Origin of the sequence: Halomonas sp. Mc5H-6 (genome assembly GCF_024124705.1) — a bacterium.
Lineage (GTDB): Bacteria > Pseudomonadota > Gammaproteobacteria > Pseudomonadales > Halomonadaceae > Vreelandella > Vreelandella subterranea.
Map to the genome: position 1 here is coordinate 171,759 of NZ_JAMXSI010000006.1, position 57,545 is coordinate 229,303.

Below are 57,545 nucleotides of genomic sequence, written 5' to 3' on the forward strand. Positions count from 1 at the left end.
GCGAAGCCTACCTTTTGATCACCGTGCTGGCCTGCTTTTTAGGCCGGGTTGACCCCTTCGGTGGTTTTGGTCGCGTAGCGCCGGTTGTCATGGCACTCATCATTTTGCAGGTCATCAGCTCCGGTCTTAACCTGCTCGGCACCAACCAACACCTGGCAACAGCGCTATGGGGCGGGATTCTCCTCGCCGTCATGGTGGTGCGCTACCTCTGGGCCAGGTTCTCCTCAAGGCGCAAGGCAAGTGCCTGAGGTTGCCGCCACGATGACGTAAGTGTGCAACGAGCACGTACTCACATAACAAACGTACTTACATCACAAACGCACTTACACATAACCATCATATCCACACAAGAATCGCACGTTCACACAATAATAGAAGGAGTGACCCATGAGTGTTAGTGGCTTTGGCGTACATACCGCCATGTGGGCAATGGAGTGGGATCGGCCAGCCGCCGAGTTGGCCATTTCCGAAGCGGTCAAGCACGACATCGACTTTCTTGAGATAACGATGCTGGATCCCATGGGGGTCGATACCGCCCATACACGCAACCTGCTGGAAAAAGCTGAGGTAGATTGTGTCTGCTCGCTTGGGCTCCCCCTGGACAAGCTGCCTACCAACAACCCAGAAGGTGCACTCGACTTTCTCACCATGGCCATTGATAAATCCGCCGAGATAGGCGCCAAGGTGATGAGCGGGGTCATTTACGGCGGCATTGGTCAGCGCACCGGCTCCCGCCCCACTCAGCAAGAGTACGACGCGACGGCCCGAGTGGTCGAAAAAGCCGCCGCCTATGCCCAGTCAAAAGGAATGCTATACGGGCTGGAAGCGGTGAACCGCTATGAAAACCACCTGCTCAACACCGCCGACCAGGCAGTCATGCTATGCGAGATGGTCGGTGCCGAAAATGTCTTTGTCCACCTCGATACCTACCACATGAATATCGAAGAAAAGGGCATCGCCCAAGGCATTCTTCGTGCCCGAGAGCACCTCAAGTACATTCATCTGTCCGCATCCGACCGTGGCACGCCAGGTCGCGACACGATTGCCTGGGATGAAGTCTTCACCGCTCTTGCCGCCATTGAATTCAAGGGCGGCATGGCCATGGAGAGCTTTATCACCGTGCCCCCTCAGGTAGCCAGCGCCCTCTCCGTTTGGCGCGATGTCGCCCCCTCCCGCGAGGAAGTGCTCACCGACGGCCTTAGCTACCTGCGAATGAAAGCGAACCAGTATGGTTTAATCTGATCGTTTGCTCTCGCCTTGAGCCTTCTCAAAGGAGCCTTCTCAGAACAGCATCGCCTTACTAGAAAAGTACCAGCCCGTCTTGATTGGTTAGTACGACTTCACCCCAGATTGAGTAGCGCGACACTTTATAGTCCGATTCGCTGCTCGGGTACAATCCTGGGGTGATGCCAACCATAGCCGTCCAACGATGTCTCGCCTTACGTGTTCTTCTTAGGCACTTAAATGGCGGAGTGGGCAAATGACAGAACCACAAGGACTTTTTATGCGGCCGTCACATCACACCGCCCTGATCTTGGCTCCCGGCTTCCATACACCGGTTAGGCTTTTAAAGTATCGCCTTTCAAACTCGCCAAGACATTTGCTTTCGATGCCTGCTCGCGCTCAGCGTAAAGCGAAAGCTCATCGGTTACCTGAGAACCCAACGCTTCTTCAAAGGCACCGCGATTAGCGTTACCCTCATAGGCCTCGTTCTGCTCTTCACCTAAGTTCGACCGAAAAATACCTGCAGCACTCACCGGTAAAAAGTCTTCATAAGTAATCGGATGGGCTTCCACAAGGCCTTGTTCGATCAAAACCTCAAGATCGTTACTAGCATTACCCTCAGCGGTCTGACCTGCTTCTGTCAGGCGGTATTGAAAGTACGCCAAGCCTTCATGGCGCATTGCCTCCTCACAGTCGGGAAGCGCCATAAATACCTTATTCATTACTGCTTGATAAGCCTCGTTATCCAGTTCCGCGGCTTGTTTGCGGCCTTCTCTCAGTAACTGGTCATAAAGTTCACGCCCCCTTGGCGTGAGTGCCATCCCGCGCTGCTCAATTTCACCAAAGCGTGCCGTATGGGTTCCTTCTGCGTTACCCGCAAAACGAATCGACTCCTCTAACGCCTTAAAGCTCGTTTGGCGCAACAAAATAGGGCATTCACGATGCGGCGGCCCTTCAATCACCGCTTTGGGATTCATGCCCATATCCGGCATACGGCGCTGCACTTCATCAATATCCAAGGTGCGCGGCGTCAGGTGATTAATATGTGGCCCTCGGAAGCAAACCACGTCAGCAATCAACCGGTGCTCATCATGAAGCGCATGATAAGTCTCCAGATCGACCGTAGCGTCCTGGTGCCAGCGGAACGTTTCCAGTGCTTCCTTAACAAACTGGTCAGCTTCCTTGTTGGTTAGCCCGCCCTCGGACTCGTGACGCTCAATGAGCTCCCGCACGCGCGGAGTGAAAATATCACGTTTCGCCAGTATCTCTTCTGAACGCTGGCGTAGCGTCTCGCTTTCGATTAACTCTAAACGGAGTAGCGAGGTAAAAACGCGGAAAGGATTGCGCGCCAGCGCCTCATCGTCGATGGGCCGGAAGGCTGTTGAGTGAACAGGCACCCCAGCTTCGGAGAGATCGTAATAGCCCACCGGGTACATCCCCATAACGGCAAACAGCCGCCGCAACATGGAAAGCTCGTTTGCTGTTCCCACTCGAATGGCCCCGTGGCGCTCTACGCTCAAACGCGCCAGCTCATCCTGGCTTTTCAAACGGCGGTGCAGGTCAGGCTGTTGGTTGAGCGTTTCTAGGTTGACTCGTTCCACAAGTTCAAGCAACGCGCCGTATTGTGGCACTTCTGCTTTATACATGTCCGACATGGCCTTAGAGAAACGGTCGCGAATAACGTCGGTTGAAAGGAACGATATTGGGGTCATTTCGAGGCTCTCTATAGCGTATTGTTAATGTCAAAAGGATTTATAGATATCATGTGTGCTAATAGCGCTTGAAAAGGATGATGCAGGCAAGTATCCGAAAGCGCTTCACATGGCTACTTAAGGAGTAGCCCTACCCAAAAATCGCTTCAATCGACGGCGAGCACAGCTAGTAGCTTTTGCGCGAACAGCGCCGGGGCTTCTACCGAGGGTACATGACCCACGCCTTCAAAAATCTCTAGCGGTGAGTCATCGAGCTCCGCTGATAGGGCTTCCAGCGTCGCAGGCGGCGTGGCCAGATCCTCGCTTCCGCCAAACAGCTGTACCCTAACCTTATGAAGAGTGTTCTTACCTGAGAGCCTTCCAGTGAACGTATCGCGGCCGAGCATTTCGCACAGCTGGGCGTAGGACTCATCATCGCCACGGCCCATCTGGGTGCACCAGCCCGCTTTCAGCGCCGGGCTTGCTTCAAACGCCTTTGGCGCAAACCAGCGCGGCACAATCTCTTCAGACATCGCCGTCAAGCCTTCCTGCCGTACACGACCTGCACGGGTGTTCCAGAGATCCGGATTGCCGATCACCGCGCCGGTATTGGTCAGCGTTGCTGACAATAGACACTCGGCGTGCGCGACAATCAGCTGCTGGCCAACCACACCACCGATCGACGTTCCAATAAAGTGAAAGCGCCTAGCGCCAGCGAGCTCCACCAGTGCCAATGCTTCAGCTGCCAAGTCGGAGGGGCTGATTTGTTTACCGCTTACAGCCGCGCTTGCCCCGTGACCAGGTAGATCCCAAGTCAGTACCCGGTAACGTGGCAGCAGCGCGGGAATCACGTCGTCCCATACTGATTGACTCATGCCCAGCGGGTGCGCCATAACGATCAGTGGGCTCGTTTCCGAGCCGAGCAGCCGGTAGGCGACGCTGCGGCCATTGATATCCATAAATGCCATAGTAACTCTCCCTTCCTCAGGCATCGCATCATTGGAAGCTCGCGGTAATACGGAAGATCAGAGCTTCAACTCTTATATCTTCCCCCTTACCTTATCCTTCTTACGCCCTTTCTATCAGCGTGGCGATACCCTGACCCACGCCTACACACATGGTGCAAAGCGCATAGCGCTTGCCACTGGTTTGCAGCTCATGGGCGGCGGTCAGCAACAGGCGCGCGCCGGACATGCCTAGCGGGTGCCCCAGGGCAATCGCGCCGCCGTTAGGGTTGACGCGAGGATCATCGTCGGCCAGCCCCAGGTCGCGCATACACGCCAGTGCCTGGGCGGCAAAGGCTTCGTTGAGTTCGATAATATCGATGTCATCGAGACTCACGCCGGTGCGTTCAAGCAGACGGTTGACCGCAGGCACGGGGCCGTAACCCATGATCCGTGGCTCAACGCCCGCCGTTGCCATGCCAATGATCTTCGCCATCGGTTTAAGACCGTGCTGTTTGACCGCTGCCGCGCTTACCACCAACATCGCCGCCGCGCCGTCGTTAACACCCGAGGCGTTGCCTGCGGTGACGCTACCACCTTCACGGAAGGGAGTGGGCAGTCCGGCGAGTTTCTCAAGCGTGGTTTCCCGCAGGTGCTCATCCTGATCAAAGATCAGCGGCTCCCGCTTGCGGCGTGGGATCTCAATCGCAGTGATCTCTTGGGCAAAGCGACCGGCCTGTTGCGCGGCGGCGGCTTTCTGCTGGGAACGCAACGCAAAGGCGTCCTGATCTTCACGGGAGATGTTGAACTGCTCGGCAACGTTTTCCGCCGTCTCCGGCATGGACTCGACGCCGTAGGCTTCCTTCATCAGCGGGTTGATAAAGCGCCAGCCGATGGTGGTATCTTCAATCTTCTGCCCCCGGGCGAAGGCGCTATCGGCCTTGCCCATCACGTAAGGCGCTCGGGACATGGATTCCACACCACCAGCCAGCGCCAGCTCCATCTCACCGGCTTTAATGGCACGAAACGCCGTGCCCACTGCGTCCATACCCGAGCCACAAAGGCGGTTCATGGTAGTGCCAGGTACCGAGGTGGGAATGCCCGCCAGCAGCGATGACATCCGCGCGACATTGCGGTTATCTTCACCGGCCTGGTTGGCACAGCCCATGAATACTTCGTCTAAAGACACAGGATTGAGGTTCGGCGCTTCCGACAGCACGGCTTTGAAAATTGTCGCGGCGAAATCATCTGGACGTACACTGGCAAGCGTACCGCCGAAACGGCCCACAGCAGTGCGACGCGGATGGCAAAGGTAGACATCGCTCATCAAAAACTCCTTATGCGCCCACGTGGGCGCGCTCGGTGCGGGCTTTTAGCTCACGTAAAATTGTAAGCTCGGTTTCGCTGGGCTCGGGAGTGCTCTCAAGCTGCTCGGCAAAGCGGATCTCCCAGCCAGTGGCCTCAATCACGTCTTCACGGGATACCCCAGTGTGCAGCGAAACCACCACCAGCTCTTTAGTCTCGGGGTCAGGCTTCATGACACAGAGGTCGGTGATCACCCGGGTAGGGCCTTTGCCGATGTTGGGCACGTTGTCGCGGCCTTTGCCGTCGCGGCCAAAACCAAGCGTGGTGACAAAGTCGACGTCTTTTACAAACGCCCGCTTGGAGTGCTTCAGGGTGATAAACACTTCCCCCGCATTGGTGGCGATTTCCGGCGCGCCACCGCCGCCCGGCAGGCGCACCTTGGGCGCCTTGTAATCACCGATCAGCGTCGTGTTGAGGTTTGCAAAGCGGTCGATCTGGGCGGTGCCTAAAAAGCCCACGTCGACCTTGCCGCCCTGCAGCCAGTAGCGGAACATCTCCGGCACTGACACGGTGGTCAACGCCGATTCGCACAGCTCGCCATCGCCGATGGAGAGCGGCAGAATATCGGGCTTGGTTTGCAGCGTACCGGACTCATAAATCAGCACCACGTCCGGCGCATGCGTCAGGCGTGCCAGGTTAGCGGCTTCGGAAGGTAAGCCGATGCCCACAAAACAGGTCATGCCATTTTCCAGTGCCCGCGCGGCAGTCACCGACATCATTTCAGACGAGGTATATTCGAGGCTCATTAAATAGTCTCTCCTGTATGATGTTGAACATCGTTAAAAACGTTGTCATCGAGCCACTGGGTAAAGGCCTCGCGGTCACGGGCAATCGCATCCCACTCTTTATAAAAGCGGTTGCTGCGGTCGTAGTAACCATGCGTGTAAGAAGGCAGCGCCCCCTTTTCCGCGACGGCAACGGCGCTGATGGCCCAGCTGGGAATCACACAGGCGTTGGGGTGCGTGTCCAGGTCATCGACGATCTCTTCCACGGTGACAATGCTGTGCTTGGCTGCCAAAACCGCCTCTTTCTGCACACCAACAATCCCTTCCACCAGCACATTGCCCTGGCGGTCTGCTCGTTGGGCGTGAACAATCGACACATCCGGACGCACCGACGGCACAGCGGCTAGACGCTCCCCGGTAAATGGGCACTCGATAAATTTGATTTGATCATTGACGCTGGGCAGTTCGCTGCCGATGTAGCCGCGAAAAACCGCCAGCGGTAAACCAGCAGCCCCCGCTTCAAAGGCGCAGGCCATGGCGGCGTGGCTGTGTTCAAGAATCTCGATCTTGCGCGGCCAACCTTTCTCCACCGCATCCCGCAGACGGTGCAGCGAGCCCACGCCCGGGTTACCGCCCCAAGAGAAAATCACTTTCTTCGCGCAGCCCGCCCCGATCAGTTGATCGTAGATGATATCGGGGGTCATACGAATCAGCGTCAGGTTGCGCTTTTTTTGACGGATCACTTCGTGACCGGCGGCAAATGGAATCAAATGGGTAAAGCCTTCCATGGCAACGGTAGCGCCGTCTTCGACGAAGCGCGCTACCGCGTCATGCAAGCTTAGAAACTCGGCCATGTTGGGTGCCTCTTAGCTGAACGTTACTAACTTATTGGCATTTGTTCGTTAAACGAACATAGATTCTCAATACGAACAATTTACTGCCGAATACATACCGGGTCAAATGGCTGTTGGGCTCAGGCCATCAAATTTGAAGCAATACACAGGCCGATATAAATAAAAAAACCTTAAATAACAATGCTTTATTTATAGAGCCAAAATGCATAGACCGGTTTTGGCTGCGCTTCGCTACTACCAAGGTATAAAGAAGGGACATGGGCATGGTATGCCTATAGCCTATAAGCACAATTATTCGCTATTCGAACATCGTGCTAAAGTATTTGGGGAACATGAATTAACTGGATGAGAGCAAAATAATGGAAGACTTACCCCAGGTAGAAACGCTTAAGCCTGATGACCGTGATTTCGTCACAGCACTGGCGAGTGGCTTGGAAGTCATCATGGCCTTCGATGACTCCCATCCAAAAATGACGTTAAGTGAGGTTGCTGCCCGTACAGGTATGAACCGAGCAAAAGCACGACGATTCTTGTTAACGCTGAACGCATTAGGCTATGTGCGTAAAAATCAACGTTACTTCGAACTCGCTCCCAGAGTACTTCAACTAGGGTATTCATATCTTTCGGCGAATAATTATCGCAGCGTCATACAACAATATCTGGAGGATATTACCGCTCAAAGTGGCGAGTCATCCTCACTTGGTGTTTTGGATGGAGACGATGTCATTTATGTGGCCCGCTCAGCGGCACCACATCGCTTGATGGCGATTTCTTTATCAGTGGGGACACGCCTCCCGGCAGCACACACATCCATGGGGCGCGCATTGTTATCGCAGTTATCTGAAACAGAGCTAAACGCCTATTTAGAACGCATTTCATTGAAACGATACACCGATAAAACCATCACTGATAAAGAGGAGTTAAAGAGGTGTATCGATGAAGTGCGTCAACTAGGTTATTCGGTAGTAGATCAAGAATTAGACTCTGGCTTACGCTCCATTGCCGTTCCCGTCATCGACATCCACGACAAGCTCATAGGCGCCATCAATATCAGCACCAACGCCGCACGCGTTGATATGCAAATGCTGTTAGATATTTACAAGCCCTTATTACAGGATAAAGCCCAGCTTATCCGTCAAACGGTCAATACCTAGAGTCACTCATTAGCATGCCGACTGCTATCCAGCCTCAGCAGCTGACTGGCAAGCAAAGCTAGTGCTCAAGAAGGCTTGAACACTAGCATCCAGTAATCAGGCCCTGCTAAATGTTGCTTTCCAGCTCCGGGAGGATCTCGAACAGATCGCCCACCAGGCCATAATCGGCAACCTGGAAGATCGGCGCTTCGTCGTCCTTGTTGATCGCGACGATGACCTTGGAGTCCTTCATGCCGGCCAGGTGCTGGATGGCGCCGGAAATCCCCACCGCGATATACAGCTCCGGGGCCACGATCTTGCCGGTCTGGCCGACCTGCATATCGTTGGGCACGAAGCCTGCGTCTACCGCGGCGCGGGAAGCACCAATCGCCGCCCCCAGCTTGTCGGCAATGCCGTCGAGCAGCTTGAAGTTTTCGCCGTTGCCCATGCCGCGGCCGCCGGAAATCACCACCTTGGCGCCACCCAGCTCCGGGCGGTCCGACTCGGCAAGCTCCTGCTTGACGAAACTGGACTGGGCATTGTCGACCACGGTATCAACGGCTTCGATGGTGGGGCTGCCGCCATCACCCACGGCATCAAAGCCGGTGGTACGCACGGTGATGACTTTCAGCGCGTCGTCGCTCTTGACGGTCGCGATGGCGTTACCCGCGTAAATCGGGCGCTTGAAGGTATCAGCGCTATCCACGGCAAGCACATCAGAAAGCTGGCTGACGTCTTTCAAGGCCGCCAGACGCGGTAGCACGTTTTTGCCGGTGGTGGAGGCGCTGGCCAGTACGTGGGTGTAGCCATCGGCCAGTTCGACCAGCAGTGCGCCCATAGGCTCGGCAAGCTGGTGGGCGTAAACGGCGTTATCCGCAACGCGTACTTTACTTACGCCGTCAAGCTTGGCCGCCGCCTCGGCCGCGGCCTGAACGCCTTCACCGGCGACAAGAACGTCGATATCGCCACCAATGGCTTTAGCCGCGGCCACGACGTGGGCCGTGGCGCCCGCCAGCTGGCCTTCATGCAGGTCGGCAAGTACCAAAATACTCATAAAATCAGCTCCTTTCAAAGCGCTTGTCTCGAAGAACTCGTCTCAAAGTACGGGTTGTAAAGAACCGACCTTAAAGAACCTTGGCTTCGTTTTTCAGTTTGTCGATCAGCTCGTCTACCGAGGCCACTTTGATACCGCCCTTGCGCTCCGCCGGGGATTCGACTTTCAAAAGGCTGACCTTGGACGCCACCTCGACACCCAGATCGGCGGGAGTCTTCACGTCCATGGGCTTTTTCTTGGCTTTCATGATATCCGGCAGCTTGGCGTAGCGCGGCTCGTTGAGGCGCAGATCGGTCGTGACGATCGCCGGCAGCGTCAAGGCAACCGTCTGCAGGCCGCCATCGATTTCCCGGGTCACGTGAACCTTGTCGCCATCGACGGTCACCTCTGACGCAAAGGTGCCCTGGGGCAGGTTGGTCAAGGCGGCAAGCATCTGGCCGGTCTGGTTATTGTCGGTGTCGATGGCCTGCTTGCCGAGAATCACCATGCCCGGTTGCTCTTCATCGACCACCTTGGCCAGCAGCTTGGCGACGGCCAGTGATTCGGCGCGCTCGTCAGTTTCGATATGAATGGCGCGATCCGCCCCCAGCGCCAGCGCGGTGCGCAGTTGCTCCTGGGCGGCCTTGGGGCCCACCGTCACGGCGACCACTTCCGTCGCAACGCCCTTCTCTTTCAGACGCACGGCTTCTTCCACGGCAATTTCGCAGAAGGGGTTCATGGCCATTTTGACGTTGGTAAGGTCGACGTCAGAATGGTCCGCTTTGACACGAATTTTGACGTTGTAGTCGATGACGCGCTTCACCGCGACAAGTACTTTCATGAAAGCTCCTTAGTGATATACGTAAAAAGTGGATTAACCGACGACGCCGTCATTTTTAAACTGCGATAGTTGTTCTGGTGAAAGGCCAAGGTATTCAGCAAGCACATCATTCGTATCTTGGCCTAGCAGTGGTGCTGGCCTTTTATATTCTACTGGCGTATCAGAAAGATGAATTGGGCTCCCAACCATCTCGAAGTCAGGATTCATGGGGTGGGGGATATTGACTAACATGCCACGAGCATCCACTTGAGGCTCCGCTAATGCATCGGCAATGTTATTGATTAGCCCGACGGGCACTTTGACCTTACTTATTCTCTTCACCCAAGCGTCCGCTGTGTCGCGCTTGAAATGGTCCGATAGAATCTGAGTAATCGCCTCTCTGTTTCTGACGCGATCTTCATTCTTTGAAAACCGGGGATCCACAGACAATTCGGGCAGCTCTATCGCATTGCACAATGCGGCAAACTGAGAATCGTTGCCACAGGCGATAATGAAATCCTTATCACTTGCATGGAAGGAGTTATAGGGCACGATATTGGCATGCGCATTACCGTAGCGGCCAGGTGATACGCCCGTACTTAGGTAGTTTTGGCTCTGATTACCCAACGCAGCCAGCTGTACATCCAGTAAGGCCATATCACAATGCTGGCCACGCCCAGTTTTTTCACGAGCCAGTAGGGCTGCTTGTATAGCAATAACCGAATACAGGCCCGTCATCACATCGGTGACAGCCACGCCCACTTTCTGCGGGCCGCCACTCGGAACACCATCACGTTCACCGGTGATGCTCATCAGCCCGCCCATACCCTGAATAATAAAATCATAGCCAGGCTCCTGCGCACGAGGCCCCGTCTGACCAAACCCCGTAATTGAGCAATAGACCAATCTCGGATTAAGGCTTGAAAGTGACTCGTAATCCAGACCGTATTTCTTTAAGGAGCCTGCTTTGAAATTCTCTATCAGCACGTCGCTCTCGGCAGCCAGTGCACGAACAATTTCCTGGCCTTTCTCGCTAGCAATATCGACAGCCACCGAGCGTTTATTGCGATTGGAAGACTGATAGTAAGAAGTTTCCTGAGTATTTTCACCGTCAGCAGTCTTCATGTAGGGAGGCCCCCAGGCACGAGTATCATCCCCACGCCCAATACGCTCCACCTTGACAACATCCGCACCAAGGTCAGCTAGCACTTGGCTGCCCCAAGGCCCCGCCAGCACCCGGCTTAAGTCGAGCACACGAACGCCCGTTAGCGCTCCCATGGCACCCCCCTCTTTTGAATCAACATCATCAATTTTCGACATCACCGAGCACCGGATGATGGATGTAAAAGCGATACGCCAAGCGTGGCACGACGACGCAGCCATGGGCTTGGCCGATAGCGTGGATCACCCGTCAATACGTGAATACGATTGAGTATGCCAAGCAACCGTTTCGGTCCCAGGGCTTCCCCCCACGCCAGCGGGCCCTGGGGATAGTTGAGCCCGAGCCTGACGGCATTATCGATATCGGCAGGCGTGGCGATCTCACGCTGGGCAATATCGCAGGCCAGGTTCACCACGGCAGCAAGCACCCGCTGAGAGACAAAACCCACGCTGTCACGGATCACCGTTACGCAGGTACCATCTGATGCCAATAACGCATGCGCTGCGTCGCGCATTTCATGCCGGGTGACCGGCGTCACCATGAGAGTACGATGACGCTCAAGGCCCATCAGTGCATCAAGGCAGAGCGTGCGCTCTGGGTCGGTACCGAAGTACGCACTCGCACTCACCGCATCATCACCAAAGGGCAGCAATAGGCAGAGCGCTTCGTCCGAGGGTGAATCCGTCTGCTCGACTCGTCCGCCAAGCGACGCTATCAATGATGCAACGTACGTATGCAGGTCGGCGTCATCACATCCCACCCAGATTGGCGGTAGCTCAGTGATGTCAGGCACCGGCTGTGGCGTCGGGGCATCGACTTTTTGTCCTTTTTCATAGCGATAAAAGCCAACACCGGTCTTGCGGCCCAAGCGGTTACCTTTCAACATCTGTCGGGATATATAAGACGGACGGTAACGCGGATCGTGATAGAACTGCGTGAAGATCGCCTCCATCGCAGGATGGGACACATCCAGGCCCGTTAAATCAAAAAGTTCAAGCGGCCCCATCCGGAATCCAGCCTCTTCGCGAAGAATCCGGTCGATATCCCCAGTAGGCGCTACTCGCTCCTCAAGGATTTTCAGACCTTCTGTGCTGTAGGCACGTCCCGCGTGGTTGACGATGAAGCCAGGGGTGTCCTGGGCGCGCACGCCAGTATGGCCGAGTCGGCTTGCCAGCTTAAGCAAAGTGGCGACGACAGCTTCATCCGTATCGATGCCCCCGATCACCTCAATCACCTTCATCAACGGCACAGGATTGAAGAAGTGGAAACCGGCCACTCGATCAGGGCAGTTCAAGCCAGCGGCAATCGATGTGACCGAGAGTGAAGAGGTGTTAGTTGCCAGAATGCACTCTCGGGCAACAATTGCCTCCAGATCAGCGAATAGCGCTTGCTTGATTCCCAGGTCCTCAACGATTGCCTCGATGACCACGTCGCAATCTGCCAGGGCCGGTAAAGACTCGATGACAGAAAGATGAGACATCGCAACCTCAGCCGATTGGCGAGATATCTTGCCCTTACCCACTAGTTTGTCGAACGTTGCCTTCAGGCCATCAAGCGCCTTTTGGGCCGCACCTTCATTCTTGTCAAACAGCACCACATTCAGGCCAGCCTGGGCAGCAATTTGAGCGATCCCCGCTCCCATCACGCCGGTTCCAACAATTCCCAGTCGGTTTACGTCACTTGCCATTACGACGCTCCTCGATAGTCCGGTTTGCGCTTCTCGACAAAAGCAGCGGACCCTTCCTTTTGATCCGCTGTGTCAAAAAGCATCTGGAAAGCTTTTCGTTCAAGAACCAGGGCACTCTCAAGCGGCAGATCGGCACCCATGAGCACTGTCTCCTTGATGTGCTCGAGTGCCAGCGCTGGCAAACGCGCAATGTCTTTAGCCAATGTATTGGCGCGCTCCAATGTCTGATCGTCGGCCACCACTTCGCTCACCAAACCCATGCCCAACGCCTCGGAAGCTGGCACCATGCAGCCGGTCATCAGCATGCGCATGGCCTGAAATTTGCCAACGGCTCGAACCAATCGTTGCGTCCCGCCAGCGCCAGGCATCAAGCCAAGTTTGACCTCTGGCTGCCCAAACTGAGCAGACTCCCCAGCAACGATGATGTCGCAGTGCATGGCAAGCTCACAGCCACCGCCTAAAGCGAATCCGTTGACCGCCGCTATGACGGGCTTGTAGCAGTGCGCGATCGGCTCCCAAAGGCGTTCATTGTGTCGTAAATGCATTTCGGTCGGAGACGCAGTAGCAAACTCCTTCACGTCAGCACCGGCTACAAACACCTGCTCGCCTCCGGTCAGTACGATGGCCCTGACCTCGTCATCCTGGGCTAAAGATAAAAACATCTCGGCGAGCTGGCACCGAACAGCGCCGTTGAGGGCATTCTTGGCATCTGGGCGATCGATTCGAACCACCGCCACTCCATCATCAAGCGAAGCAAGGTAGACCTCGGCGGGCGGTTGCTTATCAGTCATACAAACCTCATCATTTATGTCTGCATTGCGAACATTTATTTTGATAATGAGGTTATTTTTACACAGCTTATCGAACGGCTGTCAATTAGGCCGAAACAGTATCAATATAAAAACGATATTAATCATACTATTATCTTAAAAAATGTTTTTTATATCTTGCACAAGACATTAAAAAATAATGTCCGCAATGCGGACTTTAAGATTGCATGGTTGACATATCTCCATCATGAATCGCAAAATCGACTCATTGAGCAAACCACGAGCGGAGCATAACTCGGTGAAGACAACAGACAGTCAGGGTGACTATCAGATCGTGGTGGACCCGATGAACACAGCAGGTGAGCAGGAAGAGGACCGGCAGTTTGTGACGGCGCTGGCCAGAGGGCTTGAGCTATTACGCTGCTTTACGCCGAGCGAAAGCGCCCTAAGCAATCTCGACCTGTCGAAAAAGTCAGGCCTGCCGCGCCCTACCGTCAGCAGGCTTACCCACACGCTAGCTCGACTGGGCTATCTGCGCCCTCTGCAACGCGGGAAATATCAGTTGGATGTGGGCGTCATGGCCTTTGGCTATTCGATGATATCCAACTTGCCAATTCGCGCGATTGCTCAACCCTTGATGGTAAATCTTGCTAACGAGGTCGGTGCAACGGTGGCCATGTCCGCCCGCGACCGACTGGACATGGTTTATCTCGATGTGGTCCAGAGTGCTCTTCGCTCTACCATCCGTCGTCAGATCGGTACACGCCTGCCCATCCACCAGAGTTCGGCGGGCCGCGCATGTCTCGCTGCAATGTCCACTCAGGAGTCTGATGTGATGATGAATCACCTGCGGGACTCGAATCCTGCAGAGTGGCCAGCCATCCGAAGATCATTGGAGCGTGCTTTTCGAGACTACGCTGATCACGGGTACTGCCTATCGATTGGTGAATGGCAACGTAAGGTAAATGCCGTTGCGGTGCCCCTCCATCATCCCCAGCTTGGAATTCTCGCGTTCAATTGTGGTGGCCCCGAATTCCAGATATCACGCGAAAAGCTGGAAGAGTCTATCGGGCCGCAACTGGTGCAACTGGTCAACGATATAAAGACCCAAATCTCATAAACCGCACGACATCCCGACGTACAAATTTATATCAAGAGGCGCACACATGATTCGTGATCAGGAAACCATGCAGCTCCTGCTCGACTCCATCCGCAGTTTTGTTCAAGAAGAGCTGATTCCGCGTGAGGAAGAAGTCGCTGAAAGCGATGACATCCCCGAGGACATCGTTTCACAGATGCGCGATATGGGGCTCTTCGGCCTCACCATCCCTGAAGAGTTTGGTGGACTAGGGGTGACCATGGAGGAAGAGGTCAATATCGCTTTCGAGCTTGGCCGGACATCTCCTGCTTTCCGCTCTTACATCGGCACTAACAACGGTATTGGCTCAATCGGCATCCTGGTCGACGGCACCGATGAGCAGAAAGCCCACTATCTGCCCCGGCTAGCCAGCGGCGATATCCTGAGTTCTTTCTGTCTAACCGAGCCTGACTCGGGTTCGGATGCGGCCTCACTGCGCACAACGGCAGTGAAGGATGGCGATGACTACCTGATCAACGGTACCAAGCGCTACATCACGAATGCGCCGCATGCCGGCATTTTTACCGTCATGGCGCGCACGAACGTCGAGATCAAGGGTGCCAAGGGCATCAGTGCTTTCATCGTAGAAGCCGATACCCCCGGCATTACCATCGGGAAGCGCGATAAGAAGATGGGCCAAAAAGGCGCGCATACCGCGGATGTTATCTTCGACAATGTGCGGGTACCGGCCAGCGCACTGATTGGCCAGCAAGAAGGCGTGGGATTCAAGACCGCCATGAAGGTTCTGGACAAGGGACGCCTGCACATTGCCGCCATTGCGGTCGGCGCCGCTGAGCGAATCCTGGAAGACTCTCTACGCTTCGCCATGGAACGCAAACAATTTGGCACACCCATCGCCGAGTTCCAACTGATTCAAGGCATGCTGGCCGATTCCAAAGCCGAGATTTATGCTGCCCGCTGCATGGTGCTCGATGCCGCTCGCAAGCGCGATGATGGCCACAACGTCAGTACCGAAGCCTCTTGTGCCAAGATGTTCGCTACCGAAATGTGTAGCCGTGTGGCCGACCGCGGTGTTCAGATTCACGGCGGCGCTGGTTATATCAGCGACTATGCCGTTGAGCGGTTTTACCGGGATGTACGCCTTTTCCGGCTCTATGAAGGGACGACTCAAATTCAACAGGTGATCATTTCGCGTAACATGATCCGCAACGCCCAGTAATCAGCACCACACAGCGCGCCATGCCATACTTGTGCCAAAGTACCTTGTCAGTCCGCTGAGCCCTGGCAAGAACTTGCTCACATCCAGAACCTGGAACCAGCGATGTACTTGCCCCCTATCAGCTTGCTAATCGAAAGAGGACGGAGGCCATCATCAACGATGTCGCAAGAAATACGCCATTCCAACGCAGGCCGATCTGTCCCGCCGTCATCCCTGTAAAACGTGACATTATCATCATCGCTGCCGTGAATGGCGACGACACCATCGTCAACGACCAGCCCGACAGCATCGCTGCTGCCAACAGCGGCAACGACACGCTTTCCAGCCCTACTTGGGCCACCATGCTGGTCAGGAAGGTCACGCTGATAATCGGATTAACGCCTACCTGAGCAAGAATGACGATCAACAAGAGCACGACTGCTGGCAACCAATTGCCAAGAGCAACAAGCAGGGAGGCCACCCCACCCAGTTGGGCAGGATCAAGCAGCGCCACGCTGAGATAGCCGAGATAGGCCCCGGAGCCCAGCGCCACAACCTCATTACCAATGCCACCCAATACCTCAGGCAAGCGACGGGCTAGAATGACCGTGGCAGGCCCCACGCCCGCATAGCCAATACCACGACACTGCCAAGCCAGCCAGATCCATGCTCCCAAGGGCACACCAATGACAACCGCCTGAGGCAACCGCAGCGAAAGCACCGTTGCAAGCGCAAAAACCAGCATCACTAACGCAAGCAGCATCAAGCTAAAAGCTGCCAGCGGCATCAGTGAGGGCCGTGCGACTAGCGCTCCCCGCGCTCTCGGGGGAGGCCCTGCAACGTGATCACAGGCCCAGCCCAACAGAAATAGAATGACGGCCGACAACAATACGTAGGGAAAGAGTTCACCCCAGGTTAGCGTTTCAAGATTAGCCAAGACGACCGCGACACCGATACCTAGCGGGGAAACCAGCGGCGCCAGGGTGAAACCACGCAAGGTTGCCAGAAGCATGCGTCGACGACGCACCTCTTGCAACCATACTCTCCCCTGTGCTGAGCCGAGGGTGTTGGACTTATCGATCATCGACATGAACAAATTCAACACACCGAAGTTGAGCACGATACCGAAAAGGGTGGAGCCCAATGAGAGGATCGGATAACGCCAGGTGGGTGGCTGCAACAGCAGGCTATGACCGCAGCGGCGGATGAGTCTTGAACGGTAAGCTGGCAGGCGAAGCACTGCAAGCGCCGTCATGAACGCCGCCAGGAATACAAAGCCACTTGCAGCCTCATGAAGCACAGCCCAAGGTGAAAGAAGTCTCCATAGCGCAAAGAGCGACGCTACGACACACGCCAACGCTAGCATCCGGGCCATCAAGCTGAAACGTGGCCAGCCAAGTAGTAGAAAGCTAACCAGCAGGAGTTGAGCCAGGCTTTCGGCCCACGTTGCACCGCTTAATAAATGCACTGCAGCCAGCACGGCCACACCAGCGAGCAAATGGCTAGACCACACGCTTGCTGCGGATTCATATTTGCCAAGATCCATGGTTACCCCACTTCCCTGATAAAAATCGAGCCGACCCCCGCCAAGAAGTCGGCTCGATTCCCTAGAGCCTTAAGCCCGCCTCGCGGACTTAAGGAAAGTCGCCACTTACAGCAAGGCCCGCAGTGTCATGTTCCCGCTTCTGATTCATTAGAGCTCTGTTTCGCTTTTTGCCGTGAAGACATAAAGCGATAAAGGGCCAGCAAAATCGAGCCTACTGTTAGCGCAATGAAGAACCATGTGATCGGGCCCCGCACGAAAATCGACAGGTCGTTGGAACCGATCAACAATGACCGGCGCAGGTTGTCTTCGAACATGGGTCCCAAAATGAAGCCAATCAGGAAAGGGGCCGTCGGGATACCGGTACGATTAAACACATACCCCAGAACGCCAAATGCCAACATCAGCCATACATCGAAGGTATCGTTATTAACGGCGTAAGCCCCATAAACGCAGAACATCAATACGATCGGGAAAAGGATCGATTTGGGGATATCCGCAATCAAGGAGAAATAGCGGATGGCCGCATTACCCACGAACAGCAGGATCACCGAGCTCATCATGATACCGAGGAACAGTGCATAAATCAGGGGCAGGTTTTCCTGGAACAGGAGTGGTCCCGGGGTTAGGCCATGGACCATAAAGGCCCCCAGGATGATGGCCGTGATCACATCACCGGGAATGCCTAACGACAGGAGCGGGATCAAGGTCGCACCAGCAACACCGTTGTTACCTGCTTCGGAAGCGGCCACACCTTCTACTTCCCCCTTACCAAAGCGCTCGGGATGGGGTGAACGACGCTTCGCATCGCTATAGGAGATAAAAGCAGCCGCCGTAGCCCCAGTGCCCGGAATAGCACCGATCAATACCCCGATCAAACTGCCTCGAACGATGCTTTTGAGGCTGCCTTTTAGCTCTTTGAATGAAATGCCCGCACCACTCGCTTTAGCACGTAGATGCGGAACCACCTTTTTGCGATAAAACTCGATAATCTCGGGTATCGCAAAAAGACCGATCAATAGTGGAATAAACGAGATGCTATCCATCAAGTTATAGTTGCCAAAGGTCAATCGCTGCGAGCCAAACACTGAGTCCAGCCCTACCAGCGAAAGCAGTATACCGAGAAGAGCGGCTATCAGCCCCTTGATCATTGAGCCACTTGCGAGCGAGATGATGATGGTCAAAGAAAAGCAGATCAACCAGAAGAACTCTGGCGCGCCGAAGTTAAGGGCAATCTTGGCCAGGTAGGCAGCGAAGAAGATCAGCGCAATATTAGAGATGAAATCCGCAATCACCGAGGAGTAGAGCGCCATCTTAAGTGCCTTTTTCGCTTCACCCTGCTGCGCCATCGGATAGCCGTCCAATAGCGTACAGGCCGAAGCAGGCGAACCTGGCGTTCGGATCAAGATAGCGGTGATAGAGCCGCCATACATACCGCCTTTATAAATACCTATCAATAAGAGTATCGCCGCCACCGGCTCCATAGAAAAAGTAAAAGGTAGCGCCAAGGCCACCGCCATGGTGGCTGTAAGGCCCGGTATGGAGCCGACAGTCACGCCAACTATCACCCCTACCGCTATGGCCAAGAAATTCTCTGCAGCCAAAAACAACTGCAGTACTTCTGTAATGGTTTCCATAAGTCACCAGATCTTGAAGGATGGCCGCCGGGTTAAAACGGCAACAGAGGCAGCGGGACGTTCATGACCTCGGTAAACAGTAGTGTTACGCCTACGGGGAAGACGATAGCCAAACCATAGACCCACAAAGTACGCACCGGGTGAGCAACGAACAGCATAAAGGTGGCAAGGATGCCGCTGATGATCGCGCCCAACATTTCGAATAAGCCAGCATATACAATCAGCGCTGACACCATCAAAACAAAGCGCAACCATGGGCCCCGTTCGAAGCGACGCCCATTGTCCTCACTATCATCAGCAACCAGCAGCCCCTGTACGATCATCAGCAGAGAGAACACCAGTAGCAACCAGCCTACGATGGTTGGCAGCCAACGCGGAGACATCATTGGGCTTTGCAGAATAGGTGGCTGACCAATGTAATCCGGGATCAAGAAGAACAGCAGAAGCAGGGCGAATCCCAGCAATATCACCCCTGCGATCACATCCCACAGATCCTTGATCAGCGTGCCAGAACTAGAGTGAGACTTCGTCATCGGGGATACCCTCTCGACGTAAAAAGCTCCATAAGTAAACCAACTGAGGCGAGGGGCATGGCCCTCGCCTCGCAATGCTCATTATTCGAAAAGGACTTACTCTTGACGAATACCGGCTTCAGCCGCCACTTCATCCCAGCGAGCAACTTCATCGGCGATGAAAGCCTTGAACTCTTCACCGGAAAGCGTGCCTTTCTGTGCGCCCAACTGGTCTACAAAATCAGTAAACTGTTCGCGCTCCATCACCTTTTGCAGAGCTTCCTGCAGGACCGTAACGCCTTCCTCAGGAAAGTTCTCATTAGCAATCAGACCAAACCAGGCAGTGGTAATGAACTGATCAAGATTATATTCACCAATTTCATTAAGGGTTGGCACGTCAGGCAAATACTCTGAACGCTCTGCGGAAGTGACCGCCAGGGCTTTTAGATCGCCCGACTGAATGTGTGAATAGACAGTGGGCATATTCTCGAAAGAGACATCAACATCCCCACCCAACAAGGCAGGTAGTGCTGCACCGCTTCCCGCGAAAGGCACTGCGGTCATATTGGTCTCAGTCAGCGTCTTGAAGAGCTCACCTGACATATGGATGGAGCTTCCAACACCACTGTGGCTAAAGGTCATGTTTTCCTCTTTAGCCGCTTCGACAAAGTCCGATACGTTGTCATAGGGACTGTCAGCCGGAACCACCATCACGTTAGGGATATCGATCATGTTCTGAATGAACACGAAATCTTCAACCGGATCGTAAGTGAGGTTGGGATATATGGCCGCTCCGATAGCGTGGCCTGGTGAAGCCATCAGAATTGTATGATCAACGTCCCGACCGCCTCGAGCTAAACGCCCCGTCGCGACGGTAGAGCCTGCACCAGGACGATTTTCCACCACAACATTAGTATCAAGTTCTTCCTGAAGCAGGTCAGCCACACTACGCGACAGAACGTCAGTAGTGCCACCCGGGGCATAAGGAACAACAAGACGCACATCGTCAGTAGGCCATTCCTGTGCCTGGGCAGTCGATACGGAAAGCGATAACGCAATCGCACCGCCGAAGGTGGCTAATCCTAGGACATTAAGTAGCTTATTCATAATTACCTCTGATGCATTAATTGTTTGCTATGCGTACATTTATTCGCATTACAATCGTAGGTTACTTTGAAAGAGCAAAAGCCAGATATCCAACTTTAGTTTTACACTGAAGATTTTTTATTTTAGCAGTAACTAATATAATGAAGCTGATTCGTCGTCACCACTTCATGGAGCAGTTTTTTAAAAGTAAAAGGTTACTTTCACCATGCTCATAACCGTATTTTACTGATTGGCACTTATACGGTTGCCACCGGCGTAACCGGTGAGCCAATCGCACCAGGCAGACGTAGAGGCGGCGCCGTCAGCAAGAACCGATTACGTCCTCGGCTATGCAGCCAAGCCGCCAGGTCCTTCAGGTACCAGAGTTCAGCCAAGGGTAAACCTAGCTTGAACAGGCAATGGTGGTGCAGCGGCAGTTTGGAGCAACAGTCCGGTTCCAGTTCGCGATCAAGGTTCTCCACCGCGTAGTTATCAGCACAGATCGCCGCAATGCCACTTGAGGTAATCCACTCCAGTAGCGCCGGATCATTGCCATCAAGTACTGCCCCCGTGTCTTTCAGAACATCCAGTTGGGGCGTCCCCTCCATGTCCAGCAAGGCTTCGGCAAACCCTGTGCGCAATACCAGCATATCGCCTTGCTCCACCACTACGTTCTGCTGCTCCAGGGCTTCCAAAAGCTCTGTGCACCCTACAAGCGTTCTGCCCGAACCGAAGGCTCGCACCAGGTCCACTAAGACCGCCCGGCCCTGCATGCCATGCGAGGCCAGTGTCTCGATGCCGAGACGTCTGGCATAGGAATCATGACGCTGCGAAGGCTCCCCACTTAAATCGAGCACATCCTGCGCCGCCATGTAGCCATTGTAATAGCGACGCTCAGGCGTACCGTCGTCATCAGCATCGAAAAGGGCTCCCACATGGGCCAGGGAGTCCCACTGAGTGGAGTACTGCAACGATAGCTGGACTTGGTCATCGCTGATGATGTCATTCAGCTTGGGAGTGTGGGTGGACAGGGGAAAATTGATGTACTGGTTTTCATCAAGCGCCGTCGGGGTCAATACCGGTGGTGAACGGCGAGGGTTCAGTACTTTTCCACCGGGAATATCCAGAGGCAAAGACAAGCAGAACGTGACTCCCTCCTGGACTTCCTTGACGCCTTTGAGGACCTGCGCTGTCCCAATCAAATTGACACGCCCCAATTGGTCATTGGGTCCGTAATCACCCCAATTGCTGCCCTCGGGACGTTTCTTCCAGCGTTGCTGATTCATGATTCGCCTCCATTTGAGTCTTGCGCAGCGAGTTCAATGATACGCTGCAGTTTGTTCCGCTCTTGAGCCTGGTGACGCGCAAGCGACTCGTCGCTCCAGCGATAAAACCCTCGCCCTGCCTTAGCCCCCAGACGCCCCTCGGCCACATACTCTTCAAGAAGCGCTGCGGGCTGTTGGCTTGCATCAAGATCTGGATAGAGATATCGAGCAATATGCAGATGTGTGTCCAGCCCGTTGAGATCGCGCTGTTGCAAAGGGCCGTTCAAAGCCATCCGCACACCGATGGAGTACTGCACGATATCATCCAGCGCCTCAGCATCTACCACGCCCTTCTCCAGCAAGGAGAGGCATTCACGCATGACCGCATGCTGGATCCGGTTGGCGACGAAACCGGGCACGCAAGTCTTGAGCACCGCTGGCCGTTTCCCCAACCGCGTCAACCAACCGCAAGTCTTTTGCACTGTGTCAGCATCAGTGTGGCTACCGGGAACGACTTCAACAGTGGGCACAATGTCCGCGGGGTTAAAGAAGTGAGTCCCCACGAAGCGTTGCGGAACGTGCATGGTGCTGCCTATTTCGTCGATCGGTATCCCCGACGTATTGGTCATGATGATGGTGGTGTCATTCACGCCAGCTTCGATCTGTGCCACGACCTTCTGTTTGACCTCGACATTTTCGGTCACGCTCTCAATGACGAAGTCAGGGACCTCAGCCATTTTCAAATCCGTGGCGAAGCAGGTCATAGTCGCATGGGTTTCTAAACGCTGACGGCTGCTTTCCAACACGCTCTGATTGGTATCCACAACGGTGACCTGGATGCCATTAACCGCCATCAACTTGGCCAGTGTGGTGCCCATCGTGCCAGCCCCCACCACAACAGCTCGCAAAGCCTCTTCTTGCATCAGCTCTCTCCCTTCGCCTGGAATGGCGACTTATCTCAAGCGGCATAGACAAATGTCGCATTGAATAAAATGATTCGCAGGTTAAACATAAGCTCACTAAACGAACTTGTGTGCGCTATACGCACACATTAGACCATGATAAACACACCTACAATAAGAGGCTGCTTCCTATGAATGCGCTGGCAAATTTCTTCACCCGGCTCGTTAACCGGTACATGCCCGACCCTCTAGTCATCGCTATCCTCCTGACCGTACTCACCATGCTCCTGGCGGTGCTAATGCAAGGCACTAGCCCACTGGATGCGGTGCGCTACTGGGGCGACGGCTTCTGGGATCTGCTGGCCTTCAGCATGCAGATGACGGTCATCCTTCTTGCAGGCTATATCCTCGCCAAGACGCCTTTGGTGGATGGTGCTCTCAACCGCCTCGCTGCTCGCGTTAAGACACCGTTCATGGCGATTGTCGTCGCCACCTTGGTGGGCGGCATTGGCAGCTGGCTGAACTGGGGTTTCGGCTTGGTAATAGGCGGCATCGTTGCTCAGAAACTGGCGCTCAACGTAAAAGGCTTACACTACCCGCTTGTGATCGCCGCGGCGTACTCGGGTTTCGCCCTTTATGGCATCGGCCTATCAGGTAGTGTCCCATTGCTGATCGCCACGGAGGGGCATTTTCTTCAAGATGCCATCGGTCTGATCCCATTAAGCGAAACGATTTTCTCGCCCATCCTCTTGATTACCAGCGCTCTGATTCTGCTCACCTTGCCTTTCTTCAATGCCTGGCTGCACCCCAAGCTGGATAAGGACATCGTGGAAATCGACCCAAGCACTGTCGCAAAACCGACTGCAGCGCCCTTACCCGGAGACGAGAAAGTCACCATTGCCGAGCGCTTGAATCGTAGCCGGGTGGTAGGCATCGGCATCGGCTTGCTGGGCATGCTGTATATAGCGCTGTACACAGTCGACGGGGGGTCGCTGAACCTCAACACTGTCAACTTCGCCTTTCTGTTCCTGGGGATACTCCTTTTTGCATCACCCGCCAACTACTTGGCCGCACTGGCTGACGGCATTCGCATCGTCTCGGGTATTATCGTGCAATACCCCTTCTACGCCGGGATCATGGGGATTCTGGTGAGCTCAGGCCTGGTGGTTTCGTTTGCGAATACATTCGTTGATATCTCCAGCGCCCAAACCTTGCCGATCTGGTCATTCATCAGCGGCGCCATCATCAACCTGCTGGCACCATCCGGCGGCGGTCAATGGGCAGTCCAGGGTCCGGTCATGGTGCAAGCCGCTACGGAAATCGGCGCCTCTCAAGCAGCAACGGCGCTCGCCGTACAGATTGGTGACCAGTGGAGCAACATGATCCAGCCGTTCTGGATCCTCCCGGTGCTGGCCATTTCCGGTTTGAAGTTGCGCGATGTGATGGGCTATATGGTGTTGATCCTGATCTACCTGGGCATCATCTACGGCAGCGCCATGCTGATTTGGGGCTACCTCGGTGCTTAACCACGTTCACTAACAGAGGTTTGCAAATGCCATTTTTGATCGAGACCTTCGACAAGCCCGACCTCCAGGCCCTGCGCCTGGAGGTACGTCAAGAACATCTAGATTATCTGGATGCCAACGTGGATATTCTGCTGGCCTGTGGGGCCAAGCTCTCCGATGACGGTGAAACGGCGTCAGGCGGTATTTACCTTCTCGACCTGGACAGCCGAGAAGAAGCGGAGCGCTTCATCGAGGGTGACCCATTCCACCAGGCAGCGCTATTCGACGAGGTCAAGATCGTGCGTTGGCGGCAGGCCTACCTGAACCGGCAGAACACCCTTTAGGGCAGGCATAACCTTGTCGCGACAATACATTGGAGAAAGACGATGTTGTTTCATGTAGAAATGGTAGTAAAGCTCCCGAACGACATGCCGACCGAGCAAGTGGCTGACATCAAGGCAAGGGAGAAAGCCTACTCACAGAAGCTACAGCGCCAGGGCAAATGGCGCCATCTATGGCGAGTCGCAGGCAGTTACGCCAACGTCAGCATCTTCGACGTCAATGACAACGCCGAACTGCAAGAAATCATCAGCGGCTTACCCCTGTTTCCCTACATGGATATCCAGGTAAAGCCGCTATGCCGACATCCCTCCTCAATACGTGAAGACGACGCATAACAAAGCTTAATCGCCTCGCTGACCTGTCAGCGAGGCCGACGTGCCCCCCACTCTCACTCAATCATCATGCCTATGCCGAGGAAACCCTAATGAGCCAAGACACCGCCCAAAGCCTAGCAAATCAAAGCCACTGCGCCGTAGTGACTGGCGGGGCGAGAAACATCGGCCAGGCGATCGCCTTGCGTTTACAGCAAGATGGCTATCGCGTGGTCGTGGTGGATATCGTCGAACCCGAAGCCCACTCCCTGCAAGCGGATTCTCACCAAGTCGACCTTTCTGATGCCGACGCAACTCGCCGTGTCATGTCGGAAATTGCCGAACGTTTTCAGGTGACACGACTGATCAACAATGTCGGCATTGTTGCCCCGGCGCTGATTGAGGAAGCACAACTCGAAGACTTCGACAAACTGATGCACCTGAACGTGCGTTCGGCACTGATCTGTACGCAGTCGCTATTGCCTAGTATGAAGGCAAACGGTAAGGGTCGCATCGTTCTGAACACCAGCCGAGTGGTACTTGGGAAAGAAGCGCGCACCATATATAGCGCCACTAAAGGAGCGCTGCAATCCATGGCCCGAACATGGGCGCTGGAACTCGCTGAACACGGCATTACCGTGAATTGCGTTGCGCCTGGGCCTATTGCCACCAGCGCTTTCTGGCAAAACAATCCACCCGATTCAGAGCGTGCCCAGCGTATAGTCGAAAATATTCCGTTAAAACGCATGGGCCAACCTGAAGATGTCGCCCAGGCGGTAAGCTTCTTCTGCGACGAACATAGTGGATTCATCACTGGCCAGACGCTTTTCGTCTGTGGTGGTGTCACGGTAGGTTAAGCGCCAACGCCTGAGCACTGAACTCTACCGGCCGCACCTGCAACACTGCTCGATAGCGGCTCGTTGTGGATATGGGGGATCCTGGAAAACCGTGATGGGATTAAGGTCTTCTCATGGAGAAATATAACGAAGCGTGAACGCTTCTCCCACCATATTGGGTTTCTCAGGATTCAAGAGGTCTCCATTATCCTGAATAAACTGATTGCGCAACCCACAATTGAATAGCGCAGCTATCACTAACTCCGGCATATCGTGAATGGCTTCCCGGACGCCGCCGAACGCGCCATGCTGGCCCACCTGGATAGCATTTATCGCACCACCAAAACCAAGTTGACGACCAGCCAAACATAGCCTTAATGATCGAGCCACCGAAGGCTATCGCCCGACGAAGTCGAGCTCCAACAGGGGCTGAGTGCCAACCACCAACGCATGTGCATGGGGGTTTGTAGGAACCCTATGCATTGGGCGATCAGCAATGATATCCCCACAAAAACTCTTGAATTATCTTGCGTCTAAGTAGTCCAAAAACTACAGTAAAGCGATGCTTGATATTAAACAAACGGATACTTACCGAAAGTGGGAGCGGAAACTCCGCGATCAACGTGCTAAAGCATTGATTGCGGCACGTGTCTTTCGGTTGGCAAATGGCTTACCGGGCGATGTGAAACCCATTGGGCATGGAATCAGCGAGCTACGTATCCACCATGGTCCCGGATATCGTATTTACTTCAAGCAACGGGGCAACGAAGTCATCATTCTATTATCTGGTGGCGATAAGAGTACCCAGCAAAGCGATATCGAAACTGCGCACCGGTTAGCATTGGAGTGGGAGGCGTCATGACCGACAAAATCTATGAGTACGATCCAGCAGCGGCCTTGGAGAGTGAGGAAGCGATTGCCGTGTTTCTCGCGGATGCCCTAGAAACCGGCGATTCAGCTTACATCGCAAAAGCGATGGGGGTGATTGCACGCGCCAAGGGCATGACAGAACTGGCCCGTGAAACAGGCCTCTCACGTGAGCAGCTTTACCGCTCATTCAGCGAGCAAGGTAATCCCACACTTAAAACCATGCTCGCCGTAACGCGTGCACTGGGTGTCGATCTCACAGCACGCCCACACGAAAAACCAGCGGCATAACCCCCGGCCAGATAATGAGGTTCGAAGCCCAATTCATTGAGCGATCAGCAATGATTGAGCCACCGTAGATTATCGCTTTTCGACGGTCTGACCCCCTGACAAGCGTAGCGACTAAACGTGCATCATTCCTTTCCCCGGCCAACCAACTGACCCTTGGCCAGAGGCAAAAATGCTTCGCGCTTGATCGTGGTCGCTTCTTATTGCGCTATTGGGAGGCTCTTGATATGAGCCTCGATAGCCTCACGAACTTGCTTTGTCATCGGGAGATTGTGTTTCTCGACCTGCCAGTGCTGGTGAAAACGTGCGACCGCCTCGTGAGCCGTTTCCAGTACAAGCTTTTCGGGAATGGCGGCTTTGGCTGCCAAGTGCTCAAGCTCGTCATTGGTCAGTTCGGAAAACGCGCGAGCCCGGCTGATCCTGAGCCCCATATTGTCGTTGGGGATATAAGGGATGGTCGAGACAAGATCGTAAGCCGGTTGAGCTGCACCCCTGCAAGCGAGAACCGCAAGGCATGCTCACGGCGACCACCTTCGGTCTCATCGGCATCGGTACTCTCACCGCCAATCGGCGGCCATGCCTCGCCATCAGCGGGTTTGATCGTGACCGCACCGGGCAGGTCATGACCGAATGCCCAAAGTAGATGAAACTCACGCTCGGGATTTACGCCCGCATTCTCTGAAAGGTAATTACGCAGATGGCCTTCAGGTAGAAGATTCGAGAAGAACGGCATCACGCGCTTCTGATAGGCCCAGAAGTCCGTAAGCAGCTCGCCGAATTCGTCCTTGAAGGCCAGCCCCAGCGTTGGCCTGTCAGGGTTGTCGATATAGGCGTCGTTGAAGGCAAAAATCGTTCGGTCTCCGCCAACATTGGTAAGAGTGCCTATAGGCTCCCCATAAAGCAGGACATCAAGGACAGAGACATCAGCCATCTTGATCCTCCTCTAGTCGATAGGCCGGTCTTGGGGCACGCGGCGTCTCTTGGGACGAGGCTCGATGGGCGAGCTGGTTGCGCAAAGAGCGGATATTTTCGACAGCCCGATTGACGGCCTCATTGCTGCCCGAGGACTCGATAAACTCAAGGATGCGCCGTACCTTTTGTAGAATGTCAGGGTCAATCTGGCTCTGGATTCGGGTGATCTCGCGGATGCGGTGCTGGAGGTTGTCGATGCTCGCGCTGGATGCATGCGATGCGAGTGCATCCACCGTCTCGCGGATGCGGTCGAGTTCCCGCTGTGTTGCCGCGTTGATGACCGTCGCGCTGGCGACGCTGCGGGTGATTGACTGGACAGCCGGAATCGCCTTGTGGGGAACGAGCATCAACTCCAGGTTCAGCGCGTGGGCGATGGAAGAAAGGCTTGAGACGCGCAGGTCAACGGCATCATTTTCTATTTTCGAGATGTGCGACTGCGGCACACCGGCAAGCGCGCTCAGTTCCCGCTGACTCAACCCCTTTAGCTTCTCGTGCCGCCTTGAGTTGTGCGGCCAGTTGTTCCGTTCCATAGCTCATTTGATCTACTTTTCTATATCAAATAGTAATTCTGATCTATTAAAGTAGATCACCCATTACCTGTAGCAACTGCCCTCAAGGTCAACCGAATATGCTGGGACACTTAAAAACACCGAATGGGCCATGAATCGGAGATACCCGCCCCATGCAGGTGGGTCTCGCAGGAGCCCAATTCATTGGGCGATCAGGAAGGATCAAGCCACCAAAACGAGCCCCCGGAAAAAGCCCTGTATCGACAAGGGTCGGGAGGCGCATGGTCGCCAGCACGGGACGAAAGAGGCCTTACAGGGCCTCTTCAGTCCACATCACAACGTTCGCTACAGCGTGTTTTTATAGAAGGCACCGTCTTTCATGATGAGCATCAATTGTTCATCCGGCTGGGTCAGCACATTGATGTCATCCAACGGATTGTCCTTGAGGACAATGATATCGCCGCGGGCGCCTGGAATAATCTCGCCAAAATCACCAACGTAATCAAAGGCATCAGCGGCATTGCAGGTGGCGGTACGGATCAACTCGTCGGTTGGCACTACATCCTTGCGCAGATGAAATTCATTGAGCTGATGACGCTGCATTCGGCCCAGCAAATCCGTGCCGAACAGCATCTTGACGCCATGGCGCTGTGCCATTTCCAGTGCCTTACCGCCCGCATCAAGAACATCAAACACCTTGCGCTGCAAGTGCTCCGCCATACCGGCCTCAACGCCTTCCTTTGCCAAGGCATCATAGGTGGCAAGCGTCGGTGTCAGGTAGGCGTCGTGCTTGATGAACAAACGGCAGCTTTCTTCATCCATCAGGTTCCCGTGCTCAATGGTTTTGACGCCCCGGGGAATCAGCCGGTTGATGGCGCGTGCCGTGTAGGCATGGGCCATGGTATGGATATTGGCGGCCGTTGCTTCCTCGACGATCGCGTCGATTTCCTCGATGGAAAACTGGGTGCTATCGATACGATCCGTGGGCGAAGACACACCGCCGGACGCCATGATCTTGATCTGGGTGGCGCCCTTGCGGATCTCGTCTCGGGCAGCTCGGCGCACTTCGCTGACACCGTCGCAAACCCGGCCCAGGCCAGAGCAGCAGAAGCAGCCCTCGAAGGTTTGCTGCCCCGGCCCGCGCATATCGGCATGCCCGCCCGTCTGGGAAAGCGCATTGCCAGCGTACATGATGCGCGGCCCGACCAGAGCCCCTTCATCGACCGCCTTCGCCAGGCCGTAATCCGCACCACCGGCGTCGCGCACGGTGGTAAAGCCGCGCATCAGCATATCTTCCAGCAGCTCACTCGACTTGGCGCCGACATAAAACGGCGAAAGCGTTTCAAGCAAGGCAAAATTGGGCGTGATGGCCGTCACATGAACATGAGAATCAACCAGCCCCGGCATCAGGAAGTGCCCACGGACATCGACGACCTGGTCATCATCGCCATCCAGCGGAGCATCACTCACCGCAACGATACGGCCCTCTTGTACACGCACCTGCTGGTTGGCAAGTACTTTACCGTTACGCGTATCAATAACGTTGGCATTAATAAAACGAGTCGATTTCATTGGAATTCCTTTTGATAGAGCGAGCGTTAAAACATTTTTTGTGGGAGATAAAGTGACAGTGCCGGGATCAGCACGATCAGTAACAGAGCGATAACGTCCATGACGATGAACCAGCTTACGCCCCTGAAGACTTCCGAAAGAGTGACGCTTTTACCCAGCGCGCCCTTGATGACATACACATTCAGCCCGATAGGCGGCGTCACCAGCCCCACTTCAAGCAGCTTGACGACGATAATCCCGAACCAGATCAAGTTGAGATCGGCGCCTTCGACCAATGGCAGGATCAGCGGCAGCGTGAGAAGCAACAGGCCGATGGAGTCAATGAACATACCCAACACCAGATAGATCAGCGCGACGGCGAGAATGATCCACCACGTCTCGGTGCTGACCCCCAGAATCAGCTCGGAGAAGGCAGCAGGCACCCCACTCATGGCGAGAAAGCGGGTGAAAAACAGCGAGCCAATCAGGATAATGAAGATACTCGCAGTGCTTACCGCCGTGCTGACCAGCGCCTCCTTGATCGCCTCCATGGTGAGGGACCGTCGCGCAAAGGCGATGACGGCCGCGATGGTAGTGCCCACAGCGCCAGCTTCCGTAGGCGAGAAAACACCCAGAAAAATCCCGCCCAGCACAGAGCCGATCAGAAGAGGTAACGGCCAGATATCTTTAAAGGCGTCCCATTTCTCGTCCCAGGTGGAACGCACATCAACGTCGCCGGCCAAGCTCGGGTTAAGCTTGGTCCGCACCATGATCATGGCGATATAGAGCAGCGCCGAGAGCACCCCCGGAATAAAACCGGCCATGAACAGCTGGCCCACCGAAACCTGAGCGTAAACACCGTAGAGCACCAGCAGCACACTGGGAGGAATCAAGGAGCCCAAGGTGCCTGACGCCGCCACCGTACCTGTAGCCAGCCCTTTGTCGTAGTGGTGCTTGAGCATCTCGGGGACGGCAATGCGCGACATGGCCGCCGACGTTGCAACGCTGGAGCCAGAGGCGGCAGCAAAGAAGGCAGATGCCATCACACTGGAGACGGCCAAACCACCAGGCAACCGAGCCAGATAAAGCCGCATGGCATGGAACAGCCCCTGGGTCATGCGGGTGCTGGTACACAAATAGCCCATGAACAGGAACATGGGCGCGGCCGTCAGTTCCCAGGTGCCCGCAAAGTCGAACGGCGTGGCAGAAATCATGCCCCAGGCCACCCGCATGTTGGTCAATTCACTGATGCCGATGATCGACACAAGTCCCAGGGCGATGCCAATGGGCACACGCAGGGCGATCAGGGCCAAGGCGATGGCAATACCTGCCACGCCTATTTCGATATTACTCATGGGGGTACTCCTACAGGGCTCGGCGTAGACGCAGCGCCTTGATCATATTGGCGATGATGGCCAGGCACATGGCGGCAAAGCCAACCGGTAACGCCCAGCGGCTAGGCCAAAGATAGAACTGGAAATTCGCCATGGCAGTTTCCAGTCGTATTGTGGCCTCTAAAGCATCGAGGTAGCTCTTGTAGCAAAGCATGCCGAAATAGATCAGGCCGAGCGAACTGGCAAACAGGTAAAGCACTAGCTGCAAGGAAGGAGGGAGTCTTCCGGCCAGTACATCGACACTGATGTGCTCCTGCTGGAGCTCGACATAGGCCAGTGGCAGGAAGACCACCGCGACCATGTAATAGAAAGAAACAAATTCCAGCGTCCCCGCGAACGACTTCCCGAACACGTATCGAAGCGCTACGTCCAGCGAGACATGCAACGCCATCAGTATCAGGAAGAGCGTTGCCAGCACCAGGGCGCTTTTGGCAAACCAGTGGCTCAAAGACTCGAAGCGCTTGATGATCATGCGGGTTCACTCCTCGCCGAATCCGAGGCAGAAAACCCCAGTTTCAGAAGCGTCTCTTTCCAGAAAACCAGCATGTCCCTGTAGAGCTCAGGGTCATCACGCCATATGCTCTGAGCCCCCATGCCGCGCATCATGCACAGCGTGGCATTGAGGGCGACCCGGTTCTGATGTGACGTGTGTTCCGAGCTGGAAACCAACTGCTCCCAGATCTTCTCCAACGAGTCATTGAACCTTGCGGCAAGCGGCACCAGTGCACTCATGATGTCGGGATCGGTGCGCGCATTGGTGAGGAACTCCAGGGTCACCATGTACATGTCCCCCTTGAAATGCTCATGCAAGGCTTTCAACAGGCTATCGAAGTTCATCCTGCCTTCGCTGACACCCAGCGCCATCTCCCGCACGCTTTCAACCTCGCGGTTGAGCAAATCCTCGAGCGCAGCCTGCATCAATAACGTCTTGGAGGGGTAGTGATGAACCAACGCACCGCGAGAAACCCCGGCCTGACGCGCAACGTCAACGGTCGAGGTCGCACGAATGCCCTTGGCAAGAATGCATTCGATCGTTGCCTGCGTGACCCGGGTCTGGGTTTGGTGTGAGCGTTCTTCCTGGTTCTGTCGCTTTGTCATGGCGAACCCTTCCCTATCTCGGCCATGGCCGCCTCACGGAGGCGGCCATGCGGCTTGAGGATTAATAAATACCGTAGTCTGCAGGAAGTTTGTCGAAGATTTCTTCCATGGCCAATTCCGCTAGCGCCTCTTCGTCCTCGCGGTCAACCTCACTGATCAAGGCTTCCCACTTGTCATAGGTCGCCAGGAAGTCATCGATCAGCGCTTCCGGGTCTTCGACACCGTATTGATCACGGGCCTTGTCATAGACATTTTCCAGCGCTTCATCGCGGAACGTTTCCACCGACGCCATCAGGTCGTCTTCCGGCTCGTAAATATTGTTGCCGTTGGACTCGGCCTCTTCCATGGCGGCTTCAGCCGCGCCGATGTATTGAACCACCATGCGCGTCATGGCCTTGGCGCTTGCTTCCTTGAAAACCTCACGCTGCTCATCGCTGAGGTCGGCCCAGAAACCCGCGTTGAAGCCCCACTGAGGGCCGGACCAGTACATACCGGTAGGCAGAAGAGTGGTATGTTCGGCGACCTCCCACAGCGAGCGATCCACCAGATCGTTGACCGCATTAGTCGCACAATCCAGTGAGCCGCGGTCGAGACCGCTGTACATCTCGCTGGAAGGCACGTTGACCGGCGTGCCCCCTGCTTCCTCGACCCACGCAGACACCGTAGAACCGGCCGTGCGGATACGCTTGCCACTCAGTTCCTCAAGGTTGCGAACGGGTTCGCGGCACATCAACACATAGGGCGGCGTGTTGTAGGCGCCCAGGTAGACGATACCCAATTCTTCCCACTCGGCAAGTTGCGTGGGATTGTTCAGGCTGAAGTCGGTAACGGCCAGAATACTGATCAACGGATCAGAGTAGTTGAACCCCAGTTCCTGCACGGCATTGGCCACCGGCATTTCGGAAGGCGTGTAAATAGCCGCATGGTGAGCGACTTGGGCAATGTTGTCTTGGATCCCCTGCAGGCTGGCACGGGGGGCCAGCAGCACCGTCCCGGTATACACCTCGGGTTGAAGTTCACCATCGGAAAGCTCTTTCACCGTCTCAGCCCACTCGATGTAACCATAGCGAGAGAAAGGGTGCTGCTGGTCATAGAAGGAATTGGCAATGAAGGAGGTCGATGCGTGTGCCGAAGCCACGAAGGCAGGCAGCGCCAGAGCGGCAACGACAAGCGGTAGCGTATTGCGAGTAACGTTCATACAGTTTCCCCGGCCGAGTTAATCGACAGTTTGTTGCTATTATCCTGCTGCATAAAGGTGGCACCTAGCGGATTGGCGAGTGCACGCTATTCAATGTAGACTTCAAGAAACAAAAAAACAAGCAGGTCTGTTTGTTTTATAGTGGCCTGCCGTTTTGAGAAAGGTTACGCGATGAATTCAAAGGAAAACCCGACTCGGCTCGATAGAGCGGGCACCTGGAAAGGGATACGCCTGATGCTGCCGCTGGCCGCTTTCACGGTGGCGTTTGGCTTGGCGTTCGGCGTCGCGGCCGTGCATCAGGGGCTCGCCGATTGGGAAGCAATGCTGATGAGCCTTTTTGTATTTGCCGCCCCCTCGCAGTTTGCGGCCCTGGAGCTGTGGCACTCGCCCCTGCCCCTGCTGGCGTTGGCCGCGATCACCCTGGCCATCCATACCCGGCATATGCTGATGAGTGCAGCGCTCTACCCCTGGCTCAAACCACTGCCGCGACGTCAGCAATTCGCCATGGTGATCCTGCTCACCGACTCGAACTGGGCCATGGCCCTGGGGGAATATCACCGGGGGGAGCGTAACCTGGGGGTGCTGCTGGGGGGAGGGATCGCCCTATGGGGCGCCTGGGTGATAGGCACCGCCATCGGGCTGGTCTTTGGTGGCGGCATCACCGAGCCAGAACGGTTCGGTCTTGACGTGATCATGCTCTGCTTTCTGCTCATGATCGTGGTAGGAGGAAAGCCCCGGGCGATCATGGCCGTCCCCTGGCTGGCTGCCGCCATCAGCGCCATGATGGCGTACTGGTGGCTGCCACCCTATCTGCACGTGATGTTAGGTGCCCTGACGGGAGGAGTGGTCGCCGTACTGTTGCCCGGGCGCTGGTTCAGGGGCGCCAGCTCATGAGTTCGCTGCAAATCTGGCAATCGTTATTGGCGATCTCATTAATGGCCCTGATCGCCTACGGCTCCAGGGTTCTGGGGCTGTTGATCATGGCCACCGTGCCTTTAAGCCCCCTGGTACGGCGCTTCGTCGACGCCATGTCCAGTTCGGTACTGATTGCCGTGATAACGCCCATGATCGTGCATGGAGACGGTGGTGCTAGGCTTGCGGCCGTGGCCGCCGGGGCGGTAGCCATTGGCCTGCGGAGTCCACTTGTGTCAATCGCGGTGGGGATAACCTGCGCGGCATCCTGGCGGTGGTGGTTTTCCTGATAGGCTCGGGTATGGGCCAATGCCGAGCGCCATTCGGAAAACAGCCACCTTGCCGCTTCCGGAGTGAGCTCAGCGCAGCAACTAGGAAGCCGTCAGCCGACGACGTCGTCGAACCTTGAGCTGCTTGAGCACCCGACGCATTCGCTCGGGCCAGGATAATGACGACATCAGTGTCTTTCTATCGATGGGCCATGGGGTATGGCTTGAATAAGCGATGAAATCTTCCTGGAACGGATGAACACATGTTGGGTGCCAAGGTTTAACAGCGCCGATAAAGTGTACGATCCGCGGGTCGCGAACAGCCGTTTCAAGTGAGGCCTGGTGCTTGTACAGATGCGGATAATGCCTTTTAACCGCCCTATAGGCGGTTGGCTGAAAGTTCCACTCCGGTGGCAACTGATAACAGTCTTTGGCCAACACGTGATTCAAGGCATCCTGGTCGGGATACCAGGCGTTGTCCCCATTCTGCTCAAGGTATGCCAGCGCCCGCTCCCCCACGTGTCGACTGCGCCATGCCGCCAGGTCGATGAGCATAACCCCGGAATTAAAGTAGTCGTCCGGGTTCGGTCGTGTCGCGCTGATGGACGTATTGCATATATCCATGGCGGCGGCGGCGGCATGGCCATGAAGCGGCATCGCCCATAACGCGGAAAGGTCACTGCGAACCAGTACATCACAGTCAAGATAGATGACGCGTGCGCAGTCATCAGGCAGGTAACGGTGCATTAGCAGCCGGAGCAAGGCAGCAGGGCCGAATCGGCCGACCTTGAGCCCCTTCAGCGTCTGAACATCGACATCAATGATATCGATGCCTGCACCGCTATCTTCCACGAAAGCATGCAAACGGTGTTTGGTTTCTTCTCCCATGTCCGGTGTCAGCATAAAAAAGCGGACCTGGCTCGGATCGACCGCATTGTCGATAATCGAAGCCATCACCACGGCGCCGTACCGCGCATAGGATTCATCTGCACTCAGAACGATATTCATCGGGTTATCGTACCGGTATTTGCATTTTTACCAAACAGATAAAAAGACATCCCCACCCCACCGACAACGATGAAGAAATACATGCCGGAATTAAAAATCAGATAGGACTCAAACACGTTAATGATAAAGAAAAACGCCCACGAGATAAGTAGCCCCATGCCCCAGTGCCTGTGAGGTGTAGCAAGCAACGCCACCGTGCCTTTCAGAATCATCGCGGTCAGAATGGCAATGGCCGCCAAGCCTAATACGCCATAAGCCAGGAGCAATTCCAAGTAAGAATTATGAAAATGACCAAACCTAACTTTCAACCAATCGGGGAAAGGACCTTCATCAATGAGCGCACCCCGACTCTTGGCCCCCCAACCCGTCAGAGGCCTTTCCTGAATCTTGTCCAAGGCGTACGACCAAGTATGCACTCGTATGCCGATACTGGTGAAGGGAACATCCACCATTTTTCCTGCCGCAAGAGCCTCCATTACTTCCTGTTCTTGTAGGAACCGTTTTTCAATTACAGGCGCTATCGTGCTCACCGACAACGCCAATACGCCAACCGCAACGACACATGACAAAAGCAGCTTTGAGCGTGGCAATGACCGCCTATGCTTGAGTAGACACAGCAGGCCCACGACCATCAAACCTAAAAATATCAGGCCCAGCGCCAACCAGACAGCCCGAGTTTGCGTCACGACGCCCCCCGCAACACCGAGTACCGTCAAGGCAAGTGCGGCTCCCCATTCATACTTGGCGTCGCCTGTACCTATGCATTTGAAAAGCCACCCCGCCCCCATGATGAGCAACAGACCAAAGTAAAAGGCAATGTGTTGCGCGTTGGTATAACCGAAATCAACACGGCTGCCTGACAGGCCCGCGCGCCATGCGTCAACGCTTGAGTTCAACACCAGCGAAACAAGAATCCCGGCTATAAAGACCAGCAGCAAGTACTTGGCAGCATTCACGGACCCACGAAGCCACCAAGCCACGGCAATACACAAGAAAAGCTTGGTCATATGGCGTGCCGCCTTTACCTGGCCATCCGCCACATCGGGGAAACGGTCAACCGCAAAGAAATACACACCTACCTGGAGAGCCACGAACGCCATCAGCAGGAGGAATACCTTGTTCCATTTAAGGGCAGGATCAGGCTCCTTGAACCATGCAATAACGAAACACAGGATGAAAACGGATTCCGCCGCACGAGAAACGTCAAAGTTAATCAGCCACGCAAATGCGTAGATGGTTAACGCAACCCACCCCACGGCATGGTTTTTAGCCATCCACCCGTTTTTCGGCTCTTCCCGACTACTTTGCATCTACCAAGCTACCCCTGATTAAGCTATTCGTTCGTCCAGATGAACCTGCTGGATCGTTCGAGCCTCATCAGGTGCCATCAGGCGTTCATTTTAGGGGGCGTAGGATACCAGAAATCACGCTGCTACCCTCTTAATTTATTGCCACATGGGACACAGCCCAAACACGGCCCCAGGTAGGTGAGACTGGTTTTCAATCAACCAAAGCTGGTTGATATACCAAATTCACTCATACGACGTCACCCGCCCCTTAGTAGCTAAATTCGTTGTGCGGTCAGCATTTACCAAACCCTTAGAACAAAAAACGCCCAACAAGCTCTGCACCCACCAAGACCCAATACAGAGGATCTCGTAAGAGCACAACTTGTTGAGCGATCAGTAACCATAACCATCGCCTGAAGAGCTAGGCCGAGGGAGTTGTAAGAGCCCAATTCATTGGGCGATCAGCAACTACCGTGATCCAAAACCAGTGCATAAAATACGCACCGTCTTAAGCACAATCAGTACATCCAGCCATAGCGAACAGTGCTTGATGTAATAAAAATCGTATTGCAGCTTGCGTGTCATACCCTCCACTTCAGCCGCATAGCCCTGCTCTACCTGGGCCCAGCCGGTAATGCCTGGCCGCACGACATGGCGATAGCTGAAGAAAGGCACATCCTGCTCATACCATTCAGAAAGCGACTCAGACTCCGGGCGCGGGCCGATAAAGCTCATCTCGCCGCGAAGCACGTTGAACAGCTGCGGCAACTCATCCAACCGATAGCGCCGTAAAATACGCCCCAGCGGCGTAATGCGCGGGTCATTGCCTGAAATGGTAAAATCTTCACCGCTCATATCGTGGTACATACTGCGGAATTTGAACATGTTGAACGAGCGGCCACGGTAGCCTACGCGGGGCTGCATAAAAAACACCGGGCCTGGACTATCCCGCTTGATGAGCAAAGCCACCCCAAGCAATACGGGCAATAAAAAAGGTAGCAATATCACTGCAGCCAGAAAATCCATCACGCGCTTGAAGCCAACGTAAAATAATGGCGGCAGCAGGCTACCAAATTCGTTTTCCGAGAGACGGTCGATCTGCACACGGCCCGAAATCGTCTCGGAAATTTGCCGGTAGTGATAAACAGGTATGTGACACAAGGTACAGGTGGCGAGAAACTTCTCCCACTCGGGCGGCAAGTCTTGCGCGCGTAAATCCGCCACAACGCCATCAACCCGTAGCCCTTTCATTTCCGGCGCTTCCAAAACCCTTAAATCGACATTGGCGTTACCACTAAGCCGCGAAGCATCCCCAAAGGGCACCACGGCAAACTTTAGCTTGCGAAACCGCCGACCCAAAAAATAGCCCAGGTAAAACCAGGCCAGGCTAACCAGGTAACCACTCAGCATCACTTGGCGGGTATAGCCCTCCCGGGTAAAAAACAGCACGGCCACGACCAGCAAAAACGCGATCGAAACCGTCGGCATGATATTGGCCCCCAGCTGCGCCCCCGGGAACCGCGACATACGCCTAAGCGTTAATGCCGAAGCCGTAAACGCCAGCCCAATGGCAATGAGCGTATTACTGCGTACATCCGGCATATACTGCCAGAACCCCCACTCCCAGCGCTCCAGGCTAGGTAGTAACAGGGCAAGCGACATACCTACAACAAGGTGAAACGTCAGGCTTAATAGCAGTACTTCATACCACCGAGAATGACGCCGTTGATACTCACGCTTCATGGGTTACCATCACTTCCATCATTATCATCATAACGGCAACTACGTGCCTACTGCTTGGCGCCCTACGGAATAGTACACAAAGCCCTTTTGCGGTAACCGTACAGGATCAAACATATTGCGACCATCAAAAATGAACGGCTCGCGAAGCTGCTGCTGAATCATCGCCAAGTAAGGTGCACGGAAGCTTTGCCACTCGGAGACGATCACCAACGCACCAGCGCCTCTTGGCGCATCCTCTTTTGTGCTACACAGACTGAGATCTTCACGGTTAGCATAAAGGTGTTGGTTCTCCTCCATGGCCTCAGGATCGTAGGCCTGGACGTTAGCGCCCGCCTGCCAGAGCGATTCCATCAACACACGGCTGGGTGCTTCACGCATATCATCGCTATTTAGGTATGAACGCAAGGCCTCAGGTCAAACAATTAGCAGTCAACCAAAACTTTAAAAGTTACTTAAAAACGACTTGACGAAAAAACTTATAGGGAAGCCTTAAAAGCAGCATAAAATAATTAGAGTACACATTATTTTCTTTCAAAGATCGCTGTAGCTCTTTAGTTGCCAACAAATTGCTTTTAAAACCATTTGTACTAGCCCCACCTGTCCTCATTCGCACCCAGAGTTTATTACTTGATAGGTAAGCTGCACAATCTACAAGTAATAATCGAGTTAAAAAATCGAAGTCTGCAGCAATCTGATAATTATTTTTATATAGGCCAACTCTATCGTAAGCTGACCTGCGTACAAATACAGCAGGATGCGGTGGCATTAGGCCAAACCTAAGCATCCAAGGCTTAAAACCACCCACACAATAACGTCTGACAGATTTCTCAAGATCGGAAGCATCAACAAAATCCACATCACCTAGTAAGACATCAATCTTTTTATCACTTTCAAATTCACTATTAACTTCATTCAACACATTGTCATGGAGATAAAAATCATCAGAATTTAGTATTCCAACAATGTCTCCAGTAGCTAACTTCACTCCTTTATTCATCGCATCATAGATACCTTCATCAGGCTCTGAGATAACAATATTAATTTTATTTTTATATCCATTTATTATTGCCATGGTTTTATCATTTGACATTCCATCAATGATGATAAACTCAACATCAGCGTGGGATTGTTCCAAGACAGACTCTATAGCATGCCGGATGGTTAACTCACTATTAAAGCAGACGGTAATGATAGATATTTTCAAGTAACACCCTATCGACGGCCATAATTATCTTCAAATCTCAGGATATCATCTTCATCCAAATAACTACCTGACTGTACTTCAATCAACTCCAGCGGAATTTTACCTGGATTTTCTAGTGCATGAACCTCACCAACAGAAATAAAGGTAGATTCATTTTCAGTCACTAGAAAGGTTTTATCGCCCTTGGTCACTTTTGCAGTACCGCTTACGACAACCCAGTGCTCAGCACGATGATGGTGCATCTGCACCGAAAGCTTAGCACCGGGTTTAACCGTTATGCGCTTTACCTGATAACGATTACCTTTATCGATCGAGTCATACACACCCCAAGGGCGGTACACCTCTCGATGGTTCATATGCTCATGACGGCCATCGTTTTTGATTGTCTCAACAACCTTTTTAACATCCTGAACGTTGTCTTTATGTAGAACCAACACAGCATCCTTGGTTTCGACAACAATCAGATCTTGCACGCCGACTGTGGCCACTAGCTTATGATCGGCATAGATCAGACTGTTCTGGGTGTTGACGGGTAACACATCACCTTTACAGACATTACCTTGGGAGTCTTTATCACCTATCTCCCACAGGGCTGACCAAGAACCTATATCACTCCAACCCGCATCAAGCGGAATCACAGCCGCATCAGTCGTGTTTTCCATCACAGCATAGTCAACCGACTCTTCCGGGCAATCAGCAAACGCAGCTTCATCTACCCGCACAAAATCCATGTCATGGCTGCCCCCTTCAAATGCACGGGTACAGGCATCTAAAATGTCTGGCCGATATTCGCGTAGTGCTTGCAAGTAAACACTCGCCTTGAACATAAACATGCCACTGTTCCAGTAGTAATCACCAGCGTCCAAATAACCTTTGGCAGTACTAGAATCAGGTTTTTCAACGAACCGCGCTACCTCAAAGCCCTGGTCTGGGAGTGATGCCCCTCTTTGAATGTAGCCATAGCCGGTTTCAGCATGAGTAGGCACAATGCCAAATGTCACAAGTTTGTTTTTGAGCGCTAGCACCTCCGCAGCCTGAAGCGCTTGCTGAAACGCGTCATCATCAGCAATGTAATGATCAGCCGCCAACACCAGAAGCACGGGATCTTCCCCGTTTACGGCCGCATTCAGGGCAGCGAGTGCGATTGCTGGAGCGGTGTTACGCCCAACGGGTTCCAATATAATACTTGCATTAGAAACCGCCAACTGTCGCAACTGCTCGGCAACCATAAAACGGTGATCTTCGTTGCAAATGATCGCCGAAGAGGCAATATCAAGCCCATTCAGACGCGACAAAGTTTGCTGCAACAGCGTACTATTGCCGCAAAGCTTCAGAAACTGCTTGGGATTTTGCTGACGAGACAAAGGCCACAGTCGTGAACCAGTACCTCCAGCAATTATAAGCGGAAGAAGCATAAAACCCTCATAGATTAAAAAAAACCAACACTATATTAATAATATTTTACTATTATTTTTGGTGTGATACCAAGAAAAGACAACCATAGAAATCATTGGTATAGCACCACGCGTAACATATATGTACTCAGTGATGATATTCAAAAAAACAAAAGAAAGAACAAAAGAAACTAATAAAGCTCTAGAATAAAAAGAAACACTACATAGGCCAAATGATAAAAAAACATAATAACTGATCATGAAAACAAAAACTGAAAAAGCAAGAAAACCACCATGAGCAACTAGTATTGATATAATGCCATCATAAAAATATCCGCTAGAACCTAGTATGCCTGCACCAAATAAATAACCATTTTCAGAAGCAGTCTCAATAGCAGATAAGAGAAACAAATATCTTATACTAGAACTTTCATCAGATAAAAAATTAAAATTTAAAGCCCTATACACACCCCCGTAACTTACAAGAAAATTAAATACAATTAATGCCAACACAAAGCTTAGAAAAAGAATAACCAAATAATTACGCCGAAGCTTAAAGCTAAAAATAAATCTGACAAATAATAAAAAACAAAAAAAAGCTGAGAAAAATAAAACGGCTGCAATACCAGATCTACTACCAGTAGCTAAAAGAGATATAGGAAATGTGAAAAAGAAAAAAACATCGTAAACTACATAATATTTTAAATACCTCCTACAGTAAAGGTAATAAAAAATAAAACCCAGGCCAAGGATAGCAGAGTAAAGGTGTGCATCAGAAGTTCGGAAATCCCTAGAGAAAGGAAAACTCGGCCTACCATTACTATCTAAATAAGCCCCACCTGAAAACCACTTTGAATAGATGACCCAGAGCACGAGCACACACATCAAAAAGACAAAAGCTTTTGCATAAAAATAAAAATAATTGCGTTCAGAAAACATTATGGTTGTAGCGAAAAAAATAATAAATATAGTGATGTATTTATAATAAAAAATAACATCAGTTCCTAAAGACCCGCCCCCACAATAAAGAGTTATTAAATCTGAAAAAACAAAAATTGACAAAAACAAGAATGAAAAAAAGAAAAGCGATTTTCTAAAACTTCTAAAGAAAATAACTGGGGTTATCGCAAGAAGCATTAAGTCAGAAACTCTGACATGATAAAAATCGTAACTTATAAAAACAAAAAAAAAGCTGGTGAGAAAAAGAAGTGGGATTAACTTATTTTTTTTATTACTGACATCGTCCATCGAACCACCACTTTATCTTAGTAAAAACGGATGCAGCGCTTGGAAAGTGCAAGATAAGAACCAATTTTGCTTTATCTCTTAAAACTAGATCGCTAAACAAAATAGCTTTAAGGCTAGCTCTACTAACGCACAAATTTAGATAATTCTTAAGGTAAGAAAAGTCAATATAGCTATACTCGTTCATCAACTCAAGGAGTTGTATGGTCTTAATTGATCTCCAAGCACGTAGCTCAACCACATCAAAGCCATAATTCAGAATACCCCCATAATCTTGACCTTTATGTTGACGATATAAATAGAGCGGCTTATCAGTAACCAGGATTTTCTCTGAATATTGCTTAGCTCTTATCGACATCCAAATATCTTCAATAGGCATATCGCTAGGTAGGGGAAAGATTTTATCAGCAACCTCTCTACTGAAAGTCCAGCACCACTTTGGTAAACTAACTAACCTTGAAGTAACTTCCTCAAAGTTTAGATCAACAATGCCATGATTAACATTATACTTTGCAATGTAGTCTAGATTATTAGATACGATGTTAGCAGCATGGCAATGGGAACAACCAGGCATTATGTCCTGGAGACAATCAAAAAACTGGCTATCCAAAATATCATCAGCATCAATGCATTTTACCAGGTCTCCGGAACTCAATTCATACCCGTAGTTAGTCCCTTCGACCTTACCGATATATTTATTTTTATAGAGCTTTATTCTTTTATCTACAGCAGCGTAACTTTTAACTATATTATATGTATCATCTTCTGAATGATCATCAATTACTATCAATTCAAAGTCTTCAAAGCCACTCTCTAATATGCCATCAATGGCATATTTTATCCTGTCTTTTTCATTCTTAGCCATCATTATAAAACTTATCACAAAAAAATCCTTCTAAAAATTTTATAGCTAAAAACTGGGAAATGAAGAAAAACTAAAAAGGGATTTCTTCTAAACAAAACTGCAACCGTCTCCTTCATTTCAATAGAGAAATTTTGTTCAGAAACACCACCTGCCAAATACTGACATATAGGCATATTGAAATATTTAACTTTTGCCTTATTTGCTAATAAGCTGAAATACCAATCGAGCTCAGATTTCAATTTATATTTAGTATCATAAAAGGGAATAACATTTTTATTAACAAAAACTGCCTGATGGCAGGCTACTCTAGTACTCCAGAAAAACAAAGAAAGTAATTTAAAACTTTTAGCACTTTGTAAATTTTTCTTGCCACCATCAATGATCACCAAATCTCCATAAATTAAATCATATTCATTTATAGACGGTCCAATAATACAAGAAAACAAATCACTACTAAAGAACGTATCTCCTGCATTCATAAAATTAAACCAGTCGCCACTACCTAGCTCAATTCCCTTATTCATGGCATGATAAATACCCTTATCAGCTTCGCTAACCCAATAATCTATGGCACCTTCATATTTCCTAATAACATCTAAGGTGCCATCAGTTGAGCCACCATCAACGATAATATATTCAACATTATCATAGCTTTGCTCGATCACACTCTTAATAGTGTCTTCCAAGAACTGAGCACCGTTGTACACGACCGTAACCACAGTAATCACAGGCTTGTCATAGCTGCCTATTTTGAACCAGCCTTGAGTTCGTAGCCCCCCTTCGAAAAATTTTTGTTTGCCTTCGGGGGTTTTGAACGAGGTTGAAGGACCATTAGTCGAGGTTTCGAAGCAGCTTGGTTTATCAGTGGTCAAGCGACGAGTGGTAGAATAGTTAGAAGTTATCATAGGTTAGTCTTTAAAAATTGGAATCAGTTTCGCAGTTGCTTCTGATGCATCAGGAACCAGTCGTAAGTCTGCTGCAAGCCTTCTTCCAACGGAATGCTCGCTTCCCACCCCAAAGCTTTCAATCGAGACACATCCATCAACTTACGTGGCGTACCGTCCGGTTTGCTGGTATCAAATACTAACTCACCTTCAAACCCAACAACACGCTTTATGGTTTCAGCCAATTCGCGAATAGTACAGTCCAATCCGGTTCCCACGTTGATGTGCGATAGCATTGGTTTGGTATTAGCTTGGTAGGTTTCATTATCCAGATTCATCACGTACACACTGGCAGCAGCCATATCATGTACATGCAAAAATTCTCGCATAGGCTTGCCGCTGCCCCATACCACCACTTCCTGCGCCCCTGCTTCTTTCGCTTCGTGAAAGCGCCGCATCATGGCAGGGATTACATGGCTGTTTTCTGAATGGAAGTTATCGTTATCGCCGTAAAGGTTGGTAGGCATTACACTTCGGTAGTCGCGACCATACTGTCGATTGTAGCTTTCGCACAACTTGATACCCGCGATTTTAGCTATTGCGTAGGGTTCGTTAGTGGGCTCCAAAGTGCCTGTCAGAAGCGCCTCTTCTTTCATTGGCTGCTCAGCCATTTTCGGGTAGATACAGGAGGACCCAAGGAACAATAGCTTCTGAACATCAGCCATGTGGGCGGCGTGGATGATATTGGCTTCCATCATCAGGTTTTCGTAAATGAACTCCGCCGGGTAGGTATTGTTAGCATGAATACCGCCCACCTTTGCGGCCGCCAAGTATACCTGATCGATATTTTCCTGCTGGAAAAAAGCCAGTACTGCGGATTGGTCCAACAAGTTTAACTCGGCACGATTTCGAGTGACCAACTCTACATTTTCATCGTTTTCAAGTCGGCGCAGCAGTGCAGAACCAACCATTCCCTTGTGCCCGGCGACAAATACACGTTGCTTTACCATAACTGATTAGTTCTCCACCGAAAGCATTACTTCGTGACCGTGTTGTTTTAACAGCGAATGCCGTTTGGCGGTTTTAAGATCATCTGCAATCATTTCAGCGCACATTTCCTGCGTAGTGATTTCCGGTGTCCAGCCCAGCTTTTCCTTAGCTTTCGTCGGATCACCCAGCAGAGTTTCCACTTCAGCGGGGCGGAAGTAGCGAGGATCCACACGTACAACTACATCACCCAGTTTGAGCGCTGGTACATCTTCGCCCTCAATAGCATCGACAACAGCCACCTCTTCAATGCCCTCACCTTCAAAGCGCAGTGTAATACCCAGCTCTTTAGCGGACCATTCGATAAAGTCGCGTACGGAATACTGCTTACCGGTGGCGATCACAAAATCTTCCGGCTGCTCCTGCTGCAACATCATCCACTGCATACGCACATAGTCTTTTGCGTGGCCCCAATCGCGAAGTGCATCCATGTTGCCCATGTACAGACAATCTTCCAACCCTTGCGCAATATTAGCCAGGCCACGTGTGATTTTGCGAGTAACAAAGGTTTCACCACGACGTGGAGATTCATGGTTGAACAAAACACCATTACAGGCATACATGCCATAGGCTTCGCGGTAGTTCACTGTGATCCAGTAGGCGTAGAGCTTAGCCACGGCGTAGGGTGAGCGCGGGTAGAACGGTGTCGTCTCTTTCTGCGGGGTTTCCTGCACCAACCCATACAGCTCTGAAGTAGAAGCTTGATAAAATCGAGTTTTCTTCTCCAGGCCTAATAGCCGAATAGCTTCCAGAATTCGCAACGTGCCCATTGCGACTACATCCGCTGTGTACTCCGGCGCTTCAAAAGAAACGGCTACGTGGGATTGCGCACCCAGGTTGTACACCTCATCTGGCTTCACCTCTTGCAGAATACGGGTAAGGTTAGAAGAGTCCGTAAGATCACCGTAATGAAGCACGAAGTTCTGGTGCTCTACGTGAGGATCCTGGTAAATGTGGTCTACACGCTGAGTGTTGAACAACGAGGCGCGACGCTTGATGCCGTGGACTTCGTAGCCTTTTTCCAGGAGAAATTCGGCAAGATAGGAGCCGTCTTGGCCGGTGATACCGGTGATTAGTGCTTTTTTCATACAGATTTTTCACTATTCAGGAGCATTTGTGATTCCCTGTTTTTCTAATAACTATGCAGCGCGACCAACCACTGACTAAACCGAAGGCATCTATCTTTTTGAAACCGGTTTATTAATGATTAATCTAATCTTATAGATAACCGGCATTAACTTTAAATGCAAAGCCAACGCTCGGATTTGGCAGCTAATCCAGAAGCGAGCTAAACCAAATTTTAAGACATACCGAGAGTGCTCAACAAATTCTGCGTTTATCAGAGCTGGATTGACAAATATTCGCCCCCCTAATGAACGGATTTGTGCGTGAGCTGCAACATGTTCACAAATTTCTTCGCCATTTTCTGTCAACCCATTATATTTTACCGACACTAAAGCCTCTTTCCGATAAATTGCTAGTCCTCCAAAAGCTGACTCTACCTCGATCCACTCCGACGATGGAGAAACACAAACCATCCGACTGTAAACAGAAGCCACAACAGATTTAAAATGACTCGCTCCATAGGAACGTAAAAACTCTGCCTGCTGCCAACAGTCATTTGGAGACCACAGTTTATGTCGCAAGGCCCAAATATCATAATATGGCCCCAACTGATTCGCAGCACAAACGTCCCAATCATCACGATTCCAGCAACTGCCCACCGCCTCAGCGCGAAGCTTATTATTTACTCCATCCATGTCCGCGATAGCAACATAATCGATATCGTCATATTCAGGATTTTCTTTTATTTGCTTAACACAATAATTCCTACAGAATGCAATCCGAGCCGTTCGCTTTGGAATTTCATCACTCAGTCTCCCTAACGACTTGAACGAAAAGTTCACTTTAGTCGTTGATAGCCGACTCAAAATTTGGCAAGTACTATCGGTACTATCAGACTCCAAAAGATAAAGCTTTACACTTTTTGCGTTACAAAAAGACGCCTCTATATTATTTACGTTAATTTCAATATCTTTAGCACAATTTCGAACAAGACCTACTATCAAAATATTTGATTTTTCTAAAGGCTTCAAATTTAAAACCCTCTTTTTTTGCTGGAACTTAATAGCCAATTTGATTGGCTATTAATAATAGACCACAATGGAGAAAAGCATGATTTAGTGATAGCCTTTAAACAAACCTATCTATTTATATTTGTTCCGACTCTAAACCCAAGATTATAAAAAAAATTTAACTCATCTTCAATGATAAAAAGAAGCGTTCCGTAAAATAAAAATTTTAATTTATAAATTACGTTTTTTGCAAAATAAAGCCCTAAAATATAGCCATGAAATAAAGCTGAAAATTAAACTAAAACAAACTATCATTCAACGTTCTTTGACATTCTCTCATGGTCAGACCATGTTTTTGACTCCATTAACTTACAGATAATTTTATCCAAACCAAATTTTACTAACCTAGTAGAATCCAACTTCCAGTCAGAAACTTGATGCTTACTCAATATATGCAAAGACCCTGAATTCAAATAATACATTCCTAACTGATTGGAAATTTCATTAAAGGTTTTCTTCGAATAGAAAGAGATGTGCTGACCGTGATCTAAGCCGTAATACCACCATTCGTTAGGTTTTGGCACGGGATCCGGATGTAAGTCCGTCGTAAAAATTATGGTATCGGAGATATTTCTCAACTTATTAAGCTCTCCAATTGGGTCTATAAAATGCTCAAAAGCTTCAAACAACGTCACCGCTTCAACTTTATCAACCCCATTCCACTCAAAGCCAGTGGAAAACAAGTTAGTGGTATACTTATCATCCCAGTAGAACTCAAATCCGATATCACGCATTAACCGGACGAAAACCCCATAACCACCGGCATAGTCAACATAACGACCATTTTTCCCAAACAGAAAATACAACAATATCGTTAAGCGCTTGGAGTAAAACAAGTTGCGAACCATATATCCAGTGTCTGAAACGTTAATGGACTGAGCATAGGCTTCATCTAACCAGTACGGCTCTTCTGTTTGCAGGAAATCACAATGATCGCAATGAAAATAATCTATTTCATATTTATTCATTATGACAGAAGAAAAACACTTCTCATTATCTTTATGACACACTTTACATTTCATTTTCTTTTCGCCGTTATTTCAATTAACTAACAACATAAATTTTAACTGTGGATTAACTTACAATCACAGGAGTCGTCTACCAACTAGAATAGTACTTATTTTACTTAGAACACGAACTGCAAAGGGCCTCTTCAAGCCTTTTTGAAATTCTTTGATCTTCATGACAGCATCCGTAGACTCATAGATCTGAGATGGAAAAACTATATCTATTTTATTATTCAGTTCACCGACAAAGTGGGTGGTATCAACACCACAGTGGACACCAGTACCATCATGCCCGATATTCTCGCCATAGCTAACTGAAGGATTTAAGCAAATACCTTGGTTATAAAAAATCGTTGCATACCAGAAAATCGCCCAAGTATTTATTTCGTCATTAGCATTGGCTTCTACTTGACTCCAATATAAACCTGTACCATCTAAATCAAAACGTGATTTTTCTTCATCAGTCCATTCGCTGATTAGTGCTTCAGGATCTTTCTCGAAATACTGCCAGCGATCTGCCCATGTGGCCCACCCCCAGCAATTCATTCCCCGCCACAAAAAAGCGTCGCCAACCTCTTTAAAGTCTATAGGATAGTTCCACCCACTGATGTGCCAGACCTTTTTCTCGTTTTCATAAAATTTCAAAGCTTGGTTCATAAACTGAAGAAAGGCAGGGCTGGTTACTATATCGTCTTCCAATACGATGACTTTACCGTATTGATTAACAACCTCTGTGACACCTTGAATTATAGATTGTGCAAGACCCCAATTTTCTTCACGCTCAATTATGCGTACCGACTTAAAGCCGTCAATTTTTCTTATATGATCACGTACTGAGTTAACCTGAGGTTTCGATTCATCATTTTTTGGCGCATCAGAGTAAATAATTAAATCTGTTTTTTTAGCACCATCATTAAGTTTAAGCGCATCCACTGTTTGCTTGGTGTGTCTCGGCCTGTTATATACAAACAAAACGACGGGAGCGTAGCTTTTCAAGCTTTCCACTTATCAAGTACCTTTTCAAACTGAGTAACTTTTAGGGCGACTCTGAATAAGCCTCCAAAATCAGCAATAATACGGCCATCACCAACAAAATAGGACCATTTCCACCACGCGTCAGATTACCTTCTCCGAAGGTGAGCACCAGATCAAGAAGCGCAAAGCCTGCCACAAGATCTTTCTAGAGCGAATGGGAAAGCTGATCTGGAAGCAGTTGCAGAATAAAATAGCCTGTTATTGCTCCATGAGCTAGAACGGTAGCTTTCCGTATCCGCTGCTTACCATACTGCCCGTTCACTGCATGCAGCTGCTATAATTTGAGAGAATCGGCCATCGAAGACGCTCTGTAAAAAAGCTAATCAATACAGCACTTCGCGAGCCTTAAGCTTTATTAAAAATAATTTATTTTTTGAAAAAGACCGTATTTACAGCCTTACCGTATAATTTATAGCCATAACTTAGTAAGTACTGAGAGATCTCAGAATCCAAAAGCTCGCTTAAACTTGAACCTAAAATCTCAACTAAAATAAATTTTGGGTTGTACCTCGCCAAGTCTAAAGACTTTATCACTTCGAAATCTAGTCCTTCTACATCTATAGATAAAAAATCAATTTCTGTGCCTGGGGAAATGTATTCGTCTAATATCCGGTCGAGCCGCTCGGTGTTTAATTTTATTTTTGATTCGACTTTAAACCCATTAACCCCGTCACGAGACTCTGAAATTTCTTTCGAAAACCCGTTCAGCGCGGGCTCATTAAACATATAGTATGTCAGGGTCATTGGCTTTTCAGAAATAGGCTTTTCAATGTTAATATCTCTACATCTTTTTTCTTTGAAAGCCTCCATACTCCCTGGCTTGGCATCTATATTTATACCGCACCAACCTTTTTTGTAAAAGAGGTAGGTATTAGAGAAGCGTTTTGGATGATGCGCACCTACATCAACATAAAATCCGTCATCTTTATTTTCAAAAAATCTCATCAATATGAGATCCTCACCTTCTTGTGAATATGACTTTCTTGCATATCCATCAAAAAAATCATTTTTCGCTGATCGCATCCAAGTTAGCAGCCAATTTGGAAGTAGATTTTTAACCATATTTTTTAACATTAATTAAACTACCTGGCAGAAATGATTTTGTGACCAAATAAAAGTTCTCTCTAGTTCGGCGCCATACGAACAGCATAAAGTATGCAGCCACACCATAGGAGATCAGTGTTGCAACGGCAGCGCCATATACCCCAAAATATGAAATAAAGAAGAGGTTCAGCCCTACATTGGCTATGGCTCCTACAGATGTATTAAACATCGAGTAAAGCTGTAAATTTTCGTTTAACAACCATTTGCCACTAGCGACCCCTAAAAAAACAAATAACCCTGCCCAAACATGCATCATCAGCACACCTGCGGTTTTTTGATATTCCAGTCCATAAAGTAGGGTGATCAACCAATCGCTGAGAAATGTCATCGGCAAGGCAATGCCAATCGCTATCCACACCATGAGTGTGTATAAGCGTTGTAGTCTTTGCAGATAAAGCTCTTCACTGTTCTTTTTAGCGTTGATAACCGCTGGAAATAACGAGTTGGCAATCACCATGGGGATAAAGTACCAAGCTTCACTCAGGCGAACGGCTGCAGCGTACTGGCCCACGGCATCTGCGTTAAGCATTTCCTTGATCATCACCTGGTCTATTTTCATGTAAACCGAAATGACTAGGCCCGAAAGGATTAAAGGCCAGGAGTCTTTGAGTAATTGCTTAGCGGTGACTGCGCTGAATTTCCAACCCAAAAGCCTCTTTCGGGAAGAGGTTATGTAAAAGAAGATTAAACCCAGTGAAAGTATAAAAGCGTCGAAAGTCACCATGATGGCAAACGCTATCAGTGGGGCCTCATTCAAGATCAGCGCTATCTTTATGGCGCTAGACGTGCCCAGCGCCACGCCATTCGCCAAGGCAACGTACTTAGACTTCACCCTTGCCTGGTAGTAAAAGTCGATGACGTTGAAGCTTTGAAAGATAGTGGCGGAGGCAATAATAAACACCAGCAGATTGGTGTACGAGTCGTTGCTCGTTATCTGCACCGCAAGCCATAGCACCGGCAGAATTAAAAAGGCACCGATGAACTTAAGCCCAAAAGCTGTGCCGAGCAGTTCGTCTCTGCGGCTTTGGTCTTTCACTAACTCTCGAACGACGATGCCGTCCAGCCCCAGGGTGGCTATGGCAGTAAACAGGAAGACAAAGCTCTGTGCGTAGCTAAGCAGCCCGAACTGTTCCGGCCCCAGGTAACGTGCCACCCAGATGCCGACAAACAAGCCTACGAACATGCGCAGGATTTTTTCGCACATCATCCATGAGGTGTTTGCCGCATAACGACGGAAGCCACCGTGCTCTTTTAAAGATTGTACTTTCTCGTTTATTGCTTTCAGCACAGTCCAGCCGCATCCCTTACAGCGTCTGCTTTATCAGTTTTTTCCCAAGGGAAGGCGATAAACGTCTCTTGCTGGGTATGGCCTTTATCATCGACCCAATGGTAGCTGTGCTCAAATGGCTCACGGCCGAAGTGTCCGTAGGCGGCGGTCAACTGGTACATCGGGTGAAGCAGGTCGAGCATTCGGGTAATCGCGAAAGGACGCAGATCAAAATGCTCACGCACCAGTTTGACGATCTGGGCATCACTCACCTTGCCGGTACCGAAGGTATCGATGGACACGGAGGTTGGCTCGGCCACGCCGATCGCGTAGGAGATCTGGATTTCACATTTGTCGGCGAGGCCCGCCGCCACGATGTTTTTCGCCACATAGCGCCCCGCATAGGCCGCGCTGCGGTCAACCTTGGACGGGTCCTTGCCCGAGAAGGCGCCGCCGCCATGGCGTGCCATGCCACCGTAGGTATCGACAATGATCTTGCGGCCAGTCAAGCCACAGTCGCCCACCGGGCCGCCAATCACGAACTTGCCGGTCGGATTGATGTGGTATTGGGTATCTTCATCGAGCCATTCGGCGGGAATCACCTGCTCGATAATTTCCCGTTTGACCATGGTACGCAGGTCTTCCTGGTCGATATCCGGATCGTGCTGGGTGGAGAGCACCACGGCATCGACGCCACAGGGTTGGCCTTGCTCATTATAGCGGAAGGTCACCTGGCTCTTGGCATCCGGGCGCAGCCAAGGCAGCAGGCCGTTCTTGCGCAGCTCGGCCTGGCGTTCCACCAGACGATGCGAGTAATGGATCGGCGCCGGCATGAAGGAGTCGGTCTCGTTGGTGGCGTAGCCAAACATCAACCCCTGATCGCCCGCGCCCTGATCTTCCGGCTTGCTACGGTCAACGCCCTGGGCAATATCGACGCTCTGTTTACCGATCAGGTTGACCACGCCACAGGTGGCGCCATCGAAGCCTACATCCGATGAGGTATAGCCAATCTCGGTAATCACATCACGTACCAGGGTCTCAAGGTCCACCCAGGCATTCGTGCTGATTTCACCGGCAATGATCGCGACACCGGTCTTGACCAGGGTTTCACAGGCAACGCGCGCCTGTTTGTCACGGGCAATAATGGCATCCAGCACCGCATCGGAAATCTGGTCGGCAATTTTATCCGGATGGCCTTCGGAGACGGACTCGGAGGTAAACAGGGAATATTCGCTCATATAGTTCCTAGTAATGACTGTACTTTGAAAAATTCATTTAAACCACTTCTTGTTTTATGCTTTCACGAACTTTGGCAGCGAACTCGGTAAAAAATGCGACTATTACACCTACTATTCCGCCTAAGACGATGCCTAGTACGATTATTAATTTGGCATTTGGGCCTTGTGGCAATGTAGTCTGAGGTGTTTTAACGGCCAACGAAACCCGCTCTGAAGGCACTAGCTGCTGTGTTTGGCTGCCATCTTGGAAAAACGATGAAGGCTGCTGATTCAAGTTTTTTAGTAAGCGATCATGCCTTTCGACAATGGGCTCTATTAATGCTTGGTGAAAATCTGTAACGCTGCGATTTTGCCCTTCGCTAGCTTGAGTCACTAGGGAAATAATGTTTGAGCCGTCGTTATATTTTAAGTCAACATTTAAACTTGAAAACTCGTCAGACCCTTGCTTTACCGTCGGTATGATAGCGCCGTTTAGTTGCTCTTCTATCGAGAGAAGTGGTTCGATAAGCTCCGTTGGTGTTTTATAACCAACCGCTAATTGCGTGGTGTATTGGTACTTTATTGTTCCATCCTGAATTTCGGTATTTTTAAGCAATACCCAGCTCAATGATGCTAGCACTACTATTAAAAAGGCGCCCAGAAACCACCAACGGCGATAAATAAGGATCTTGGCTAAATCTACCAGTGAAATTTCATCATCGTGGTAGGTACTACGTGGGGGATGCTCCATGCTCACTCTCTGTAACCTTTCATATTTAAACGGTTAGGCACGCTACCGCCCGGGGATTTTAACGGACGCATTCCCATGCCCTACTAGTAACGGTTGCCCTGCAGCGCCGTGGTAAAGCGATCCATGCCGCTAGGCTGCGTGGCTGGTTGTAATTTATCGGCATGATACATTTTATTTATTGTTGGCTCTACGTTGACATGGTGCTGTCGTGGTGCCGCGTGTTTGGTGCTTGTAGATGGTCTGATCGCTCGACGAAGTCGTGCTCCTACAAAAACCTGTTGGGTGCTGCCGTTGGTGCGTGCTTGTCGGTAGTTTGATCGCTCGACAAAGTCGGGTTCCTACGAGCCCGTTACTTTCTTTAGCGCTTCTTCCCAGCGTGGGTCGCGTTGGCCGCATACGATGAAGTACGGGTTGAGCACGCTTTCCTGCTGGTTGCAGCGTAACGGCTCCAGGGTCTCGGCGTTTAGCACCTCGCCACCGGCGGCGGTGACGATGGCCTGGGCGGCGGCGGTATCCCACTCGGAGGTGGGGGCAAGGCGCGGGTAGAGATCCGCGTTGCCTTCCGCCACCAGGCACAGCTTGATAGAACTACCCATCGAGACGCACTCTTGGGTAGGCAGGCCGCTGCAGAAGGCTTCGAAGATTTCCGCGCCGTGGCGTCGGCTACCGACCACCTTCCAGGGCGCCGTTTCGGGGTCTGGCAGTTCACGCGCTTGAATATTGATGTAAATGCCCTGTGCGATCTTGAACACCTCTCCGCCTACCTGCCCTACCCAGGTGGTTTGCAGTACCGGCGCGTAGACGATGCCGAACACCGGCACGCCGTTTTCTACCAGCGCCACATTGAGGGTGAATTCACCGTTCTTGTTGATGAATTCCTTGGTGCCGTCCAGCGGGTCGATCAGCCAGTAACGCTCCCAGCTCTGGCGAGTGGCAAAAGGCACTTCGGCAGACTCTTCGGAGAGCACTGGCACGCCAGGGGTAAGGTTCTCCAGCAGTGCTACCAGCGAGTGATGCGCGGCCATATCCGCCTCGGTGAGCGGGCTTTGGTCTTCCTTGGTCTCGACGGAGAAATCCTGCTTATAAACCGCCATGACCTCACGCCCGGCGGCATGTACGCCTTCGATCAGGCGGGCGCGTCGTTCATTCGAGATAAAAGCAGTCACAAAAGATCCTTAATAACTAGCTGGAAGCCTGAAGCTGGAAGCTGGAAGTCACTCCCAACACCTGTCTTGGGTGGTTTTTCTTCCGGCTTCAAGCTTCAAGCTGTGGTTAAAACGGCCATACCAGTGGCACCAGGGTAATCACCGTGACGGCCACAATGGCGCTGAGGGGCGCGCCGAGGCGCAGGTAGTCGCTGAAGCGGTAGCCGCCGGGGCCGAGGACCATCAGGTTGGTCTGGTAGCCCAGCGGCGTCATGAAGCTGGCGGAGGCGGCAAACATGATGGCAATAGCAAAGGGTAGAAAGTTGACCCCTAGCTGGTCCGCGACCGAGACGGCAATAGGAAACATCAGCACGGCGGCGGCGTTGTTGGTAATCAGCTCGGTGAACGCTACGGTCAACAAGTAGACCAGTGCCAGCGCGGCCCAGGGGGCCAGGTCATCGGCGAGCAGTAGCCATTGGGCGACCTGGGCGGCGGCGCCGGTTTCGGTCATGCCTGCGCCCAGCGCAAACGAAGCGGCAATCACGACGAGTACGGAAAGGTCGATATAGCGGCGTGCTTTACTGACCGGTACACAGCGGGTGGCGACCATGCCGCCACCTGCCAGCAACGCGGCTTCCAGAATCGACAGCAGCCCAGTGGCGCTGAGTATCACCATGCTCGCCAATATGCCAAGCGCCACGGGGGCTTTGCGAAAATCCGGCGGTGTGGAGTCATTCAGGCTGCTGACGAGCAGAAAATCTTTGCGGTAGCGGTACTGGTCGACAAAGTCGTGGGTGGTTTCCAGCAGCAAGGTATCACCGACTTGTAGCGTTGCCGCCCCCAGCTTGCCGGGCACGCTTTTGCCGTGGCGTGAAATGGACAATATTACGGCCTGGTAGCGGGAGCGAAAGCGCGACGCCTTGACGGTCTGCCCTAGCCCGCCAAAGTCCGGTCCGATAACGGCTTCCACCAGGCAGCGCCGGTGGTGGGCAATATCCAGCTTGTGTATATCACCACTGGCGGGCTTCAGGCCCCGAATACGGCGTAGCTCGCGGGCGCATTCCGGTGCGCCAATAAACATGAGAATGTCGCCCGCTTGCAGCGTGGTTTCTTGGGGGATGTCGTTGAGCAACTCGCCGTTGCGCTCGATATCCGCCAGGTATCCGTTGGCCAAGCTGCTCAAGCCAGCGTCCGCAATGGTTTTACCCACCAGGGGGCCTTTGGCTTCTACCTCGACATCTACCACGTATTCGCGGGCCTGTTCGAGCTGCTCAAGCACGCCCTGGCGTTCCGGCAGCAGGCGGTTGGTACAAAAATACAGAAAGGTGCCGCCTACCAAGACCAGCGGTACGCCAACCCAGGCCAGTGAAAACATCGAAAGGCTGACGCCGCGCTCGCTTTGCAGCAGGCCATCCACTACCAGATTGGTGCTGGTGCCAATCAAGGTGCAGGTGCCGCCGATAATCGCGGCGTAGCTGAGCGGTAGCAGTAGCTTGCCCGGCGGCAGTTTCAGCCGTGTGGCCCACTCCTGTATTGCGGGGATGAACATGGCGACCACGGTGGTGTTGTTCATGAACGCACTCAGCCCGGCGGCGGGTAGCAACACGCGCAGTTGGGCCTGACGCAGCTTTGAGGGTTGGCCCAGCAAAAGATGGGCGAGCCATTGAATGGCACCGGTTTCTTTTAACCCTGCGGCAACCACGTAGAGCGTGGCAATGGTGATCACCCCTGGGTTGGAAAACCCTTGTAGCGCTTGGGCGGGGGATAACGTGCCGCTGATGACGAGGCAGCCTAGAGCGGCCATCAGAATTGCGTCGGGGGCAATGCGGGTAAGCGCGAGGGCGGCTAAGGTGGCAACCACCACCATGAGGGTAAATATCGCCGCTACTTCCATGGTGCTCCGTTTCTGAACCAGACTGTCTTATAAAGCGTCCGGGCACGCTACCGCCCGGGGATTGTTCCGGGCGCTTTCCCTTGCCCTGGTCTTGATTTGCGCTGCGTTGGGCCGCTGCGTTTTTGTTACAATGCCCGTTGACCGTAGAGGTATCAAACCCTGTGCTTCAACTCATTATAACGCCAGGAGCGCCATGAGCCTTCATGCTAGCCAAGCCAACGCGGAATGCGCGCAATGGTACCTTATCCAGTGTAAGGGGGGCGAATCTTTCCGTGCTGCTGAGCAGCTGGAAAACCAGGGCTATCATGTCTTCCATCCGGTGCTGGCGGTGCAGCGAAAACGCCGCAGCAAGCTGGTGTGGGTCACCGAGCCGCTCTTTCCGCACTACCTGTTTATCAGGTTAGACCAGGTGGCAAGTAACTGGCGCCCTATTCGTTCCACGCGGGGGGTTTTGAAGCTGGTGACCTTCGGCGACCAGCCCGCCGTGGTGCCTGAGCATATTGTGGATACGCTGTGCCAGCACCTGATGGATAAAGAGACCGCGCAGGAGGCGTATTTTTGCGTGGGGGATGTAGTGGAAGTTACTGAGGGGGCTTTCAAAGGCCAGTT

General features: G+C 51.9%; 58 protein-coding genes (2 of these 58 cut by a window edge). 14 read left to right on the plus strand and 44 right to left on the minus strand.

All coding sequences use genetic code 11. The features are described 5' to 3' along the window. Positions 1-248: the end of an ABC transporter permease gene (locus NH395_RS10780; protein WP_253024671.1), read on the plus strand. It extends 778 nt beyond the left edge of the window; the window shows 248 of its 1,026 coding nt (coding positions 779-1,026); its start codon lies beyond the left edge, outside the window; it ends in the stop codon at positions 246-248. Positions 249-387: 139 nt separating this feature from the next. Further along, on the plus strand, positions 388-1,242 hold the full coding sequence (locus NH395_RS10785; RefSeq protein ID WP_253024673.1) for a sugar phosphate isomerase/epimerase: 855 nt from the start codon (positions 388-390) through the stop codon (positions 1,240-1,242). Between the two features lie 317 nt (positions 1,243-1,559). Here the strand turns inward: NH395_RS10785 and NH395_RS10790 are convergent, their stop codons facing one another. From NH395_RS10790 to NH395_RS10810, 5 genes are all read right to left on the minus strand, one after another. Next, positions 1,560-2,936, minus strand: a complete 1,377-nt coding sequence (locus tag NH395_RS10790) for a VOC family protein (RefSeq protein WP_253024675.1) — start codon at positions 2,934-2,936, stop codon at positions 1,560-1,562. Positions 2,937-3,082: 146 nt separating this feature from the next. Beyond that, entirely contained in the window at positions 3,083-3,883 is an 801-nt protein-coding gene (locus NH395_RS10795; protein WP_253024677.1) for an alpha/beta fold hydrolase, read from the minus strand. Between the two features lie 100 nt (positions 3,884-3,983). Continuing rightward, positions 3,984-5,186: a 3-oxoadipyl-CoA thiolase gene (gene pcaF, locus NH395_RS10800; RefSeq protein WP_253024679.1), complete on the minus strand. Its 1,203-nt coding sequence runs from the start codon at positions 5,184-5,186 to the stop codon at positions 3,984-3,986. Positions 5,187-5,196: 10 nt separating this feature from the next. Beyond that, positions 5,197-5,970: a CoA-transferase subunit beta gene (locus NH395_RS10805; protein ID WP_253024680.1), complete on the minus strand. Its 774-nt coding sequence runs from the start codon at positions 5,968-5,970 to the stop codon at positions 5,197-5,199. After that, entirely contained in the window at positions 5,970-6,803 is an 834-nt protein-coding gene (locus NH395_RS10810; protein WP_253024681.1) for a CoA transferase subunit A, read from the minus strand. Before NH395_RS10810 ends, NH395_RS10805 begins: the two co-directional genes overlap by 1 nt. 359 nt (positions 6,804-7,162) lie before the next feature. Here NH395_RS10810 and NH395_RS10815 point away from each other — a divergent pair, with 359 nt between their 5' ends. Continuing rightward, entirely contained in the window at positions 7,163-7,957 is a 795-nt protein-coding gene (locus tag NH395_RS10815) for an IclR family transcriptional regulator C-terminal domain-containing protein (protein ID WP_253024682.1), read from the plus strand. A 106-nt stretch (positions 7,958-8,063) separates the two neighbouring features. Here the strand turns inward: NH395_RS10815 and NH395_RS10820 are convergent, their stop codons facing one another. The 5 genes from NH395_RS10820 to NH395_RS10840 form a co-directional block, all read right to left on the minus strand. Further along, positions 8,064-8,990, minus strand: a complete 927-nt coding sequence (locus NH395_RS10820; RefSeq protein ID WP_253024683.1) for an FAD-binding protein — start codon at positions 8,988-8,990, stop codon at positions 8,064-8,066. Positions 8,991-9,060: 70 nt separating this feature from the next. After that, positions 9,061-9,810: an electron transfer flavoprotein subunit beta/FixA family protein gene (locus tag NH395_RS10825; RefSeq protein ID WP_066321003.1), complete on the minus strand. Its 750-nt coding sequence runs from the start codon at positions 9,808-9,810 to the stop codon at positions 9,061-9,063. A 33-nt stretch (positions 9,811-9,843) separates the two neighbouring features. Continuing rightward, positions 9,844-11,109 (minus strand): CaiB/BaiF CoA-transferase family protein, encoded by a 1,266-nt coding sequence (locus tag NH395_RS10830; RefSeq protein ID WP_253024684.1) that lies wholly within the window; start codon positions 11,107-11,109, stop codon positions 9,844-9,846. Then, the gene (locus tag NH395_RS10835; RefSeq protein ID WP_253024685.1) at positions 11,109-12,638 is read right to left on the minus strand and encodes a 3-hydroxyacyl-CoA dehydrogenase; all 1,530 of its coding nucleotides are present in this window, start codon (positions 12,636-12,638) and stop codon (positions 11,109-11,111) included. Before NH395_RS10835 ends, NH395_RS10830 begins: the two co-directional genes overlap by 1 nt. Beyond that, positions 12,638-13,429, minus strand: a complete 792-nt coding sequence (locus NH395_RS10840) for an enoyl-CoA hydratase (protein WP_253024686.1) — start codon at positions 13,427-13,429, stop codon at positions 12,638-12,640. The genes NH395_RS10835 and NH395_RS10840 overlap by 1 nt, the downstream gene beginning before the upstream one ends. Before the next feature lie 277 nt (positions 13,430-13,706). On the opposite strand from NH395_RS10840, the gene NH395_RS10845 reads away from it, so the two are divergent. Both NH395_RS10845 and NH395_RS10850 read left to right on the plus strand, forming a co-directional pair. Beyond that, complete coding sequence (locus tag NH395_RS10845; RefSeq protein ID WP_253024687.1) at positions 13,707-14,528, plus strand: IclR family transcriptional regulator; 822 nt, start codon at positions 13,707-13,709, stop codon at positions 14,526-14,528. Positions 14,529-14,574: 46 nt separating this feature from the next. Next, positions 14,575-15,726, plus strand: a complete 1,152-nt coding sequence (locus NH395_RS10850; RefSeq protein WP_253024688.1) for an acyl-CoA dehydrogenase family protein — start codon at positions 14,575-14,577, stop codon at positions 15,724-15,726. A 118-nt stretch (positions 15,727-15,844) separates the two neighbouring features. On the opposite strand, the gene NH395_RS10855 is transcribed toward NH395_RS10850, so the two are convergent. The 6 genes from NH395_RS10855 to NH395_RS10880 form a co-directional block, all read right to left on the minus strand. Continuing rightward, positions 15,845-17,251, minus strand: a complete 1,407-nt coding sequence (locus tag NH395_RS10855; RefSeq protein ID WP_253024689.1) for a hypothetical protein — start codon at positions 17,249-17,251, stop codon at positions 15,845-15,847. Positions 17,252-17,376: 125 nt separating this feature from the next. Beyond that, complete coding sequence (locus tag NH395_RS10860; RefSeq protein WP_253024691.1) at positions 17,377-18,885, minus strand: tripartite tricarboxylate transporter permease; 1,509 nt, start codon at positions 18,883-18,885, stop codon at positions 17,377-17,379. A 32-nt stretch (positions 18,886-18,917) separates the two neighbouring features. Beyond that, on the minus strand, positions 18,918-19,418 hold the full coding sequence (locus tag NH395_RS10865; RefSeq protein ID WP_253024693.1) for a tripartite tricarboxylate transporter TctB family protein: 501 nt from the start codon (positions 19,416-19,418) through the stop codon (positions 18,918-18,920). Between the two features lie 96 nt (positions 19,419-19,514). Further along, positions 19,515-20,504, minus strand: coding sequence for a tripartite tricarboxylate transporter substrate binding protein (locus tag NH395_RS10870; RefSeq protein ID WP_253024695.1), 990 nt, complete (start codon positions 20,502-20,504; stop codon positions 19,515-19,517). 236 nt (positions 20,505-20,740) lie between these two features. After that, positions 20,741-21,769 (minus strand): cyclase family protein, encoded by a 1,029-nt coding sequence (locus NH395_RS10875; protein WP_253024696.1) that lies wholly within the window; start codon positions 21,767-21,769, stop codon positions 20,741-20,743. After that, the gene (locus tag NH395_RS10880) at positions 21,766-22,671 is read right to left on the minus strand and encodes a 3-hydroxyacyl-CoA dehydrogenase NAD-binding domain-containing protein (RefSeq protein ID WP_253024698.1); all 906 of its coding nucleotides are present in this window, start codon (positions 22,669-22,671) and stop codon (positions 21,766-21,768) included. Before NH395_RS10880 ends, NH395_RS10875 begins: the two co-directional genes overlap by 4 nt. 170 nt (positions 22,672-22,841) lie before the next feature. On the opposite strand from NH395_RS10880, the gene NH395_RS10885 reads away from it, so the two are divergent. From NH395_RS10885 to NH395_RS10900, 4 genes are all read left to right on the plus strand, one after another. Continuing rightward, positions 22,842-24,176 (plus strand): TIGR00366 family protein, encoded by a 1,335-nt coding sequence (locus NH395_RS10885; RefSeq protein ID WP_253024700.1) that lies wholly within the window; start codon positions 22,842-22,844, stop codon positions 24,174-24,176. Positions 24,177-24,202: 26 nt separating this feature from the next. After that, entirely contained in the window at positions 24,203-24,499 is a 297-nt protein-coding gene (locus NH395_RS10890; RefSeq protein WP_253024702.1) for a YciI family protein, read from the plus strand. 42 nt (positions 24,500-24,541) lie between these two features. After that, on the plus strand, positions 24,542-24,832 hold the full coding sequence (gene catC / locus NH395_RS10895) for a muconolactone Delta-isomerase (RefSeq protein ID WP_253024704.1): 291 nt from the start codon (positions 24,542-24,544) through the stop codon (positions 24,830-24,832). Positions 24,833-24,921: 89 nt separating this feature from the next. Then, positions 24,922-25,665 carry an SDR family oxidoreductase gene (locus NH395_RS10900; RefSeq protein WP_253024706.1) on the plus strand — a complete coding sequence of 248 codons (744 nt, stop codon included), beginning with the start codon at positions 24,922-24,924 and terminating at the stop codon, positions 25,663-25,665. A gap of 111 nt (positions 25,666-25,776) precedes the next feature. On the opposite strand, the gene NH395_RS10905 is transcribed toward NH395_RS10900, so the two are convergent. Next, complete coding sequence (locus tag NH395_RS10905; RefSeq protein ID WP_253024708.1) at positions 25,777-26,010, minus strand: hypothetical protein; 234 nt, start codon at positions 26,008-26,010, stop codon at positions 25,777-25,779. Between the two features lie 196 nt (positions 26,011-26,206). On the opposite strand from NH395_RS10905, the gene NH395_RS10910 reads away from it, so the two are divergent. Both NH395_RS10910 and NH395_RS10915 read left to right on the plus strand, forming a co-directional pair. Further along, the gene (locus NH395_RS10910; protein WP_253024710.1) at positions 26,207-26,506 is read left to right on the plus strand and encodes a type II toxin-antitoxin system RelE/ParE family toxin; all 300 of its coding nucleotides are present in this window, start codon (positions 26,207-26,209) and stop codon (positions 26,504-26,506) included. Continuing rightward, a complete protein-coding gene (locus NH395_RS10915; protein ID WP_253024712.1) occupies positions 26,503-26,802 on the plus strand; it encodes an addiction module antidote protein in 300 nt (99 codons plus the stop codon). Before NH395_RS10910 ends, NH395_RS10915 begins: the two co-directional genes overlap by 4 nt. A gap of 385 nt (positions 26,803-27,187) precedes the next feature. Here NH395_RS10915 and NH395_RS10920 read toward each other — a convergent pair whose 3' ends face one another. From NH395_RS10920 to NH395_RS10950, 7 genes are all read right to left on the minus strand, one after another. After that, positions 27,188-27,730 (minus strand): HipA N-terminal domain-containing protein, encoded by a 543-nt coding sequence (locus NH395_RS10920; protein ID WP_253024714.1) that lies wholly within the window; start codon positions 27,728-27,730, stop codon positions 27,188-27,190. Then, a complete protein-coding gene (locus tag NH395_RS10925; protein ID WP_253024716.1) occupies positions 27,723-28,301 on the minus strand; it encodes a helix-turn-helix transcriptional regulator in 579 nt (192 codons plus the stop codon). The genes NH395_RS10920 and NH395_RS10925 overlap by 8 nt, the downstream gene beginning before the upstream one ends. A gap of 324 nt (positions 28,302-28,625) precedes the next feature. Further along, positions 28,626-29,852 (minus strand): amidohydrolase family protein, encoded by a 1,227-nt coding sequence (locus NH395_RS10930; protein ID WP_253024718.1) that lies wholly within the window; start codon positions 29,850-29,852, stop codon positions 28,626-28,628. 26 nt (positions 29,853-29,878) lie between these two features. After that, positions 29,879-31,186, minus strand: coding sequence for a TRAP transporter large permease subunit (locus NH395_RS10935; protein ID WP_085918917.1), 1,308 nt, complete (start codon positions 31,184-31,186; stop codon positions 29,879-29,881). 10 nt (positions 31,187-31,196) lie between these two features. After that, positions 31,197-31,697, minus strand: a complete 501-nt coding sequence (locus NH395_RS10940) for a TRAP transporter small permease (RefSeq protein ID WP_253024720.1) — start codon at positions 31,695-31,697, stop codon at positions 31,197-31,199. Beyond that, the gene (locus tag NH395_RS10945) at positions 31,694-32,323 is read right to left on the minus strand and encodes a TetR/AcrR family transcriptional regulator (RefSeq protein WP_253024722.1); all 630 of its coding nucleotides are present in this window, start codon (positions 32,321-32,323) and stop codon (positions 31,694-31,696) included. Before NH395_RS10945 ends, NH395_RS10940 begins: the two co-directional genes overlap by 4 nt. A 61-nt stretch (positions 32,324-32,384) precedes the next feature. Next, positions 32,385-33,521 carry a C4-dicarboxylate TRAP transporter substrate-binding protein gene (locus NH395_RS10950; protein ID WP_253024724.1) on the minus strand — a complete coding sequence of 379 codons (1,137 nt, stop codon included), beginning with the start codon at positions 33,519-33,521 and terminating at the stop codon, positions 32,385-32,387. A gap of 171 nt (positions 33,522-33,692) precedes the next feature. On the opposite strand from NH395_RS10950, the gene NH395_RS10955 reads away from it, so the two are divergent. Further along, a complete protein-coding gene (locus tag NH395_RS10955; protein WP_253024726.1) occupies positions 33,693-34,415 on the plus strand; it encodes an AzlC family ABC transporter permease in 723 nt (240 codons plus the stop codon). Continuing rightward, the gene (locus NH395_RS10960) at positions 34,412-34,723 is read left to right on the plus strand and encodes an AzlD domain-containing protein (protein ID WP_253024728.1); all 312 of its coding nucleotides are present in this window, start codon (positions 34,412-34,414) and stop codon (positions 34,721-34,723) included. The genes NH395_RS10955 and NH395_RS10960 overlap by 4 nt, the downstream gene beginning before the upstream one ends. Positions 34,724-34,804: 81 nt before the next feature. On the opposite strand, the gene NH395_RS10965 is transcribed toward NH395_RS10960, so the two are convergent. The 20 genes from NH395_RS10965 to NH395_RS11060 all read right to left on the minus strand — a co-directional run bounded on the left by NH395_RS10965 (position 34,805) and on the right by NH395_RS11060 (position 56,936). Beyond that, a complete protein-coding gene (locus NH395_RS10965; protein ID WP_253024730.1) occupies positions 34,805-35,710 on the minus strand; it encodes a glycosyltransferase family 8 protein in 906 nt (301 codons plus the stop codon). Beyond that, entirely contained in the window at positions 35,707-37,020 is a 1,314-nt protein-coding gene (locus NH395_RS10970) for an O-antigen ligase family protein (RefSeq protein WP_253024732.1), read from the minus strand. The genes NH395_RS10965 and NH395_RS10970 overlap by 4 nt, the downstream gene beginning before the upstream one ends. Before the next feature lie 447 nt (positions 37,021-37,467). Continuing rightward, positions 37,468-38,742, minus strand: a complete 1,275-nt coding sequence (locus tag NH395_RS10975) for an exopolysaccharide biosynthesis polyprenyl glycosylphosphotransferase (protein ID WP_253024745.1) — start codon at positions 38,740-38,742, stop codon at positions 37,468-37,470. 39 nt (positions 38,743-38,781) lie between these two features. After that, positions 38,782-39,120, minus strand: a complete 339-nt coding sequence (locus NH395_RS10980) for a UDP binding domain-containing protein (RefSeq protein ID WP_366065689.1) — start codon at positions 39,118-39,120, stop codon at positions 38,782-38,784. Positions 39,121-39,190: 70 nt separating this feature from the next. After that, positions 39,191-39,946, minus strand: coding sequence for a glycosyltransferase family 2 protein (locus NH395_RS10985; protein ID WP_253024747.1), 756 nt, complete (start codon positions 39,944-39,946; stop codon positions 39,191-39,193). 8 nt (positions 39,947-39,954) lie between these two features. Then, positions 39,955-41,361, minus strand: coding sequence for a mannose-1-phosphate guanylyltransferase/mannose-6-phosphate isomerase (locus tag NH395_RS10990; RefSeq protein ID WP_253024749.1), 1,407 nt, complete (start codon positions 41,359-41,361; stop codon positions 39,955-39,957). 30 nt (positions 41,362-41,391) lie between these two features. Next, positions 41,392-42,588: a hypothetical protein gene (locus NH395_RS10995; protein WP_253024751.1), complete on the minus strand. Its 1,197-nt coding sequence runs from the start codon at positions 42,586-42,588 to the stop codon at positions 41,392-41,394. Then, the gene (locus NH395_RS11000; protein ID WP_253024753.1) at positions 42,572-43,468 is read right to left on the minus strand and encodes a glycosyltransferase family 2 protein; all 897 of its coding nucleotides are present in this window, start codon (positions 43,466-43,468) and stop codon (positions 42,572-42,574) included. Before NH395_RS11000 ends, NH395_RS10995 begins: the two co-directional genes overlap by 17 nt. Then, a complete protein-coding gene (locus tag NH395_RS11005) occupies positions 43,465-44,355 on the minus strand; it encodes a glycosyltransferase family 2 protein (RefSeq protein WP_253024755.1) in 891 nt (296 codons plus the stop codon). Before NH395_RS11005 ends, NH395_RS11000 begins: the two co-directional genes overlap by 4 nt. Positions 44,356-44,378: 23 nt before the next feature. Further along, on the minus strand, positions 44,379-45,344 hold the full coding sequence (locus NH395_RS11010) for a GDP-L-fucose synthase (protein ID WP_253024756.1): 966 nt from the start codon (positions 45,342-45,344) through the stop codon (positions 44,379-44,381). 6 nt (positions 45,345-45,350) lie between these two features. After that, positions 45,351-46,469: a GDP-mannose 4,6-dehydratase gene (gmd, locus tag NH395_RS11015; RefSeq protein WP_253024757.1), complete on the minus strand. Its 1,119-nt coding sequence runs from the start codon at positions 46,467-46,469 to the stop codon at positions 45,351-45,353. 90 nt (positions 46,470-46,559) lie between these two features. Next, entirely contained in the window at positions 46,560-47,477 is a 918-nt protein-coding gene (locus tag NH395_RS11020) for a hypothetical protein (RefSeq protein WP_253024759.1), read from the minus strand. A 290-nt stretch (positions 47,478-47,767) separates the two neighbouring features. Beyond that, positions 47,768-48,538 (minus strand): class I SAM-dependent methyltransferase, encoded by a 771-nt coding sequence (locus tag NH395_RS11025; protein WP_253024761.1) that lies wholly within the window; start codon positions 48,536-48,538, stop codon positions 47,768-47,770. Positions 48,539-48,601: 63 nt separating this feature from the next. Continuing rightward, positions 48,602-49,528: a glycosyltransferase gene (locus NH395_RS11030; protein WP_253024763.1), complete on the minus strand. Its 927-nt coding sequence runs from the start codon at positions 49,526-49,528 to the stop codon at positions 48,602-48,604. Positions 49,529-49,924: 396 nt separating this feature from the next. Beyond that, complete coding sequence (locus NH395_RS11035) at positions 49,925-50,632, minus strand: FkbM family methyltransferase (protein ID WP_253024765.1); 708 nt, start codon at positions 50,630-50,632, stop codon at positions 49,925-49,927. Then, positions 50,613-51,950 (minus strand): flippase, encoded by a 1,338-nt coding sequence (locus NH395_RS11040; RefSeq protein ID WP_253024767.1) that lies wholly within the window; start codon positions 51,948-51,950, stop codon positions 50,613-50,615. The genes NH395_RS11035 and NH395_RS11040 overlap by 20 nt, the downstream gene beginning before the upstream one ends. Continuing rightward, positions 51,944-53,167 (minus strand): methionine adenosyltransferase, encoded by a 1,224-nt coding sequence (gene metK, locus NH395_RS11045; RefSeq protein ID WP_253024769.1) that lies wholly within the window; start codon positions 53,165-53,167, stop codon positions 51,944-51,946. The genes NH395_RS11040 and metK overlap by 7 nt, the downstream gene beginning before the upstream one ends. Positions 53,168-53,204: 37 nt before the next feature. Beyond that, positions 53,205-53,897, minus strand: coding sequence for a hypothetical protein (locus NH395_RS11050; protein ID WP_253024771.1), 693 nt, complete (start codon positions 53,895-53,897; stop codon positions 53,205-53,207). A gap of 338 nt (positions 53,898-54,235) precedes the next feature. Next, a complete protein-coding gene (gene cysQ / locus NH395_RS11055) occupies positions 54,236-55,063 on the minus strand; it encodes a 3'(2'),5'-bisphosphate nucleotidase CysQ (RefSeq protein ID WP_253024773.1) in 828 nt (275 codons plus the stop codon). A 106-nt stretch (positions 55,064-55,169) separates the two neighbouring features. Then, a complete protein-coding gene (locus tag NH395_RS11060; RefSeq protein WP_253024775.1) occupies positions 55,170-56,936 on the minus strand; it encodes an SLC13 family permease in 1,767 nt (588 codons plus the stop codon). Between the two features lie 193 nt (positions 56,937-57,129). Here NH395_RS11060 and rfaH point away from each other — a divergent pair, with 193 nt between their 5' ends. Then, positions 57,130-57,545, plus strand: the 5' portion of a protein-coding gene (gene rfaH / locus NH395_RS11065; RefSeq protein WP_253024777.1) for a transcription/translation regulatory transformer protein RfaH. The gene runs 109 nt beyond the window's last position; the window shows 416 of its 525 coding nt (coding positions 1-416); the start codon lies at positions 57,130-57,132; the stop codon falls past the right edge of the window.

Excerpts from the sequence above, each read along its gene's own strand:
- NH395_RS10975 (WP_253024745.1), bottom strand. The coding sequence starts at position 38,742 with ATGAAGCGTGAGTATCAACGGCGTCATTCTCGGTGGTATGAAGTACTG.
- NH395_RS10810 (WP_253024681.1), bottom strand. The coding sequence starts at position 6,803 with ATGGCCGAGTTTCTAAGCTTGCATGACGCGGTAGCGCGCTTCGTCGAA.
- NH395_RS10955 (WP_253024726.1), top strand. The coding sequence starts at position 33,693 with ATGAATTCAAAGGAAAACCCGACTCGGCTCGATAGAGCGGGCACCTGG.
- NH395_RS10890 (WP_253024702.1), top strand. The coding sequence starts at position 24,203 with ATGCCATTTTTGATCGAGACCTTCGACAAGCCCGACCTCCAGGCCCTG.
- metK (WP_253024769.1), bottom strand. The coding sequence starts at position 53,167 with ATGAGCGAATATTCCCTGTTTACCTCCGAGTCCGTCTCCGAAGGCCAT.
- NH395_RS10900 (WP_253024706.1), top strand. The coding sequence starts at position 24,922 with ATGAGCCAAGACACCGCCCAAAGCCTAGCAAATCAAAGCCACTGCGCC.
- NH395_RS10840 (WP_253024686.1), bottom strand. The coding sequence starts at position 13,429 with ATGACTGATAAGCAACCGCCCGCCGAGGTCTACCTTGCTTCGCTTGAT.
- NH395_RS10880 (WP_253024698.1), bottom strand. The coding sequence starts at position 22,671 with ATGCAAGAAGAGGCTTTGCGAGCTGTTGTGGTGGGGGCTGGCACGATG.
- NH395_RS10875 (WP_253024696.1), bottom strand. The coding sequence starts at position 21,769 with ATGAATCAGCAACGCTGGAAGAAACGTCCCGAGGGCAGCAATTGGGGT.
- NH395_RS10930 (WP_253024718.1), bottom strand. The coding sequence starts at position 29,852 with ATGAAATCGACTCGTTTTATTAATGCCAACGTTATTGATACGCGTAAC.
- pcaF (WP_253024679.1), bottom strand. The coding sequence starts at position 5,186 with ATGAGCGATGTCTACCTTTGCCATCCGCGTCGCACTGCTGTGGGCCGT.
- NH395_RS10990 (WP_253024749.1), bottom strand. The coding sequence starts at position 41,361 with ATGCTTCTTCCGCTTATAATTGCTGGAGGTACTGGTTCACGACTGTGG.
- NH395_RS10815 (WP_253024682.1), top strand. The coding sequence starts at position 7,163 with ATGGAAGACTTACCCCAGGTAGAAACGCTTAAGCCTGATGACCGTGAT.
- NH395_RS10860 (WP_253024691.1), bottom strand. The coding sequence starts at position 18,885 with ATGGAAACCATTACAGAAGTACTGCAGTTGTTTTTGGCTGCAGAGAAT.
- NH395_RS11025 (WP_253024761.1), bottom strand. The coding sequence starts at position 48,538 with ATGAAATGTAAAGTGTGTCATAAAGATAATGAGAAGTGTTTTTCTTCT.
- NH395_RS10785 (WP_253024673.1), top strand. The coding sequence starts at position 388 with ATGAGTGTTAGTGGCTTTGGCGTACATACCGCCATGTGGGCAATGGAG.
- NH395_RS10935 (WP_085918917.1), bottom strand. The coding sequence starts at position 31,186 with ATGAGTAATATCGAAATAGGCGTGGCAGGTATTGCCATCGCCTTGGCC.
- NH395_RS10915 (WP_253024712.1), top strand. The coding sequence starts at position 26,503 with ATGACCGACAAAATCTATGAGTACGATCCAGCAGCGGCCTTGGAGAGT.
- NH395_RS10865 (WP_253024693.1), bottom strand. The coding sequence starts at position 19,418 with ATGACGAAGTCTCACTCTAGTTCTGGCACGCTGATCAAGGATCTGTGG.
- NH395_RS10910 (WP_253024710.1), top strand. The coding sequence starts at position 26,207 with ATGCTTGATATTAAACAAACGGATACTTACCGAAAGTGGGAGCGGAAA.
- NH395_RS10885 (WP_253024700.1), top strand. The coding sequence starts at position 22,842 with ATGAATGCGCTGGCAAATTTCTTCACCCGGCTCGTTAACCGGTACATG.
- catC (WP_253024704.1), top strand. The coding sequence starts at position 24,542 with ATGTTGTTTCATGTAGAAATGGTAGTAAAGCTCCCGAACGACATGCCG.
- NH395_RS10980 (WP_366065689.1), bottom strand. The coding sequence starts at position 39,120 with ATGCGTGAAGCACCCAGCCGTGTGTTGATGGAATCGCTCTGGCAGGCG.
- NH395_RS10870 (WP_253024695.1), bottom strand. The coding sequence starts at position 20,504 with ATGAATAAGCTACTTAATGTCCTAGGATTAGCCACCTTCGGCGGTGCG.
- NH395_RS11010 (WP_253024756.1), bottom strand. The coding sequence starts at position 45,344 with ATGGTAAAGCAACGTGTATTTGTCGCCGGGCACAAGGGAATGGTTGGT.
- NH395_RS10820 (WP_253024683.1), bottom strand. The coding sequence starts at position 8,990 with ATGAGTATTTTGGTACTTGCCGACCTGCATGAAGGCCAGCTGGCGGGC.
- NH395_RS10920 (WP_253024714.1), bottom strand. The coding sequence starts at position 27,730 with ATGGCTGATGTCTCTGTCCTTGATGTCCTGCTTTATGGGGAGCCTATA.
- NH395_RS10805 (WP_253024680.1), bottom strand. The coding sequence starts at position 5,970 with ATGAGCCTCGAATATACCTCGTCTGAAATGATGTCGGTGACTGCCGCG.
- NH395_RS10945 (WP_253024722.1), bottom strand. The coding sequence starts at position 32,323 with ATGACAAAGCGACAGAACCAGGAAGAACGCTCACACCAAACCCAGACC.
- NH395_RS10795 (WP_253024677.1), bottom strand. The coding sequence starts at position 3,883 with ATGGCATTTATGGATATCAATGGCCGCAGCGTCGCCTACCGGCTGCTC.
- NH395_RS10940 (WP_253024720.1), bottom strand. The coding sequence starts at position 31,697 with ATGATCATCAAGCGCTTCGAGTCTTTGAGCCACTGGTTTGCCAAAAGC.
- NH395_RS10995 (WP_253024751.1), bottom strand. The coding sequence starts at position 42,588 with ATGGACGATGTCAGTAATAAAAAAAATAAGTTAATCCCACTTCTTTTT.
- NH395_RS10850 (WP_253024688.1), top strand. The coding sequence starts at position 14,575 with ATGATTCGTGATCAGGAAACCATGCAGCTCCTGCTCGACTCCATCCGC.
- gmd (WP_253024757.1), bottom strand. The coding sequence starts at position 46,469 with ATGAAAAAAGCACTAATCACCGGTATCACCGGCCAAGACGGCTCCTAT.
- NH395_RS11005 (WP_253024755.1), bottom strand. The coding sequence starts at position 44,355 with ATGATAACTTCTAACTATTCTACCACTCGTCGCTTGACCACTGATAAA.
- NH395_RS10790 (WP_253024675.1), bottom strand. The coding sequence starts at position 2,936 with ATGACCCCAATATCGTTCCTTTCAACCGACGTTATTCGCGACCGTTTC.
- NH395_RS10965 (WP_253024730.1), bottom strand. The coding sequence starts at position 35,710 with ATGAATATCGTTCTGAGTGCAGATGAATCCTATGCGCGGTACGGCGCC.
- NH395_RS10825 (WP_066321003.1), bottom strand. The coding sequence starts at position 9,810 with ATGAAAGTACTTGTCGCGGTGAAGCGCGTCATCGACTACAACGTCAAA.
- NH395_RS11060 (WP_253024775.1), bottom strand. The coding sequence starts at position 56,936 with ATGGAAGTAGCGGCGATATTTACCCTCATGGTGGTGGTTGCCACCTTA.
- NH395_RS10835 (WP_253024685.1), bottom strand. The coding sequence starts at position 12,638 with ATGGCAAGTGACGTAAACCGACTGGGAATTGTTGGAACCGGCGTGATG.
- NH395_RS11050 (WP_253024771.1), bottom strand. The coding sequence starts at position 53,897 with ATGGAGCATCCCCCACGTAGTACCTACCACGATGATGAAATTTCACTG.
- NH395_RS10950 (WP_253024724.1), bottom strand. The coding sequence starts at position 33,521 with ATGAACGTTACTCGCAATACGCTACCGCTTGTCGTTGCCGCTCTGGCG.
- NH395_RS10830 (WP_253024684.1), bottom strand. The coding sequence starts at position 11,109 with ATGTCGAAAATTGATGATGTTGATTCAAAAGAGGGGGGTGCCATGGGA.
- NH395_RS10960 (WP_253024728.1), top strand. The coding sequence starts at position 34,412 with ATGAGTTCGCTGCAAATCTGGCAATCGTTATTGGCGATCTCATTAATG.
- NH395_RS11035 (WP_253024765.1), bottom strand. The coding sequence starts at position 50,632 with ATGTTAAAAAATATGGTTAAAAATCTACTTCCAAATTGGCTGCTAACT.
- NH395_RS10855 (WP_253024689.1), bottom strand. The coding sequence starts at position 17,251 with ATGGATCTTGGCAAATATGAATCCGCAGCAAGCGTGTGGTCTAGCCAT.
- NH395_RS10970 (WP_253024732.1), bottom strand. The coding sequence starts at position 37,020 with ATGCAAAGTAGTCGGGAAGAGCCGAAAAACGGGTGGATGGCTAAAAAC.
- NH395_RS10925 (WP_253024716.1), bottom strand. The coding sequence starts at position 28,301 with ATGGAACGGAACAACTGGCCGCACAACTCAAGGCGGCACGAGAAGCTA.